This is a genomic window from Allobosea sp. AAP35, from assembly GCF_001295925.1.
Lineage (GTDB): Bacteria > Pseudomonadota > Alphaproteobacteria > Rhizobiales > Beijerinckiaceae > Allobosea.
In genome coordinates this window covers 1-56,725 of the sequence record NZ_LJHQ01000002.1, presented here as the reverse complement: position 1 = coordinate 56,725, position 56,725 = coordinate 1, and the positions used below count along the sequence as shown (strand labels likewise).

At 66.1% G+C, this 56,725-nt stretch carries 50 protein-coding genes and 1 pseudogene (1 of these 51 cut by a window edge); 24 read left to right on the top strand and 27 right to left on the bottom strand.

The genetic code is table 11. From position 1 onward, the window contains the following. The 6 genes from tolA to ftsH all read left to right on the top strand — a co-directional run. Positions 1–1,176, top strand: partial view of a cell envelope integrity protein TolA gene (gene tolA, locus IP69_RS00535; RefSeq protein WP_054140852.1) — the 3' portion only. It extends 27 nt beyond the left edge of the window; the window shows 1,176 of its 1,203 coding nt (coding positions 28–1,203); its start codon lies off the left edge, out of view; its stop codon occupies positions 1,174–1,176. Between the two features lie 59 nt (positions 1,177–1,235). Further along, positions 1,236–2,540 carry a Tol-Pal system beta propeller repeat protein TolB gene (gene tolB, locus IP69_RS00530; protein ID WP_248306658.1) on the top strand — a complete coding sequence of 435 codons (1,305 nt, stop codon included), beginning with the start codon at positions 1,236–1,238 and terminating at the stop codon, positions 2,538–2,540. A 335-nt stretch (positions 2,541–2,875) separates the two neighbouring features. Next, a complete protein-coding gene (pal, locus tag IP69_RS00525) occupies positions 2,876–3,391 on the top strand; it encodes a peptidoglycan-associated lipoprotein Pal (protein ID WP_054140851.1) in 516 nt (171 codons plus the stop codon). A gap of 124 nt (positions 3,392–3,515) precedes the next feature. Next, positions 3,516–4,451 carry a tol-pal system protein YbgF gene (gene ybgF, locus IP69_RS00520; RefSeq protein ID WP_054140933.1) on the top strand — a complete coding sequence of 312 codons (936 nt, stop codon included), beginning with the start codon at positions 3,516–3,518 and terminating at the stop codon, positions 4,449–4,451. Continuing rightward, entirely contained in the window at positions 4,448–5,503 is a 1,056-nt protein-coding gene (gene tilS / locus IP69_RS00515) for a tRNA lysidine(34) synthetase TilS (protein ID WP_054140850.1), read from the top strand. Before ybgF ends, tilS begins: the two co-directional genes overlap by 4 nt. A gap of 109 nt (positions 5,504–5,612) precedes the next feature. Beyond that, on the top strand, positions 5,613–7,538 hold the full coding sequence (gene ftsH / locus IP69_RS00510; RefSeq protein ID WP_054140932.1) for an ATP-dependent zinc metalloprotease FtsH: 1,926 nt from the start codon (positions 5,613–5,615) through the stop codon (positions 7,536–7,538). Positions 7,539–7,648: 110 nt separating this feature from the next. Here ftsH and IP69_RS00505 read toward each other — a convergent pair whose 3' ends face one another. Both IP69_RS00505 and IP69_RS00500 read right to left on the bottom strand, forming a co-directional pair. After that, complete coding sequence (locus tag IP69_RS00505) at positions 7,649–9,391, bottom strand: sensor domain-containing diguanylate cyclase (RefSeq protein ID WP_248306652.1); 1,743 nt, start codon at positions 9,389–9,391, stop codon at positions 7,649–7,651. A 141-nt stretch (positions 9,392–9,532) separates the two neighbouring features. Next, positions 9,533–11,206 (bottom strand): formate--tetrahydrofolate ligase, encoded by a 1,674-nt coding sequence (locus IP69_RS00500; RefSeq protein ID WP_054140848.1) that lies wholly within the window; start codon positions 11,204–11,206, stop codon positions 9,533–9,535. Between the two features lie 257 nt (positions 11,207–11,463). On the opposite strand from IP69_RS00500, the gene IP69_RS00495 reads away from it, so the two are divergent. Continuing rightward, on the top strand, positions 11,464–13,002 hold the full coding sequence (locus IP69_RS00495) for an HWE histidine kinase domain-containing protein (RefSeq protein ID WP_054140847.1): 1,539 nt from the start codon (positions 11,464–11,466) through the stop codon (positions 13,000–13,002). 88 nt (positions 13,003–13,090) lie between these two features. On the opposite strand, the gene IP69_RS00490 is transcribed toward IP69_RS00495, so the two are convergent. The 3 genes from IP69_RS00490 to IP69_RS00480 all read right to left on the bottom strand — a co-directional run bounded on the left by IP69_RS00490 (position 13,091) and on the right by IP69_RS00480 (position 15,517). Beyond that, positions 13,091–13,870 (bottom strand): outer membrane protein, encoded by a 780-nt coding sequence (locus tag IP69_RS00490; RefSeq protein WP_054140846.1) that lies wholly within the window; start codon positions 13,868–13,870, stop codon positions 13,091–13,093. A 174-nt stretch (positions 13,871–14,044) separates the two neighbouring features. Next, entirely contained in the window at positions 14,045–14,734 is a 690-nt protein-coding gene (locus IP69_RS00485) for a glutathione S-transferase N-terminal domain-containing protein (RefSeq protein ID WP_054140845.1), read from the bottom strand. A 39-nt stretch (positions 14,735–14,773) separates the two neighbouring features. After that, entirely contained in the window at positions 14,774–15,517 is a 744-nt protein-coding gene (locus IP69_RS00480; protein WP_054140844.1) for a haloacid dehalogenase type II, read from the bottom strand. Between the two features lie 104 nt (positions 15,518–15,621). Here IP69_RS00480 and gpmI point away from each other — a divergent pair, with 104 nt between their 5' ends. Beyond that, the gene (gene gpmI / locus IP69_RS00475) at positions 15,622–17,139 is read left to right on the top strand and encodes a 2,3-bisphosphoglycerate-independent phosphoglycerate mutase (protein ID WP_054140843.1); all 1,518 of its coding nucleotides are present in this window, start codon (positions 15,622–15,624) and stop codon (positions 17,137–17,139) included. Between the two features lie 71 nt (positions 17,140–17,210). Here the strand turns inward: gpmI and IP69_RS00470 are convergent, their stop codons facing one another. Continuing rightward, positions 17,211–18,077: an outer membrane beta-barrel protein gene (locus IP69_RS00470; RefSeq protein ID WP_054140842.1), complete on the bottom strand. Its 867-nt coding sequence runs from the start codon at positions 18,075–18,077 to the stop codon at positions 17,211–17,213. 159 nt (positions 18,078–18,236) lie between these two features. Here IP69_RS00470 and IP69_RS22235 point away from each other — a divergent pair. Continuing rightward, a pseudogene (locus IP69_RS22235) lies at positions 18,237–18,362 on the top strand (IS5/IS1182 family transposase); the annotation flags it as partial. Positions 18,363–18,402: 40 nt separating this feature from the next. Here the strand turns inward: IP69_RS22235 and IP69_RS00465 are convergent. From IP69_RS00465 to IP69_RS00455, 3 genes are all read right to left on the bottom strand, one after another. Next, positions 18,403–18,987, bottom strand: coding sequence for a GDSL-type esterase/lipase family protein (locus tag IP69_RS00465; RefSeq protein ID WP_210165938.1), 585 nt, complete (start codon positions 18,985–18,987; stop codon positions 18,403–18,405). Positions 18,988–19,440: 453 nt separating this feature from the next. Then, positions 19,441–20,784: a phosphoglucosamine mutase gene (gene glmM / locus IP69_RS00460; RefSeq protein WP_054140840.1), complete on the bottom strand. Its 1,344-nt coding sequence runs from the start codon at positions 20,782–20,784 to the stop codon at positions 19,441–19,443. Between the two features lie 279 nt (positions 20,785–21,063). After that, positions 21,064–22,101, bottom strand: coding sequence for an L-idonate 5-dehydrogenase (locus tag IP69_RS00455; protein WP_054140839.1), 1,038 nt, complete (start codon positions 22,099–22,101; stop codon positions 21,064–21,066). Positions 22,102–22,269: 168 nt separating this feature from the next. On the opposite strand from IP69_RS00455, the gene IP69_RS00450 reads away from it, so the two are divergent. Then, complete coding sequence (locus IP69_RS00450) at positions 22,270–23,037, top strand: SDR family NAD(P)-dependent oxidoreductase (RefSeq protein WP_156323218.1); 768 nt, start codon at positions 22,270–22,272, stop codon at positions 23,035–23,037. Between the two features lie 119 nt (positions 23,038–23,156). Here IP69_RS00450 and fghA read toward each other — a convergent pair whose 3' ends face one another. The 3 genes from fghA to IP69_RS00435 form a co-directional block, all read right to left on the bottom strand. Next, entirely contained in the window at positions 23,157–23,996 is an 840-nt protein-coding gene (fghA, locus tag IP69_RS00445) for an S-formylglutathione hydrolase (protein ID WP_054140838.1), read from the bottom strand. A 167-nt stretch (positions 23,997–24,163) separates the two neighbouring features. After that, complete coding sequence (locus IP69_RS00440; RefSeq protein ID WP_054140837.1) at positions 24,164–25,276, bottom strand: S-(hydroxymethyl)glutathione dehydrogenase/class III alcohol dehydrogenase; 1,113 nt, start codon at positions 25,274–25,276, stop codon at positions 24,164–24,166. Between the two features lie 46 nt (positions 25,277–25,322). Beyond that, complete coding sequence (locus IP69_RS00435) at positions 25,323–25,892, bottom strand: NUDIX domain-containing protein (protein WP_054140836.1); 570 nt, start codon at positions 25,890–25,892, stop codon at positions 25,323–25,325. 249 nt (positions 25,893–26,141) lie between these two features. Here IP69_RS00435 and IP69_RS00430 point away from each other — a divergent pair, with 249 nt between their 5' ends. From IP69_RS00430 to IP69_RS00415, 4 genes are all read left to right on the top strand, one after another. Next, on the top strand, positions 26,142–27,194 hold the full coding sequence (locus IP69_RS00430; RefSeq protein WP_054140835.1) for a hemolysin family protein: 1,053 nt from the start codon (positions 26,142–26,144) through the stop codon (positions 27,192–27,194). 70 nt (positions 27,195–27,264) lie between these two features. Beyond that, the gene (locus IP69_RS00425; protein WP_054140834.1) at positions 27,265–27,771 is read left to right on the top strand and encodes a phosphatidylglycerophosphatase A; all 507 of its coding nucleotides are present in this window, start codon (positions 27,265–27,267) and stop codon (positions 27,769–27,771) included. Between the two features lie 172 nt (positions 27,772–27,943). Beyond that, positions 27,944–28,762 (top strand): hypothetical protein, encoded by an 819-nt coding sequence (locus tag IP69_RS00420; RefSeq protein ID WP_054140833.1) that lies wholly within the window; start codon positions 27,944–27,946, stop codon positions 28,760–28,762. A 5-nt stretch (positions 28,763–28,767) separates the two neighbouring features. Next, positions 28,768–29,256: a hypothetical protein gene (locus IP69_RS00415; protein ID WP_054140832.1), complete on the top strand. Its 489-nt coding sequence runs from the start codon at positions 28,768–28,770 to the stop codon at positions 29,254–29,256. A gap of 135 nt (positions 29,257–29,391) precedes the next feature. On the opposite strand, the gene IP69_RS00410 is transcribed toward IP69_RS00415, so the two are convergent. The 3 genes from IP69_RS00410 to aceB form a co-directional block, all read right to left on the bottom strand. Continuing rightward, positions 29,392–30,243, bottom strand: coding sequence for a universal stress protein (locus IP69_RS00410; protein WP_054140930.1), 852 nt, complete (start codon positions 30,241–30,243; stop codon positions 29,392–29,394). A gap of 11 nt (positions 30,244–30,254) precedes the next feature. Beyond that, positions 30,255–31,742 carry a SulP family inorganic anion transporter gene (locus IP69_RS00405; protein WP_054140831.1) on the bottom strand — a complete coding sequence of 496 codons (1,488 nt, stop codon included), beginning with the start codon at positions 31,740–31,742 and terminating at the stop codon, positions 30,255–30,257. Positions 31,743–32,120: 378 nt separating this feature from the next. After that, the gene (gene aceB, locus IP69_RS00400) at positions 32,121–33,740 is read right to left on the bottom strand and encodes a malate synthase A (RefSeq protein WP_054140929.1); all 1,620 of its coding nucleotides are present in this window, start codon (positions 33,738–33,740) and stop codon (positions 32,121–32,123) included. Positions 33,741–34,026: 286 nt separating this feature from the next. Here aceB and IP69_RS00395 point away from each other — a divergent pair, with 286 nt between their 5' ends. Beyond that, positions 34,027–35,304 (top strand): pilus assembly protein, encoded by a 1,278-nt coding sequence (locus tag IP69_RS00395; protein ID WP_054140830.1) that lies wholly within the window; start codon positions 34,027–34,029, stop codon positions 35,302–35,304. A gap of 168 nt (positions 35,305–35,472) precedes the next feature. Beyond that, positions 35,473–36,789 (top strand): pilus assembly protein, encoded by a 1,317-nt coding sequence (locus tag IP69_RS00390; protein WP_054140829.1) that lies wholly within the window; start codon positions 35,473–35,475, stop codon positions 36,787–36,789. 4 nt (positions 36,790–36,793) lie between these two features. On the opposite strand, the gene IP69_RS00385 is transcribed toward IP69_RS00390, so the two are convergent. The 3 genes from IP69_RS00385 to IP69_RS00375 all read right to left on the bottom strand — a co-directional run bounded on the left by IP69_RS00385 (position 36,794) and on the right by IP69_RS00375 (position 39,022). Continuing rightward, entirely contained in the window at positions 36,794–37,396 is a 603-nt protein-coding gene (locus tag IP69_RS00385; RefSeq protein WP_054140928.1) for an HD family hydrolase, read from the bottom strand. Between the two features lie 103 nt (positions 37,397–37,499). After that, positions 37,500–38,123, bottom strand: a complete 624-nt coding sequence (locus IP69_RS00380) for a DNA-3-methyladenine glycosylase I (protein WP_197279605.1) — start codon at positions 38,121–38,123, stop codon at positions 37,500–37,502. 14 nt (positions 38,124–38,137) lie between these two features. Continuing rightward, positions 38,138–39,022, bottom strand: coding sequence for a folate-binding protein YgfZ (locus IP69_RS00375; protein WP_054140828.1), 885 nt, complete (start codon positions 39,020–39,022; stop codon positions 38,138–38,140). Positions 39,023–39,121: 99 nt separating this feature from the next. On the opposite strand from IP69_RS00375, the gene IP69_RS00370 reads away from it, so the two are divergent. Beyond that, positions 39,122–40,459 carry a dihydroorotase gene (locus IP69_RS00370; RefSeq protein ID WP_054140827.1) on the top strand — a complete coding sequence of 446 codons (1,338 nt, stop codon included), beginning with the start codon at positions 39,122–39,124 and terminating at the stop codon, positions 40,457–40,459. Positions 40,460–40,490: 31 nt separating this feature from the next. Here the strand turns inward: IP69_RS00370 and IP69_RS00365 are convergent, their stop codons facing one another. After that, positions 40,491–40,748: a hypothetical protein gene (locus IP69_RS00365; protein ID WP_054140826.1), complete on the bottom strand. Its 258-nt coding sequence runs from the start codon at positions 40,746–40,748 to the stop codon at positions 40,491–40,493. 451 nt (positions 40,749–41,199) lie between these two features. On the opposite strand from IP69_RS00365, the gene IP69_RS00360 reads away from it, so the two are divergent. The 5 genes from IP69_RS00360 (at position 41,200) to IP69_RS00340 (ending at position 46,711) form a co-directional block, all read left to right on the top strand. Further along, complete coding sequence (locus IP69_RS00360) at positions 41,200–42,300, top strand: ABC transporter ATP-binding protein (RefSeq protein ID WP_082358703.1); 1,101 nt, start codon at positions 41,200–41,202, stop codon at positions 42,298–42,300. Between the two features lie 22 nt (positions 42,301–42,322). After that, the gene (locus IP69_RS00355; RefSeq protein ID WP_054140825.1) at positions 42,323–43,453 is read left to right on the top strand and encodes an extracellular solute-binding protein; all 1,131 of its coding nucleotides are present in this window, start codon (positions 42,323–42,325) and stop codon (positions 43,451–43,453) included. Between the two features lie 168 nt (positions 43,454–43,621). After that, positions 43,622–44,455 carry a sugar ABC transporter permease gene (locus IP69_RS00350; RefSeq protein WP_197279600.1) on the top strand — a complete coding sequence of 278 codons (834 nt, stop codon included), beginning with the start codon at positions 43,622–43,624 and terminating at the stop codon, positions 44,453–44,455. After that, entirely contained in the window at positions 44,452–45,267 is an 816-nt protein-coding gene (locus tag IP69_RS00345) for an ABC transporter permease subunit (protein ID WP_054140824.1), read from the top strand. The genes IP69_RS00350 and IP69_RS00345 overlap by 4 nt, the downstream gene beginning before the upstream one ends. A 151-nt stretch (positions 45,268–45,418) precedes the next feature. Beyond that, entirely contained in the window at positions 45,419–46,711 is a 1,293-nt protein-coding gene (locus tag IP69_RS00340; RefSeq protein WP_054140823.1) for an O-antigen ligase, read from the top strand. 24 nt (positions 46,712–46,735) lie between these two features. On the opposite strand, the gene IP69_RS00335 is transcribed toward IP69_RS00340, so the two are convergent. After that, complete coding sequence (locus tag IP69_RS00335; RefSeq protein ID WP_054140822.1) at positions 46,736–47,863, bottom strand: acyltransferase; 1,128 nt, start codon at positions 47,861–47,863, stop codon at positions 46,736–46,738. On the opposite strand from IP69_RS00335, the gene IP69_RS21650 reads away from it, so the two are divergent. Beyond that, complete coding sequence (locus IP69_RS21650) at positions 47,862–48,194, top strand: hypothetical protein (protein WP_156323217.1); 333 nt, start codon at positions 47,862–47,864, stop codon at positions 48,192–48,194. The genes IP69_RS00335 and IP69_RS21650 overlap by 2 nt on opposite strands. Positions 48,195–48,512: 318 nt before the next feature. Here the strand turns inward: IP69_RS21650 and IP69_RS22460 are convergent, their stop codons facing one another. The 7 genes from IP69_RS22460 to IP69_RS00300 all read right to left on the bottom strand — a co-directional run bounded on the left by IP69_RS22460 (position 48,513) and on the right by IP69_RS00300 (position 56,035). Then, positions 48,513–48,644 (bottom strand): hypothetical protein, encoded by a 132-nt coding sequence (locus tag IP69_RS22460; RefSeq protein WP_282568220.1) that lies wholly within the window; start codon positions 48,642–48,644, stop codon positions 48,513–48,515. A 97-nt stretch (positions 48,645–48,741) separates the two neighbouring features. Continuing rightward, positions 48,742–48,930: a hypothetical protein gene (locus tag IP69_RS00325; RefSeq protein ID WP_054140820.1), complete on the bottom strand. Its 189-nt coding sequence runs from the start codon at positions 48,928–48,930 to the stop codon at positions 48,742–48,744. Between the two features lie 78 nt (positions 48,931–49,008). Further along, complete coding sequence (locus IP69_RS00320) at positions 49,009–52,152, bottom strand: efflux RND transporter permease subunit (RefSeq protein WP_054140819.1); 3,144 nt, start codon at positions 52,150–52,152, stop codon at positions 49,009–49,011. After that, on the bottom strand, positions 52,149–53,306 hold the full coding sequence (locus IP69_RS00315) for an efflux RND transporter periplasmic adaptor subunit (protein ID WP_248306651.1): 1,158 nt from the start codon (positions 53,304–53,306) through the stop codon (positions 52,149–52,151). The genes IP69_RS00320 and IP69_RS00315 overlap by 4 nt, the downstream gene beginning before the upstream one ends. A gap of 8 nt (positions 53,307–53,314) precedes the next feature. Continuing rightward, entirely contained in the window at positions 53,315–53,758 is a 444-nt protein-coding gene (locus IP69_RS00310; RefSeq protein ID WP_054140818.1) for a hypothetical protein, read from the bottom strand. A 48-nt stretch (positions 53,759–53,806) separates the two neighbouring features. Continuing rightward, positions 53,807–54,034: a hypothetical protein gene (locus IP69_RS00305; RefSeq protein WP_054140923.1), complete on the bottom strand. Its 228-nt coding sequence runs from the start codon at positions 54,032–54,034 to the stop codon at positions 53,807–53,809. Between the two features lie 108 nt (positions 54,035–54,142). After that, entirely contained in the window at positions 54,143–56,035 is a 1,893-nt protein-coding gene (locus IP69_RS00300; RefSeq protein WP_054140817.1) for a mechanosensitive ion channel domain-containing protein, read from the bottom strand. A gap of 198 nt (positions 56,036–56,233) precedes the next feature. Here IP69_RS00300 and IP69_RS00295 point away from each other — a divergent pair, with 198 nt between their 5' ends. Then, positions 56,234–56,563 carry a hypothetical protein gene (locus tag IP69_RS00295; protein ID WP_054140816.1) on the top strand — a complete coding sequence of 110 codons (330 nt, stop codon included), beginning with the start codon at positions 56,234–56,236 and terminating at the stop codon, positions 56,561–56,563. Positions 56,564–56,725: the final 162 nt, after the last annotated feature.

The following is a 56,725-nucleotide window of genomic DNA, read 5'->3' as shown; positions in this document are numbered from 1 at the left end:
GTGATGTCGGCGCTCGGCCACGCGACGTTTCTCGTCGCGGGGCTGCTGGCGTTCTCTTCGCCTGCGCCGCTGCCGGATAATCAGGAAGCGATCGCCGTCGAGATGGTCGATGCCAGCGAGCTGAATCAGGTCACGCGCGGCGAACGCAAGGCGGAAAAGGTCCAGGAGCAGCCGATCCAGCGCGCCGAGCGCCAATCCGAGATCGTCGAGCGCAAGGAAGAGGGCGAGGCCAAGCAGGACACGCCCGCGCCGCCGACGCGCCCGGCCGAACTCAAGCTTGCCGATGACAATGCCTCGGCGCCGCTGCCGCCCTCGCGCGCTGTCAATCTGCCCAAGACCGAGCCGAAGCCGCCATTGCCGGAGCCGGTGAAGCAGCCGCCGCAGAAGACCGGCCCCAGCGCCGCCGAGATCGCCGAGCAGAAGCGCGAGGAGATGGCCAAGCTCGCCGAAGAGGCCGAGATCGCCTCGAAAGCCAAACAGGCCGAAGAGCAGGCGAAAGCCGCTGCCCGGGCCAAGAGCGAGGCCGAGGCGCAGGCCAGGCAGGAAGCGGCGGTCAAAGCCAAGGCGGAGGCACAGGCCAAGGCAGAGGCTGCCGAGGCCGCGAAGGAAAAAGCGGAGCTGGCCGCCAAGGCGAAGGCCGAGGCCGAGGCCAAAGCCAAGATCGCGGCTGCCGCCAAGGCCAAGCAGGAGGCCGAGGCCAAGGCCAAGCGCGAGGCGGAAGTCGCCAAGAATTTCAATGCCAGCGACATCGCCAGGCTGCTGCAGTCCAAGGAGCAGGCCCAGTCGACCGGCTCGGCCGCGCCGCAGGTCAACCGCACCGCTTCGCTGGGGACCGAGCGCGGCGCGTCGCAAAAGCTCAGCCCGTCGCTGCGCGGCCAGCTCGTCGGCATCATCCAGGACCAGCTGATGAAGTGCTGGAACGTGCCGATCGCGCTCGCCAATGCGCGCGGGGCGATCGTGCCCCAGGTGCGCATGAAGCTTGCTGCCGATGGCTCGCTCGTCGGCCAGCCGAGCGTGGCGAATTCCTCCTCCGATCCGCTTTTCGCGGTCGCGGCCAGTTCGGCCCTGACCGCCACCCGCCGCTGCGCGCCTTTGCGCATTCCGGCGCAATTTGCCGCCTATTATGACGACTGGCGCGACGTCGTCGTCAATTTCGACGCAAGGGACGTGCTGTGACCCTGATCGACCGTACCGATCTTCCCGTTCTTTCGACGGCGCCGACGCGCCGCAGGCTCCTGGCGCTTGCGGGGGCGTCCTTGCTCGTGCCGGCAGGGGTGTCGCTCAAGCCGGCGCCAGCCCGAGCCGAACTCGTGATCGATCTGCGCGGCGGCTCGTTCCAGCCGCTGCCGATCGCGATCGCGGATTTTGCCGGGGAAGGCGGCGTGCTCGTCTCGGGCGTCGTCAGCAACAATCTGAAGCGCTGCGGCTATTTCGCGCCGATCGACAAGGGGCGCCACGCCGAGAAGAACCCGCCCTTCGACGCCGCGCCCGATTTCGGCGCCTGGAAGGCGACCGGCGTGCAGGCGCTGGTGACGGGCCGCGTCTCGCGCGACGGCACGGGCCGGATCAAGGCCGAGTTCCGGCTCTGGGACGTCACCACCGGCACGCAGACCGATGGCCAGCAGTACTTCACCGACCCCAACAATGCCAGGCGCGTCGGCCACATCATCTCGGATGCGATTTTTACGAAGATCACCGGCGTCGGCGGTTTCTTCGACACCCGCGTCGTCTTCGTGGATGAATCAGGACCCAAGGAGAACCGGCGCAAGCGCTTGGCGATCATGGATCAGGACGGCGCCAATGTGCGCTACCTCACCGACGGCTCCGTCTCTGTGGTGACGCCGCGCTATTCGCCGGTGTCGCAGGAGGTGACCTACATGTCGCAGCGCAGCGGCGAGCAGCCGCGCGTGCATGTGCTCAACATCGAGACCGGACAACGCCAGATCGTCGGCAACTTCCCCGACATGACCTCAAGCCCGCGCTTCTCGCCCAATGGCGCGCGAATCGCACTCAGCCTCCAGCAGGGCGGCAACGCCAATCTCTACGCCATCGACATCGGTTCGCGCACGACGATGCGGCTCACTTCGACCGGCGCGATCGACACCTCGCCCTCCTATTCGCCCGACGGCACGCAACTCGTTTTCGAGAGCGATCGGGGTGGCTCGCAGCAGCTCTACTTGATGGGCGCCGGCGGTGGCGAGGGCAAGCGGCTCTCCTTCGGGCAGGGCACCTATTCGCAGCCCTCCTGGTCGCCGCGTGGCGATCTGATCGCCTTCACCAAGCGCACCGGCGGCGGCTTCGCCATCGGCGTGATGCGCGCCGACGGTTCGGGCGAGCGGCTCCTGACCGAGGGCTTCCATAACGAGGCGCCGAACTGGGCGCCCAACGGCCAATACATCATGTTCTTCCGCGATCCGGGCGGGCAGTCCGGCGGAAAACTCTACATGGTCGACATCACCGGCCGCGTCGAAATCCCTGTGCCGACGCCGGCCTTCGCCTCAGACCCAACCTGGTCGCCGCTGCTGACGGCGGCGCGGTAGGGAAGTTCACCTCTCCGTCATTGCGAGCGCAGCGAAGCAATCCGGAATGTCTCGCTCGACGTTCGCCTGGATGGCTTCGCCGCGCTCGCGATGACGATAGGGACTGCTAAAGCGGTGCAAAAGCGCCACAATGCGGCGAAAGCGGCCTCTTGCAGTGTTTGATTAACTATACGCCGCAATGCCGCCACTTCGCCTTGTTCTGGCAAGGTCTCGTTTAGGTTGACGCTTCATTGATGAAGACCATGGATGCAGGCCGATCTGCATCGCAGCCTTGTCCTTTCAACGCCGTCCGCGAAACGCGACTCGCACCGCACCGAACGCCCCGGAGTCCCCTCATGCTCGCCACTCTCTTCGCCGGCGGCCGCGCCGTCCGCTTCGCCGCTGCCATCGCCGCTTCGCTGGCGCTGGGCGCCTGCGCCAACACAAACCAGAACGCCGATGCGAATTCGGGTTTCGGTGCGGGTGGGGCGGCCACGCCCGGCAGCGCCCAGGACTTCGTCGTCAATGTCGGCGACCGGGTCTTCTTCGAGACCGACTCGACCGATCTGACGCCCACGGCAGTTGCAACGCTCGACAAGCAGTCCGCCTGGCTGCAGCGTTTCCCGCGCTACACCTTCATCGTCGAGGGGCATGCCGACGAGCGCGGCACCCGCGAATACAACTTCTCCCTGTCGGCGCGCCGCGCCCAGACGGTGCGCGACTATCTCTCGTCGCGCGGCATTCAGGGCAACCGCATGCGCATCGTGTCCTATGGCAAGGAGCGCCCGGTAGCGGTCTGCAACGACATCTCCTGCTGGTCGCAGAACCGCCGCGTCGTGACGGTGCTCGACGGCGCCGGCGGTGGCGTCTGACGCCACGCTGCTGCAAACACCATCGGGCCGGCGCCTTCCTTTCGGGAAGGCGCCGGCCCTTTCATATTTTGGCCGTGGTCATGGCGTGTTATAGGCCTGCCGTCACTCAACCCCGGTTCTCATGATGCTCCGACAGTTTCGCCTCGATCACGCGGTCCGCAGCGGCCTTGCCGCTCTCGCCCTGGGCTTGGCGGTATCCTGCCTGAGCCTGCCGGCCAGCGCGCAGGACGCGGCCGATCTCGTGGTGCGGACCTCGCGGATGGAAAACCAGATCCGCCAGCTTTCGGGCCAGATCGAGCAGCTACAGTTCGAGAACCGTCGTCTGAGCGAGCAGCTTCGCAAGTTCCAGGAAGATGTCGATTTTCGCCTGAACGAGCGGGCCGGTGGTCGTGCTCCTGGGGCAGCGGCGCCGGGCGGGGCCGCGCCCGCGGCGGGGGGCGCACCACGCACCCAGCGTCGCAGCGATGCCTTCGACCCGACACTCCAGCAGGGTGCCGCCGGGGCGCCGCGTTCGCTCGACGGCGGCATCGGCGGCATCATCGAGGATGGCTTTGCCGAGGGCGGTGCCGGCCAGGGGCCGCTTGACCTGCAAGGTGTCGGACGGGGCGCGCCCCAGGGTGCGCTGCCGCAGCCGGTTCCGCGCGGGCCGAGCGTGGCGGCGGCCAGCGGGCCGGCAAGTGCCAAGGAGGCCTATGACCTCGCTTATGCCTCGATCCTGCGCAAGGAATACGAGCAGGCCGAGATGGGCTTCCGCCAGTTCCTGCAGAGCTATCCGCGCGATCGTCTCGCCGTCGACGCCACCTACTGGCTCGGCGAGAGCTATCTCCAGCGCAAGCGCTATCGCGAGGCGGCCGAGCAGTTCCTGAAGGTCTCCAGCGATGCGCCGAGATCGGCCAAGGCTCCCGATAGCCTGCTGCGGCTCGGCATCGCGCTGAACGGGCTCGGCGCCCGGGACCAGGCCTGCGCGACCTATGCCAAGGTCGGGGTCGAATATCCCGCCGCGCCCAATTCGGTCCGGCAGGGCATCGAGCGCGAGCGGCGGCGTTCGGGCTGCGCTTGAGCGCGGTTCCGCAGACCTCCATTGACGATCCGCCGATCGGCGCAGCCGAGGCGGCCGATCTCTTTTCCGGGCTTGCCACAGAACCTTGCCTTCTGGTCGCGGTGTCGGGCGGACCCGACTCCGTTGCGCTGCTTGCCCTGCTGGCCGAATGGACGCGCGAACCGGGGCGCCCGGAGCTTCATGCCGCCACGATCGATCACGGTCTGCGCGCGGCCTCCAGCGCGGAGGCTCAGGCTGTCGCGGCGCTGTGCGGGCGGCTTTCGATCCCCCACCGCATCCTGACCTGGCAGGGGCTGAAGCCGAAAACCGCGCTGCAGGAGCAGGCGCGTGCCGCGCGCTACGCGCTCCTGGCAGAAGAGGCCGAGCGTCTGGGCGGCGCGGTCGTGGTGACGGCGCATACGCTCGACGACCAGGCGGAAACGCTGCTGATGCGGATGGCGCGCGGCTCCGGCCCCGCCGGCCTGGCCGCGATGCGCAAGCGCGTGCGCAGAGGGGCCATGACGATCGCGCGCCCGCTGCTGGGTGTGCCTAAGGTTCGTCTGATCGCCACCGCCGAGGCGCGGGGCATCGCCTTCGCGACCGATCCCAGCAATGGCGATCCGCGCTTCGAGCGCGTTCGCTGGCGCGCGCTGATGCCCGCCCTCGCTGAAGAAGGCCTGGATGCGCAGCGGCTGGCTGTGCTGGCGCGGCGCATCGCACGTCTTGACGAGGCGGCGACGCGGCGCGCGCAGACGGTGCTGTCGGATCTGCTGCTGCAGGACGATTCCACGGCCGTCGTGAGGCTGCGATTTGCCGCTTTGCTGGGAGAGCCCGAGGAGATCGTGCTGCGTGTTGTCGCGCTGGCCCTGGCGGAAATCGACAGCGAGCGCGGCTCCGGGCAGCGGCTGGAGCGGCTCGAAGCCTGTGTCCAGGCGCTGCAGGAGGCCGCCCAGACCGGCCGTCGCATGGTCCGGACGCTGGCTGGCAGCGTAATGACTTTATCTCCGAGAGGCATCTTGAGCCTGGCGCGCGAGGGGCCACGCAGACGCGGCATTCACCCTGCGGCATCATAGGCGAGAGCCGATTTTCTGTTTCCCTTGGCAAGGGCCCCGGTCGCACCTAGATTACTGCAGCAAACTCTCGGCCTTACCGGCTCATCCGGCGGGCCTGATCGGACACATGATGAATCCGAACTTCCGAAATTTCGCCCTCTGGGTGGTGATTTTCCTGCTGGTCCTGGCGCTCGTCACGCTGTTTCAGAGCCCCAGCCAGCGCGCGACGACGAATGAAATTCCCTACAGCCAACTGATCAACGAATCGGAGGCCGGCCGGATCACGAATGTCGTCGTGGCTGGGCAGGAGATTTCAGGCACATTCTCGGACGGTCGCAGCTTTGTGACCTACGCGCCTTATGGCGATCCGGCGCTGCTCAAGACGCTGGCCCAGAAGGGTGTTCAGGTCTCGGCCCGCGCTCCGTCGGAGGGTACGCCCTGGTTCGTGGCGCTGCTGGTCAATTCACTGCCCTTCGTCATCTTCATCGGCCTGTGGATTTTCATGTCCCGCCAGATGCAGAACGGCGCCGGGCGCGCCATGGGCTTCGGCAAGTCGAAGGCCAAGCTCCTGACCGAGGCGCATGGCCGCGTCACCTTCGAGGATGTCGCGGGCATCGACGAAGCCAAGGAAGACCTGACCGAGATCGTCGAGTTCCTGCGCGACCCGCAGAAGTTCCAGCGGCTGGGCGGGCGCATTCCGCGCGGCGTGCTGCTCGTCGGCCCCCCCGGCACCGGCAAGACCCTGACGGCGCGTGCCGTTGCGGGCGAGGCCAATGTGCCGTTCTTCACGATTTCCGGTTCGGACTTCGTCGAGATGTTCGTCGGCGTCGGCGCCAGCCGCGTGCGCGACATGTTCGAGCAGGCCAAGAAGAACTCGCCCTGCATCATCTTCATCGACGAAATCGACGCCGTCGGCCGTCATCGCGGCGCCGGTCTCGGCGGCGGCAATGACGAGCGCGAGCAGACCCTCAACCAGCTCCTGGTCGAGATGGACGGGTTCGAGCCCAACGAAGGCGTAATCATCATCGCGGCCACGAACCGGCCCGACGTGCTCGATCCCGCGCTGCTGCGCCCGGGCCGCTTCGACCGCCAGATCGTGGTTCCGAACCCCGACGTCGCCGGTCGCGAGAAGATCCTCAAGGTCCATGTCCGCAAGGTGCCGCTGGCACCCGACGTCGATCTGCGCATCCTCGCCCGCGGCACGCCCGGCTTCTCCGGCGCCGATCTGATGAACCTCGTCAACGAGGCGGCTCTGCTCGCGGCGCGGCGCGCCAAGCGCATGGTTACCCATGCCGAGTTCGAGGACGCCAAGGACAAGGTCATGATGGGCGCCGAGCGCAAATCCATGGCGATGTCCGAGGAAGAGAAGAAGCTGACCGCCTATCACGAAGCCGGCCACGCCATCGTGGGCCTGTATGTCCCCGCCGGAATCCCGGTCCACAAGGCGACGATCATCCCGCGCGGCCGCGCGCTGGGCATGGTCAAGTTCCTGCCGGAGGGCGACCGCTACTCGATGAAGTACAAGGAGTTCACCTCGCAGCTCGCGGTCGCCATGGGCGGACGCGTTGCGGAAGAGATGACCTTTGGGCGCGAGAACGTCACCTCGGGCGCCACCGGCGACATCCAGCAGGCGACCAAGATGGCCAAGGCCATGGTCACCCAGATGGGCTACTCCGACGAGCTCGGCATGGTCGCCTATGGCGACAACCAGGAAGAGGTCTTCCTGGGCATGTCGATGGGCCGCAGCCAGAACATCTCCGAATCCACGGCGCAGAAGATCGACGCCGAGGTCAAGAAGCTGGTCGACACCGGTTACCAGGACGCCAAGAAGATCCTCACCGACCATCACGAGCAGTTCGTGGCGGTGGCCGAAGCCCTGCTTGAGTTCGAGACGCTGACCGGCGAGGAAATCCGCGACCTGATCGCCGGCAAGCGCCCGACGCGCGATCTCGACGATACGCCTTCCGCGCCGCGCGGCTCGGCCGTGCCGAGCGCCGGCAAGGGCCGCAAGCGCGACGAGCCCGATGCCGGGCTGGAGCCGCAGCCTCAGGTGTGATGGCGCTCCCTCACGGGTGCCACGTTGTGAAAAGGGCGCCCTTCGGGTGCCCTTTTTCGTTTGTGTCAGATCGTCGGTCTGAAAAGACGGCGTCCGGTGACTCGGCGGCGTCAGCCGCGCCCGACGGGGGCCAGCGCGGCCCCGGCGCGGGAGGGCGCCTCGTGGATGACGAAGCCATCGCGCCCGCCCTGCTTGGCGGCGTAGAGCGCGGTGTCGGCATGGCCGGCGGCATCGGCGAGGGTGTCGGCCTGGGCCACGAGACAGGCACCGATGCTGACGGTGATCGGCAGCGAAAAGCCGGCACCGAGCGAGACGGGTCGATCGCGCGTGGCCGCGCCGAGCTTCGCCGCGACCGCTGTCAGCGCCGGCAGGCTGGTCTCGGCCAGCAGGACGATGAATTCGTCGCCGCCCCAGCGACCGCAGACATCATAATTGCGCATCAGCCCCTCAAGACGCGCGACGACCTCGATGATGACCTGGTCGCCGGCCTGATGTCCGTGGTCGTCGTTGACCGGCTTGAAATGATCGATGTCGATCAGGAGCAGGGCCATTGGCCGGCTGGCGCGCCTTGCACGGTTCTGCTCGGCCTCGAAGGCGCGCTCGAAGCCGCGCCGATTGAAGATGCCGGTCAGCGGGTCGTGATGGGCGAGGCGCTCCAACTCCCGCGTCCTGTCGGCGACCATCTCCTCGAGGCGATCGGTGTTGTGCCCCACCGCCTTCGCCATGGCGCCCAGGGCGCGCGAAAACCGGCCGATCTCGTCATCGGCGGCATCGCTGGCAACCTCATCGAAGCGGCCGGCCTGCACTCGCTGGACATCGGCCTCCATGCGCGCCAGCCGGTCGAGCACGCTGCGCTTGAACAGCAGGGTCGAGAGGGCGGCTGCCGCCAGCAGCATCGCGGCTAGCAGCAGCCCGATCGGCAGGAACATCCGCCGGTCGATGATCTCGTCGACATCCATGATGGTTACGTTGAACCAGCCGAGCCGGTCGAGATATCCCACGCCGACCAGCGCCTGGTGGCCTTCGATCTGCATAAAGCGCGAGCGCACCAGAGCCCCCCCGGCCGCCACCTGCTCCATCATCGCGGCCAGGGCGCTGCGATCGGCCTGGTCGTCGAGCAGCGTAAAGATTGTCGTCTTGGCCTTGGTGTCCTTGGTCAGGCTGTGAAAATCGACGAGCTTGGGGTTGCGATGGGCCTGAACCGCGCCGTTGCGATCGACGAACATGCTCTGGACGCCGGTCTGCGGGATATCGACAACCTCGCGGATGAACTGGCTCAGATCGACGCCGGTGCCAATGATCCCGAGCACGCGGTCGCCCTGCCGGATGATGCAGTTGATCCAGACCTTGGTGACATTCAGCGTGTCGTCATGGTCGACATTGAGGTGGCAGCCCGAGGCCAGCGCCACCGTCTTGTAATACCAGCCGTCGCGCGGATTTTCGCGTGACAATGTATATCGCCTGCGAGCGTGCTCGTAGGTGTTGTCCTTGTCGTTGAAGTAGTAGTTGCCGGAACCGTCGAGCACGACGAAATAGCTCTGGTCCTTGAACGAAATCCGATAGTGCTCGAGCTCGGCCAGGCCGCGCTGGGCCTTGGCGGGGTCGGCCTCGTCTTTCGCCCATTCCAGTATGGCGGGCGAGCGCGCGACCGTTTCCGCCAGCGAAACCTCGCGCATCAGCGAATCGAGACCGCGATAGCGGTCGAACAGGATCTGCTTTTCGGCGAAGAGCGTGCCGAGCTTGATTACCGTGCTGTCGACGAGCCAGATGAACACGCCTGCCGCCGGCAGGGCGATCGCCACGAGAATGGCCAGGGTCCAGACCAGGACGCGGCTGCGCAGGCCCCGGGGCAACCATGTCCCTGCAGCGCCTGATCCCATCAATGCGAGATCTCCCAGAACAAGTCGCGGGCCCGGCCCACGCGCCCACCGATCGCTAAACTTGTCGGCAAGGTTTTAACAATTCGCCAACGAATCCAGGTTGTTCGTGCGCGCTCAGAACAGGCCCTCGATCCGCCCCTGTGCATCGATATGGATGCGCTCGGCGGCGGGCACGCGCGGCAGTCCGGGCATCGTCATGATGTCCCCGCAGATCGCGACGACGAAGCCGGCGCCGGCCGAAAGCCTGACCTCGCGGACGGGCACGATATGCCCGCTGGGCGCGCCTCGCAGCGTCGGGTCGGCCGAGAAGGAATACTGCGTCTTGGCCACGCAGACGGGCAGGTGGCCATGGCCCAGGGCCTCGAGCTCGGCGAAACGGGCCTTGACCCTGGCATCGCCGGAGATGCCGGCTGCGCCATAGATCTCGCGGGCGATCGTCTCCAGCTTGTCCCACAGTGGCAGATCATCGGGATAGAGCGGCGCGAAATCGGCCTCCGCGCCTTCGGCCAATGCCACGACCTTGTGCGCGAGTTCTTCCGTGCCGGCGCCGCCTAGCGCCCAATGACGACAGATCACAGCCTCAACGCCGAGATGATTGCGGCAGTAGCTCGCGATCATCTCGTGCTCGGCGGGTGAGTCGCTGACGAAGTGGTTGATCGCGACGATCGGGGGCACGCCGAACTTACGGATGTTGCCGACATGGCGGGCGAGATTGGCCAGCCCCGCCTGCAGCGTCGCCAGATCCTCCTGCCCGAGCGCCTCCTTGGCGGCGCCGCCATGCATCTTGAGCGCGCGCACGGTCGCGACAATGACGGCCGCTGCGGGCTTAAGGCCCGCCTTGCGGCACTTGATGTCGAAGAACTTTTCGGCCCCAAGATCGGCGCCGAAGCCGGCCTCGGTCACAACATAATCGGCAAGCTTCAGCGCGGTTCGCGTCGCGATCACCGAGTTGCAGCCATGGGCGATGTTGGCGAAGGGGCCGCCATGAACGAAAGCGGGCGTGCCCTCCAGGGTCTGCACCAGATTGGGCATCAGTGCGTCCTTGAGGAGGACGCTCATCGCGCCCGTCGCCTTGAGGTCGGCCGCCGTCACCGGGCGCTTGTCGCGGGTGCGGCCGATAACGATCTTGCCGAGCCGCGCCTCAAGGTCATCAAGGTCGGTCGCCAGGCAGAAGATTGCCATCACCTCGGAGGCGACGGTGATGTCGAAGCCGTCCTCGCGCGGGAAGCCGTTGCTGGCGCCGCCGAGCGATGAGACGGTCGAGCGCAGGGCGCGGTCGTTCATGTCCATGACGCGCCGCCAGGCGATGTGGCGGGTGTCGAGATCGAGCGCATTGCCCCAATAGACATGGTTGTCGATCAGGGCGGCGAGCAGGTTGTGGGCGCTGGTGATGGCGTGAAAATCGCCGGTGAAATGCAGGTTGATCTGCTCCATCGGGACGATCTGGGCATGGCCGCCGCCGGCGGCGCCGCCCTTGACGCCGAAGCAGGGGCCCAGAGACGGCTCGCGCAGCGCGATCATGCAGCTTTTGCCGATGCGGGTCAGGCCGTCGCCGAGACCCACCGTCGTCGTGGTCTTGCCCTCGCCCGCGGGCGTCGGATTAATCGCGGTGACGAGGATCAGCTTGCCGTCGGGCCGCGCCGCGAAATCGGGGATCGTCTGCTTATCGACCTTGGCGATGTACTTGCCATAGGGGTGGAGGGCGTCCTGTGGAATTTCGGCGCGGTGAGCGATGTCCACGATCGGCTGGAGCGTCGCTGCGCGCGCGATCTCGATGTCAGTCGGCATCCATGCCCCTCAGCTTGGCTCTGTCCGCCGGTCAGGCCCGGAGCGGAATCGTGAGCGTGACACTGCCGTGAAACCGGGCATCCTGCCACTGCTTTCGCGAATGGGAGGGGCGCGACCGCGACCGGTCGCGTGATGTCTTTTGATATGCAAGCGCCGCGTCCAAGCTGCTAGGCCAGCGCTCTGGAACCGGCTGGGGCTTGCCGCGCCGGGTGCGGGCTGGCATCAGCTTGGGCTGGACTTCGAAAAGCGCGGAGAGCATGGCGGTTTGCCCGGGGAATAACGCAACGACGCAGCCGATCTGGCCGGTCGGCGGCGGTGAGGTCGGCGCGATCATTCGCAGCTGGACCGGGCGGGAAACCGTGCTCGGCGCGGCCTCCACCTGGCCCGAGCGTCTTCGCTCGACCCTGCAGGTGGTTCTCGCCTCGCCGACGCCGCTGGTGGTGCTCTGGGGCGAGAGGGGCCTGCTGCTCTATAACGATGCCTATGCCGTCATCGCCGGCGCCAAGCACCCCGGCATTCTCGGTGCGAGCGTCTTCGACGCCTGGCCCGAGATCGTGGATTTCCACCAGGAAATGATGACGAGCGTCCTTGCGGGGGCGTCGCTTTCCTATCGCGATCTGCCGCTGGTGCTTCATCGTCATGGAGTGGCGGAGGATGTCTGGCTGAATGTCGATTACAGCCCGATCGTAGACGATCGCGGCGCGGTGCTCGGCATCCTTGCCGTCGTCATCGAGACCACGGTCCTGGTGCAGGCCCGCCGCGAACGCGACACGGCCGAGCAGGCGCTGCGCCGCCGCGAAAGAGAGATGGCGCAGGTCCAGAAGATCGGCAAGGTCGGCGGGCTTCAGGTCGATCTGGTCGGTGGCTTCCGCAATACGCGCTCGCCTGAATATCTCCTCGTTCATGGTCTGCCGCCTGACGCCGTGCATGAAAGCCATGAGGACTGGGTGCGCCGGATCCATCCGCAGGAGCGCGCCATGGTCGAAAGCCATTTCCGCGAGACGGTGGCGGGAACGGAGCGCGACTACCAGGCCGAGTACAGGATCATCCGCCCCAGCGACGGCGCGGTGCGGTGGATCTCGGCGATCGCCCAGATCGAGCGTGACGAGACAACCGGCGCGGCGCTGCGGTTGATCGGGGCCCATCTCGACATCACCGAGCGCAAGGAAACCGAGGCGCAGCTTCGCCTGCTGATGCAGGAACTGGCGCATCGCGTGAAGAACACGCTGGCGATGATCCAGGCCATCGCCTCGCAGACGCTGCGCGGCGCGACCTCGCTGGAGGCTGCCAACGAAACCTTCAGCGCGCGGATGTCGGCGCTGGCGCGTGCGCATGATCTCCTCGTCAGCGGCCAGCGGGCCCATGCCGGCGTGGCCGATATCGCAACCAGCATCATCGGTATCCAGGGGGACCCGGCGCGGTTTGCCATCGGCGGCCCCGAAGTGGTGTTGGGGCCGCGGGCGGCGCTGGCCTTGACGCTGGTCTTGCATGAACTGGCGACGAATGCGGTCAAATACGGGTCCCTATCGAACCAGACCGGCCAGGTTTCGCTGTCATGGCGGATCGACGAAATCGACGGCGCGCCGCAGTTCCGGCTGCGCTGGCAGGAGAGTGGCGGTCCGCCCGTGGCGACCCCGTCGCGTCGCGGTTTCGGCTCGCGCCTGATCGAACGCACATTTCCTTCAGTGAGCGGGCGCGCCGAGAGCGCCTATCTGCCCACCGGCCTCGTCTTCACGCTCGACGCGCCGCTCGAGGCTCTGAAGGATGGGGACGGCGAGGAGCCCGACCAGGGCTGACGCGCGTGGGCGGCCCCGGGGGCGGCCCTATGCGAAAGGCCCCCGCTTGCGCGGAGGCCTCCTGATCGTTCGACGCCGTTGGGATGGCTCAGAAGGTGCTGAAGCGATAGTTCAGGCCGGCACGGACGATGTGGCCGTTATTTTCCATGCGCGAGACGTAAGACCCCGGGGCCAGCGCGAAGTTGACCTGGTTCACGGCAACGTTCTGCTTGCCGAGATCGTAATAGAGATATTCCGCCTTCAGCGAGAGATTATTGGTGAAAGCGTATTCGACGCCGCCGCCGACCGTGAAGCCGACCTTGATGTCGCTCTTGCCGCCGACATAATCGACCTGGCCCGGAAGAGCCGCGTTGAAGAAGGTCGCGCGGTTGGAGACGTCGCCATAGGCCAGACCGCCGGTGGCGTAGACCATGACGCGATCGAAGGCGTAGCCGGCGCGCAGGCGGACGGTGCCGAGATAATCAAGGTCCTGGCTGAACACCGAGGTGGCGTTGCTGGTGCCGAGCCGCGACGTGCGCGACGAGATATCGGTGTACTGGATGTCGGTTTCGATGCCGAGCACGACGCTGCCGATCTGATAGTTGTAGCCGATCTGCGCGCCGCCGATGAAGCCGGTCTCATCGTTGGAAATCGAGGAGGGGCGGCGCTCGGCGAGGACGTTGCCGATGGTGAACGGCGCGGTCCCAACGGTGCTGATCGTGTTCTCGGTGAAGACGCCGCCAGCGTTCACGCCGGCATAGAAACCGGTCCAGGTGAAGATCGGAGCCAGGGGGGCGTAAACGGGCCCCTTGCGCGACGGCAGATCGGCGGCAAGCGCCGTGCCGCCCAGCGCGGCGAGCGCCAGGGCGGTCAGGATGGTCTTGGTCATGGTCGAAATCTCCAGGAAGGCGTTTCGCTTGTCAGGCGATGTGGTCGTCGCGGAGATCGACCCTGCTTTCGGGCGGCGCTGGGCGCTATGACGGCAAAGCCACAGAAACGTTCAATCGTTCCGCAGGGGCAGCACCCCGATCACATGGCCGTGACCGGGGTGTGGGACCACCGATCAGCCTGCGGCGAGATGGGCGTTCTGGGGAAACAGATGCTTGCGCGCCTCGTCGTCGAATTCGGTCTTGAAGGCGAAGGCATCCTTGAGCGCGACGGCGCGCTGCGCGGCCGGGCGTGCCGAAATCTCGTCGAGATGGCGCTTCACGTTGGGAAACATCTGCGCCCAGTCGTCGCCGATCGCGAAGGACAGCCGCGTCGCCCAGCCCCAGACCGACATGTCGATCAGGGTGTAGGTGTCACCGAGCATGTAGCGCTGCTTGCCGAGCTGCGCGTCGATGATGCCCCAGTGGCGCTCGGCCTCGCGGGCGTAGCGGTTGATCGCATAGGGGATCTTCTCGGGCGCGAAGCGGCTGAAATGCACCGCCTGGCCGCAATAGGGCCCGATGCCGGTGGCGACGAACATCAGCCAGGACAGCATCTCGCCGCGGGCCTTGGGCGTGTTCTCCGGCAAAAACTGGCCGGTCTTCTCGGCGAGATAGAGCAGGATGGCGTTGCTGTCGAAGATGGTGGCGTCGCCGTCGGTCAGGGCCGGGGTCTTGGCGTTGGGGTTGATCGCCAGAAACTCGGGCTTGAACTGCTCGCCCTTGCGCGTGTCGACCGGCACCATCTCATAGGGCAGCCCGGCCTCCTCAAGGAAGAGCGCGATCTTCGCCGGATTGGGGGAGGGGTGATAGTAGAGCTTGATCATCTTCGTCTCCTGGGTGCGTTGTCGAATGCGGCGTCCGCCTCAGGGCTGGCGGCGCAGATGGGCGGCGAGCTCCCGCAGGGTCGCGATGGTGAAATCGGCCTCGAAGCCGAGTTGCTCTGGCCGCATCCGCAGCGCCTTGAACATCAGGGCTGGGCCGATCGTGGCGGCGCTTTGCATTTCGCTCCGCAATGTCTCGGGCGCCAGACGCGCGATCCGTGCAACATCAAAACCATGCGCCTTGGCCCCGGCGATATCGAAGCCGTTGGACGAGACGAAGAGGATTTCGTCGCGCGCCAGGCCCAGCCGCGCCTCGACATGGGCATAGCCGCGCGGATCGGGCTTGTAGACGCCGATCTCGTCGACGCTGATCACGGTTTCCAGAAGACCATCGATCCTGGCCTGGGCGACGAGGCGCTTCAGCATGGCCGGGCTGCCATTTGAGAAGATCGCCAGGCGCAGCGGCGCCAGGGCTTCGAGGGCCGTGCGGGCTTCGGGGTAGAGCGCCAGCGCGTCATAGGCCTCGGCAATCTGCGCCACGAGGTCGGTCGTCGCGACCAGCCCCAGCGTCTCAAGCGTATAGGCGAGTGAATCCCGGGTAACGGTCCAGAAATCGGCGTACTGGCCCATCAGCGCCCGCAGCCAGGTATATTCCAGCTGCTTCAGCCGCCAGATCTGGGTAATGGCCTCGCCATGGCCGGGAAAGGCCGCGTCGGTGACGCCCGCCACCGACTGCACGTCAAAGAGCGTGCCATAGGCGTCGAAGACGACGGCCTTGATCGCCATGGGTTGCTCTCCCTGGACATGCGCGTTTGAAGTCTTAGCACTCGCAATCGCGCCGTGCCGCATGGTATCCGCACAGCGGCCTTCAAATTTGCTCACAGGTTGCCATGTCCGCCCCGCGCCCCGTCATGCTGATGATCCTCGATGGCTGGGGCTGGCGGGAGGAAACGGCAAACAACGCGGTGCGCCTGGCGCATACGCCGCATTTCGACCGGCTCTGGGCGGCCTCGCCGCGCGCCTTCCTGAAGACCTCGGGGCTCGATGTCGGCCTCCCGCCCGGCCAGATGGGCAATTCCGAGGTCGGCCATCTCAATCTCGGCGCCGGCCGCGTGGTGATGCAGGATCTGCCGCGCATCAACCTTGCCATCGAGGATGGCTCGATCGCCCAGATGCTCGCGGCCTCGGGGCTGGTCGATGCGCTCAAGGCGAGTGGCGGCGCCTGCCATCTGCTTGGACTGGTCTCGCCCGGTGGCGTGCACGCGCATCAGGACCATGCGGCGGCGCTGGCCCATCTCCTGGTCGCACAGGGCATCCCGGTGCGAGTGCACATCTTCACCGATGGACGCGACACGCCGCCGCAATCGGCGGCCGGCTTCATCGGCAATTTCATCGACAGCCTGCCCAGTCAGGCCGTCATCGCCAGCGTCTGCGGGCGCTATTTCGCGATGGACCGCGACCATCGCTGGGAGCGGGTGGAGCAGGCCTGGCGCGCGCTGGTGCTGGGGGAGGGGCAGGCTTTCCCCGATGCTCCGGCCGTGATCGCCGCCGCCTATGCAGCGGGCGTCAACGACGAGTTCATCCCTCCTTCCGTCATCGGCGGCTATTCCGGCATGCGCGATGGCGACGGGCTGCTCAGCTTCAACTTCCGCTCCGACCGGATCCGCGAGATTCTCGACGCGGTGCTGGAAGCGGATTTCAAAGGGTTCGCGCGGGCGCGCCAGCCAGCGCTGGCAAAGGCGGTCGGCATGACCTCCTACAGCGCCGCGCTCGATGCGGTGATGCCGGCGCTGTTTGCGCCGCAGACGCTAGCTCATGGGCTTGGCGAAACGGTCGCAGCGGCCGGGCTTACGCAGGTCCATATGGCCGAAACCGAGAAATATCCGCACGTCACCTACTTCTTCAACGGCGGCGAGGAGACGGCCCTCACCGGCGAGGACCGGATCATGGTGCCCTCGCCGAAGGTCGCGACCTATGATCTCCAGCCTGAAATGTCGGCGCCGGAACTGACCGAGCGGGCGGTGGAGGCGATCGAGTCCGGGCGCTACGATCTCGTCGTGCTGAACTTCGCCAATCCGGACATGGTCGGCCATACCGGCGTGCTGGCGGCTGCGATCAAGGCGGTCGAGACCGTCGATGCCGGGCTTGGGCGCATCGCGGCTGCGATCGAGCGGGTCGGCGGGGCCATGCTGGTGACCGCCGACCATGGCAATTGCGAAACCATGGTCGATCCGGAGACAGGCGCGCCCCATACCGCGCACACCACCAATCCCGTTCCGGTGATGGTCGTCGGCAGCGAGGCCTCAGGGCTGTCCGATGGGCGCCTTGCCGATGTGGCGCCGACATTGCTGGCACTGTTGGGCCTCGCCCAGCCTGCCGAGATGACCGGCCGGTCGCTGCTACGCTGAGTTTTTCGAGGGTGGAAACAGGAACGGCGCGGACCGGGTCCGCGCCGTCGAAGACGATCGGGTCGCGAGCGTCAGTATTTGCGGACGGTCGGCGCCGGTGCGTAGATCGGCCGCTCGACCGGGCCGCAGCATTCGGGCTCGCCGAAGTTCCAGCGCATGCCGATCTTGATGTCGTGGCTGTCGATTTCCTTGGCCTTCAGCGGTGAATAGCTCTCGGGCAGGAAGGCGTTCTGGATGCGCCCGGACTGGGCCTCGCCAAGGTTGAGGTAGCGATATCCAATTTCGAGCGTGAGGTTCTTGTTCACCTCATAGCCGAGGCCGGCCATCAGCGCCCAGGCGACGCCCGATTTGGTGCCGCTGTCTGCGGTGCCCAAGGTCGCGCTGTTGAGAGAGCCGGTGAGGGCGCCCTGGTCGGTCAGCCCGGTGATGCGATTGGACGCGTAGCCGATGCCGGCGCCGATATAGGGTGTCAGGCAGTTCCAGGTGCCAAGATCGACATAGCCGTTGAACAGGGCAACAATGGAAGACAGGTTGCCCTTATAGGTGTTGCTGAGCCGGGCGATGCCGCCATTGGCCGCGAAATCGACCCTGTCGCTGACGCCGATCTGGCCGGCGCCGCGATATTCCAGCGTGCCGTCGAAGCGCAGCCAGTTGTTGAGGCGGTAACCCGCGCCGGCACCGACGAAGACCGAGAGATTGTCGGTCTCGCCAAAGAACCGGCCGCCGGCGTTGGCGACGTCCTGCTGGTAGTATTTCTTGACCTTGGTTTCGCCGACGCCGATGTCGCCGCGCAGGTAGAAGCCGCTGCTGATCGTGCCCTTGAGGCCGAGCGGCTCATGGGGCGGAGGCGGGGGGGCATAGGCGAGATCGGCTGCAGCGGCGGCGGACGCCCCGAGCGCCAAGGCGCCTGCCAGCGCAAAAGTTTTCAGGCTGCCCATGGCAGTTTCCCTCGAGTTTGCGCGGCGCCTTCTACGCAGCCCACGCTTGTTACCGACAAGCCAACGATGCCGGTAATTCCTTAAACGAGGCTTAACCTTGAGAATTAACCTCAACGAGCCATGAAGATTTGTAGGAAGTTAGGGCTCGGACCCGCCAGGGTCGAGGAGAACGGCACGATGCCGAACAACCCGCCCCAGGCCAACTGCCGCTGGAGAAACTGCCGCTCACCCGTGCTCTACCGCGTCCGCAGCGCCATCGAGCGCATGCTTTGCCGCCTGAAGGACTTGATCGCTATGAGCGGCAAGCCGGCAGTTGGTCTCGACCCTATTGCTTGGCGAGAGCGGCGCGCAGTTCTTCGGACCACACAGCGTAGCCCTCGCCAGTAAAATGGATCCCATCAGTTGTCATATGCGAGTGGAGCAACCCATCAGCGTCCACCATTTTGGGCCAGAGATCGATAACGGTCGCGCCTGCCTCGACTGCAATCTTTTTTGCTGTGCTGTTCAATGCCACCAGACGAAGGTTCCAGTCCGCAGAACGCGTCGGCGGGGCCAGTGTCACAATCAGCCGTGGGGCAGTCTTGGCCAAAGAAATATTGGTGCGATAAGCGGCTTCAAATCCGCCGAACTTGTCATGTCCATGTAGAACGTCATTCGTGCCAGACATGTAGAGTATCACTTCGGGCCTCTTTGCCAAGGCCTGCTCGACAATCAGCTTGATGAGCTCAGTATTGTATCCGTCGCGAGCAATATTCTGGATACCGAGAGGGTTGGTGCGCAATCTGTAGGACCAGGGGTGTCCAGCTCGCGAAATACTGTCGCCGACTATCAAGATATGAGGCCGAAACACTCTTCCCCAAAGGCGTGAATAAGCGTTCGCGGCTCCAATCCGAACGTCGGGATCGATCACTGCGGGGTATGCTATGAGCGCCACGAACACAGTCGTGAGGCCCCACATCCAACGCTTCATTGTCGAACTCCGTGGCTCGCGGAGGTTGATATTCTCCCGCCTGGCTCAGCGCAACTGACCCCACCACCCATCTACAAGGCAGAGGGGTCCTTGGCCCGCAAAACCCGTGCCTATGAGCGCCGCTAGCCTGTGGTGGTGCGCAGCCGCTTCGCGGTCCCGGTGCTGCGGCCCGATGGGCGCCCCGATGTCCCCAGGGCCCCGCTCACGCCGGCGCACTGCTGACCTTCGTTTCCCAGCATCTAGCCGACGCATCCCATGCCGGCCTCATGGCTGAAAAGCGCATGGAAACGACAGCGCCGCCGCACCGGCACCGCGCCAAGTGGTTGAGCCGATGGCAGACGATTCGCGGCTCGGCCAGGATGACGGCGCGCGGAAAGGGCAGGGGACCTGACCCTAAGCCGCAGCCTTCGTCACGGCATCGACGATGTCGTCGACGGCGCGCATGACCAGCGCGCGGTCGTCGCCCTCGGCCATGACGCGGATCACCGGTTCGGTGCCCGAGGGGCGGATGACGAGGCGACCGCCTTCGCCCAGCATCTCGCGCGCTGCCTCGATGGCGCTGACCACTGGCTGCTTTTCGAGGGGCTTGCCGTTCGCATAGCGAACGTTCTTGAGGATCTGCGGCAGCGGTTCGAAGCAGTGGCAGACCTGGGAGACCGGGCGGTCCTGGCGCTTGACGGCGGCCATGAGCTGGAGCGCGGCGACGAGGCCGTCGCCGGTCGTGCCGAAATCGGAGAGGATGATGTGGCCGGACTGCTCGCCGCCGAGATTGAAGCCGTGGCTGCGCATGTGCTCCAGCACATAACGGTCGCCGACGGCGGTGCGGGCGAGGCTGAGCCCTAGGCCCGCCAGATAGCGTTCCAGGCCGAGATTGGACATGATGGTCGCGACCACGCCGGGCTGCGACAGGCGGCCATCTTCCAGCCAGGTCCTGGCGATCACCGCCATGAGCTGGTCGCCATCGACAACCTGGCCGAGCTCGTCGACGATCAGGACGCGGTCGGCGTCGCCATCGAGCGCGATGCCGATATCGGCGCGCAATTCGCGCACCTTGGCGATCAGCGCGTCGGGCGAGGTCGAGCCGACATCCTTGTTGATGTTGAAGCCATCCGGCTCGACGCCGATCGCGATGACCTCGGCGCCGAGTTCCCAGAGCGCCTCGGGCGCGACCTTGTAACCGGCGCCATTGGCGCAATCGATGACGATGCGCAGGCCTTCCAGGCTCATATTGCGGGGCAGGGTGCGCTTGGCGAACTCGATATAGCGCGCATGGGCGCTCTCGATGCGCTTGGCGCGGCCGAGCGTCGGCGAAGTCGAGAGGCGCAGCGACAGATCGGAATCGATGAGCTTGGAGATCTCGCTCTCGACCTCGTCGCTGAGCTTGTAGCCATCGGGGCCAAACAGCTTGATGCCGTTGTCTTCATAGGGGTTGTGCGAGGCGGAGATCATCACCCCGAGATCGGCGCGCATCGAGCGGGTCAGCATGGCGACTGCCGGTGTCGGCATCGGCCCAATCAGCATCACATCCATGCCCACCGAGGTGAAGCCCGCAACCATGGCGTTTTCGATCATGTAGCCGGAGAGGCGCGTATCCTTGCCGATCACGACACGATGGCGATGGTCGCCGCGGTGAAAGGCCAGGCCCGTCGCCTGGCCGACCTTGAGAGCGAGGTCCGGCGTGATCACGCCATTGGCGCGTCCGCGAATGCCGTCGGTCCCGAAATATTTGCGTGTCATGTCGTGTCCGTCCAACCGGGCGTGCGGCCCGCATCGGCTGCGTTTTATAGCGGGAAATGGTTTCCGCCTTCTCACGATTTGTGACGGATCGTAGACGGGCGGCTGATGTCGCGCGTCGCCGTGGGCTTCAACCATTCCCGCGCCGTCATTCCGGGCAAGCGAAGCGCAGACCCGGAATCCATCGAAGGGCGCCGAGGGTACCTTACGATGGATTCCGTATCAGCGCCGCTTGCGCGGCTTGTTCGGAATGACGGCGAGGGTGATGTTCCAGCAGACACCTCACCCGAAGGCGAGTTGCACCTTCATCGCCTTCGACTTGTCGGCGGCGAGGTCGAAGGCTTCGATCGCGCGCTCGACGGGGATGGTGGCGGTCAAAAGCGGCGAGAGGTCGATCGTCTTCGAGCCGATCATTGCCACCGCCCAGTCGAACTCCTCGTGGAAGCGGAAGGAGCCGCGCAGGTCGAATTCCTTGGCAACGAGGACGTTCATCGGCAGCGTGAAGTTCCCGCCGACGCCGATCTGCACGATCGTGCCGCCCGAGCGGACGACGTCGAAGGCGCCGGTCAGCGCATGCTGGTTGCCCGAGGCCTCGAACATGACGTCGAAGGCGCCCTTCTCGGCGCCGTATTCGGCCTTGAGCCGGTCGGGCTCGGCCATCGTGTTGATCGCCTGCGTAGCGCCCATCTTCAGTGCGGTGGGCAGGGGACCGTCCACCACGTCGGTCGCGACGATCTCGGCGGCGCCGGCCGCTTTTGCGGCGACGATGGCAAGGATGCCGATGGGGCCCGAGCCGGTGACGAGGACGCGTTTGCCGAGCAGCGGGCCGGCGCGCTTGACGGCATGCAGGCACACCGCCAGCGGCTCGGCGAAGGCGGCCTCGGCTGCGGTGACGTGGTCTGCGACCTTCACCGCCTGGCGCTCCTCGACGACCAGCATCTCGCGGAAGCCGCCCTGGACATGGGGGAAGCGCATGGCGCTGCCATAGAACAGCATGTCCGTGCAGTGCTGCTGCTGGCCCATCTGGCAGTAGCGGCATTGGCCGCAGGCCCGGCTGGGATTGACCGCGACGCGATCGCCGACTTTCACCCGCGTCACTTCGGCGCCGACGGACTCGACGCGGCCGGCGATCTCATGGCCGAGGATCAGCGGTTCGCGGACCCGGATCGTCCCGAAGCCGCCATGCAGATAGTAGTGCAGGTCCGAGCCGCAGATGCCGCCGGCCTCGATCCGGACGCGCACCTGCAGCGGGCCGGGTTCGCCGACCGCGACCTCGTCGACGCGAAGGTCCTTCTCGGCATGGATGACGACGGCGCGCATGGCTTCTTCCCTAGGGTTGGCGTTCTTCTCAGCCCTCATCCTGAGGAGGGCTGAGGGAGGCCCGACAGCCTCGCCGATATTGTCTAATCGATTGAAAGCTGCTTACCCAGTTTCGCCGAGCCGGCGCAATTCGAAAGATGCCGGCGATCCCCTGGAGAGGTTTCCGCCATGTCTCTGTCGCTGTTCAGTCTGGAGGGCAAGATCGCCCTCGTCACCGGCTCGGGGCAGGGGATCGGGCTTGCACTGGCCGAAGGTCTGTCGGAGGCCGGCGCGCATGTCGTGCTGAACGGGCGCGACAGGGCCAAGCTCGAACGCGCCGCGCAGGCGATCTCCTCAGCCGGCCGCAAGGTCTCGGTCGCGCCTTTCGATGTCACCGACCATGTGGCGGTCGAGGCCGGCGTCGCCATGATCGAAGCGGAGATCGGGGCCATCGACATCCTGATCAACAATGCCGGCATGCAAAAGCGTGCCCCGATTCACGAGTTCCCGGTCGAGGGCTGGCATGAGGTGATGGCGACGAACCTTCACTCGGTGTTCTACGTCACCCAGGCCGTGACGAAGCGGATGCTGCCGCGCAAGCGCGGCAAGGTGATCAGCATTGGCTCGGTGATGAGCGAGCTGGGGCGGGCGACGATCATCCCCTACACGGCCTCCAAGGGCGCGGTGAAGATGATGACGCGCGGGCTCGCCGCCGAACTGGGCAAGCACAACATCCAGGCGAACGCGATCGGCCCGGGCTATTTCACCACCGAGATCAACAAGGCGCTGATCGCCGACGAGGCCTTCACCGCCTGGGTCTGCAATCGCACCCCGGCCGGGCGCTGGGGCGAGACCAAGGAACTGGTCGGCGCGGCGATCTTCCTGTCCTCGGCGGCGTCCGACTACGTCAACGGCCATCTGCTGATGGTCGATGGCGGGCTGACCGCGGTGGTGTGAGGGCGGGGCAGCGTCGCCGTCATCGCGAGCGCAGCGAAGCGATCCAGCGTCTCGCGCGGCGCACCCTGGATTGCTTCGCTGCGCTCGCAATGACGGTTAAAGGCGCTTCGCCTTGCCGTTCAGCCCTTCACTAGCCGCTGCGCGTGCCAGGCGATGTGCTGGGCCATGAAGGTCGAGATGAAGTTGTAGGAGTGGTCGTAGCCCTCGCGCATCTGCAGTTCGAGCGGGATGCCAGCCGCGGCGCAGGCGACCTCCAGCAGTTGCGGCCGCAGGCCCTCGTCGAGGAAACCGTCGGCGGTGCCCTGATCGACCAGCAGGTCCTTCACCCGGTGGCCGTCGGCGATCAGCAGCGTCGCGTCGTAAGGACGCCAAGTGCTCTCGTCGGGTCCGAGATATTTCTCGAATGCCGGGCGGGACCAGCCGGCGGTCGAAGGCTGGGCGATCGGCGCGAAGGCGGACACCGAGGCGTAGTGGTCGGGGTTCTTCAAGGCCAGCGTGATCGCGCCATGGCCGCCCATGGAATGGCCGAAGATGCCCTGGCGGGCCATGTCGAGCGGGAAGTGCTGTGCGACCAGCTCGGGCAGCTCGTCGCGGATATAGCTCTCCATCCGGTAGTGCCTCGCGTAGGGCTCCTGTGTCGCGTCGAGGTAGAAGCCGGCGCCCGAGCCGAACTGCCAGTTCTCCGGCTCGTCGGGCACGCCCTCGCCGCGCGGCGAGGTGTCCGGGCAGATGATCGCGACGCCGTTCGCAGCGGCGGCCGCGCGGTATTCGCCCTTGTCCATGACGTTCTGGTGCGAGCAGGTCAGGCCCGAGAGGTACCAGAGTAGCGGCACCGGTCCGTCCTCGCTCTGCGGCGGCAGGAAGATCGCGAAGGTCATCGGGCAGGCGCAGGCCGCGCTGTCATGGCGATAGACGCGCTGTGAGCCGCCGAAGGCCTTCGAGGACGAGACGAGTTCCATGGGGTGTTCCTTATGCTCTGGTCGTGGCCGTCATGGTCGGGCTTGACCCGACCATCTCGGAAACCAGTGCCTTTTATGGGGCAGGCATGCTCTGCGGAGAGGCGCTCCTCCTCCGGCCAGAGATGCTCGGGTCTGTGCTGCGCTTCGCCCGAGAATGACGGATGGCCTCAGTACACCACCACGCTCCTGATCGACTTGCCCTCATGCATCAGGTCGAAGCCGGTGTTGATCTCGTCGAGGCTGAGCTTGTGGGTGATCAGATCGTCGATGTTGATCTTGCCCTCCATGTACCAGTCGACGATCTTGGGCACGTCGGTGCGGCCGCGCGCGCCCCCGAAAGCCGTGCCCTTCCAGACGCGGCCGGTGACGAGCTGGAAAGGGCGCGTCGCGATCTCCTTGCCGGCCTCGGCGACGCCGATGACGATGGATTCGCCCCAGCCGCGATGGCAGCATTCGAGCGCCTGGCGCATCACGTCGGTGTTTCCGGTGGCATCAAAAGAGAAGTCCGCGCCGCCGCCGGTGAGATCGACGATGGCCTGCACGACCTTGTCGTTGCCGACTTCCTTCGGGTTGATGAAGTCGGTCATGCCGAACTTGCGCGCCATCTCCTGGCGGGCCGGGTTGATGTCGACGCCGATGATCTTGTCGGCGCCGACCATGCGGGCCGCCTGCAGGACGTTGAGGCCAATGCCGCCGAGACCGAAGACCACGACATTGGCGCCGGGCCAGACTTTCGCCGTGTAGATCACCGCGCCGATGCCGGTCGTCACGCCACAGCCGATATAGCAGATCTTGTCGAAGGGGGCGTCCTCGCGGACCTTCGCCAGCGCGATCTCGGGCAGGATGGTGAAGTTGGCGAAGGTCGAGCAGCCCATGTAGTGGAAGACCTCGCCGCCATCGCAGGAGAAGCGCGAGGTCCCGTCCGGCATGACGCCTTGACCCTGCGTCGAGCGGATCGAGGTGCAGAGATTGGTCCGGCGCGAGAGGCAGCTTTTGCAGCTGCGGCATTCGGGCGTGTAAAGCGGGATGACATGGTCGCCGGGCTTGAGCGAGGTCACGCCGGCGCCGACCTCGCGGACGATGCCGGCGCCTTCATGGCCGAGGATCGCCGGGAATTTCCCTTCCGAATCCATCCCCGACAGCGTGTAGGCGTCGGTGTGGCAGATGCCGGTGGCCATGACCTCGACCAAAACCTCGCCGGCCTTGGGCCCGCCGATCTCGATGGTTTCGATGGTGAGGGGCTTGCCGGCTTCCCAGGCGACGGCGGCGCGGGTTTTCATCGGGCGTTTCCTTTTGCGGTGGCGTGTTCGAGTCGGGGGCGCGGTTTCAAACCGGCGGTGTCAGGCTTCTGATCCGGGCAAGTCCCAGCGGGGCGATGTCGGCGAGTTCTGCCAGCGGCTTCCAGGCGGCGGCGTGGACCTCCTCGATCTGGGCGACGAGCGGTGCGTCCGGATCGGCCAGGAAGAGATATTGCAAATCGTGATGGATATGGGCGGGTTCGCCGCGCGCGGGCTTGCCGGGCACGTCATGGCTGTCGATGACGAAGGGGATGTCGCCGCCGCCGTGCCAGGGATGCAGCGTCAGCCCCTGGACGCCGGTTTCCTCGACCGCCTCGCGCGCTGCGGACGCCGCGAAGGTTGCGGCCTCCTCCCAATGCCCGCCCGGCTGGAGCCAGCGGCCGATCACGACATGGTCGATCAGCAGGATGCGGGCATGGTCGGGCGAGAGCACATAGGCGCTGGTGGTGAGATGGCCGGGAAAGGTGTCGCGCGCGTCGAGCGCGTGGCCCTGCTCGATCTGCCAGCGCAGCAGCGCCAGATGTTCGCGCGGGCCGGCGATGTCGGCGCGGTAGCGGGCGACGGTCTCGGTGAGGCGGGGGAGGAAGGGCGTGGTCATGACCCTGCATAGCCGATTCCGCGCAGCTTGGCAGTGCCGCCCTCGGCTTTCGCCGCCGGGGGATTGATGCGTCTGTCCGAGCGATCATGACGCCAAGCCGATGTATTGCGACAGTCGATCGCTTCTGCCCGAACGGTCAGGCGGCTTCCAATCAGGCGGCGTGGCTTGTATAAAAATCTTTCATTCCCATCTAAGGCCGCAAACTCCGGGATATCCTGCCGGCCCGGCTCATTCTATTTGAAGGACACGATGTTAACCCTCCTGGTCGCCTTTGCGGTGCTGTCCATCGCGCTGTCTTTCATCTGCTCGCTGTGGGAAGCGGTTCTGCTCAGCATTTCGCCCTCCTACATGCAGATCGAGCTCAACAAGGGCAGCAAGTCCGGCCTGATCCTGCGCGACTTCAAGAACAACATCGACCGGCCCTTGGCGGGCATCCTGACGCTGAACACGATCGCGCACACGGTCGGCGCGATCGGCGTCGGCGCGCAGGCGACCCTGATCTGGGCCGACAGCAACCCGCTGATCACCGGGCTCGCCGTGCCCGTGGTCATGACGGCCGCGATCCTGATCCTGTCCGAGATCATCCCCAAGACCATCGGCGCGACCAACTGGCGGGCTCTGGCGCCCTTCACGATCCGCTCGCTTGATCTCGTTCTGAAAGTGTTGGCTCCCATCGTCTGGCTCTGCCAGTCGATCACCGGCATCTTCAACTCCAACAAGGAGAAGCAGATCTTCAGCCGGACCGATTTCCTGGCCATGGCGCAGATCGGCTCGCAGGAAGGCCATCTCGACGAGACCGAGATCCAGTTCATCCAGAACCTGCTGCAGTTCAAGACCCGCCATGTGCGCGCCATCATGACGCCACGCATGGTGATGGTGACGGCGCCGCAGACAATGACGGCGCGCGAATTCTACGATCATCAGGACGAGTTGACCTATTCGCGGATTCCCTTGCGCGAGGACGCCACCTCCGAGACCATCATCGGCTACGTCCTGAAGGACGAGGTGCTCGAACATCTGATCGATGATGAAGGCAACAAGCCGCTGAGTGCCTTCATGCGCGAAATCCCGGTCGTGCCCGAGAGCTACAGCCTGTTTCAGCTGTTCAACGACTTCGTCAAAAAGCATGAGCATATCGCGCTCGTGGTCGACAGCTATGGCGGGACCGCCGGCATCGTCACGATGGAAGACGCGATCGAAACGCTGCTGGGCACCGAAATCGTCGACGAGACCGACACGACGGTCGATCTGCAGGACAAGGCCCGGCAGCAGCGCAGGGTCCGTTTCACCAAGCCCGCCTGATGCCGGCTGCGCCAGAACCTGTGAGCGATCGTCCGTTCTCAGGAGCGGATTTTGAAAGCAGTTGGGTGTGATGGCCTTGGGTGAACTCTTCTCTGTGCTGCCATCACCCGGCGTCGATCGCGTCCCTCTTCTCGTTGCGACCGTCCTGGGCACGGGACTGCTGGAGCCTTTGCGCGCGGGCCTTGCCGTGGCGATCTCGTTCCCGCTGATCTATGGCGCCAACCGTGCCGGCCATCGTCTGACAGGGGCTGCCGGCGTTGCGGGTCTTGCCATCCTGGGTTGGTGGGCGGCGGAAAACTGGGCCAACGCGACAGGCACCTCGGATGACCGGCGGATCGTCGTCGACGAGGTCGCCGGGGTGCTGGCCATGGCTGTCGTTGCCCCTCGCCTGCGCGTGGTTCCGCTGGCCTTGCTCGCGACCGCCTTCTTGGCCATCGACCGGATCAAGCCTTGGCCCCTCTCCGAGCTCGAACGCCTCTCCGGCGGCGTCGGCGTGATGGCGGACGATCTGGCCGTCGGGGTGGCGATCGGCCTCGCCGTGACCGCGCTCAGTCAGATGCTGCGGCCGCGAGGCTGATGCCGGCAATGAGGCGACGTTGCTTGTTGTGGGCGTAGGGCGTTGTCCGCGACACGCTGCAATCAGTCGCCGGCGACAGTTTCGAGGACTTGCGCGCGAACTGCAGAGGCTTGCACGCGACCTGAAGTTGTGTCTTTGAGCTTGCGTGTGTCAGCGGGCTTTCGGAACCGTCGTGCAGGGCCACCTCGTCTGCCCCTATTGTGATGCTACGCTCAACGCCAGCGCGCTCTCCTGCCGTTGCTGCGGACGCGACCTGACGCCCGTCCTGCCGCTGTTGCGGCGCCTTGATGCGGCGGAAGCGCGCCTCGCCGGGCTGGACGAGGCCCGAGCCCAGCTTGAACAGGCGCTCGATGAGGTCCGCCGCTTTCGAGCCGAGGCCGTGTCGTCCCCCGCTGCCGCGCCGGATGAAAGCGCCGCTGCGGAGGCAAGGGGCCCGGCCGCCGCTGATCGCGCGCCGGTCCCGCGCCGACGGCTCTGGGCGCTGCCAGCCGGTTTTCTCGCCCTGCTAAGCGTCTACGGGATGGTGGTGCTTTGGCTCGATTTGTCGCTCTCGGTCTTGCGGACGGGCTCGATCATCGTGCCCTTCGCCACGGGGGCGATCTATCTCGGCGTTCGCTCGCGCCTGGCGAAGGCGGATATCGCGGTTGCGATCGGCTTTGCGCTTTTTTCCGTCGCGGCGATGAACGCGTGGCTGGGCTGGAGCGACAACATCCCCGTGTTGCCACAGGGAACCGCCGCCTGGCGCGAAACGATGTTCTATGCGCTGAGCATCGGCGCCTCGCTGTTTGCCGGGATGCTGCTGCGCGTCTCGCAGGCGGCGCTCAGCGCCAAGGGGCTCGACTCGTTGCCTGAGCTGCGGCGGGGATTGTCGTCGGTGCACGGCAAGCTGCCGGTCGAAACGCTCAAGACGATCGAGACGACGATTCTCATGGCCAGCACCGTTTTGTCCGTCATCGCCGGACTGATTGCCGGCCTTTTGGGATTGAAGTGAAACCGATGCGCCCGAAGCCCTCCTGCCGCCTCCTCGCCGCCTCTGCCGCCGCCTTGGCCCTCGCCCTGGCTGCCTCCTCCCTCATCAGCGCCGCCCGTGCTGCCGAGCCGGTTCAACTCATCACCCGCGAAGAGGCCGGATTGCCGGCGCCCGACACGACGGGGATGGCGGTGCGTAACCTCACCCGCGGGCCCGGCATCGACACGCAAGGCACGCTCGGAACGGGCGTCGCCGGAAAGCCGCTTCGGCTGGCGGTCAAGTTCCTTCCGAGCAACGGGGTGCCCGTCGATCCCGACAGCGTGCGGGTGATCTACCGCCGCCAGCCGGCGCTCGACGTCACGATGCGGGTCAAGGCCTTCATCACGCCCCAGGGCATCGAGGCGCCGGCCGTGCTGGTGCCGCCGGGCCGGCACATCATCGAGATTCAGGCCACCGACAAGGAAGGCCGCGTCGGCCGCAGCCAGATGACGCTGACGGTCGCGCCGGCGCCGTAGGGCTTTCGCAAAAGAGAGGCGCGGTGGTAGGTCCGCGTCGATTGAGCCAGGATGCGGCGAGACAGGGTTGGGTCACCTGCCGCACGCTCCGTGGCGCGCTCCGCTCATTGGCGATTTGACGATTCCCGGCCGCGCTTATCGGAAGAGCATGACCGGAATCGCGCATGACCGGATCATCTCGGTCGTGGTGCTGCCGATGATCAGGCTGCGGATGCGAGAATGGCCATAGGCGCCCATGACCAAGAGGTTGATCGCATGGCTGTCGATCGCCTTCACGATCACCGCATCGGGCTCGCCCGTCACGATCTCGGCCTGGGCCCGGATACCGGCTGCGTTCAGCTTCGCGGCGGCAGCCTCGATCTGGCGGCGGCCCTCTGCCGTCTCCGAACCGGCCATGAGCAGGCGCACCTCCAGGCCCTTGAACAACGGGCTCTCCGCCATGTGGGCCACGGCCTTGTTGACGCTGGGGCCGCCATCGAAGGCCACAAGCACGTGCTCGATCGGCTTGAAGGAACGGCTTGCGACCAGCACCGGCTTGGTCGTGGCGCGGACGGTCCGCTCCAGATTCGAGCCGAGATGCAGCTTGGCGAAATCGGCCGCCTCGCCGCGCTTGCCGATCACCACCATATCGGTCGTCGGCTCCAGGTCGTGCAAGGCGTCGATCAGGTCGCCATGGCGCAGCTTCGTGGCAACCTCGATGCCCTTGAGCGCAAACCGCGCCTTGGCCTCGTCGAGGATGGCGCGTCCGCGGCGCTGGCTGAGCCTGGCCTTCTGCTCGTCGAGCGCGGCGAGTTCGGCTAGCAGCGTGTCGCGCGTGTCCATCAGCAGATTGCCGCTGAGATCGGGCGAGGCGGTGGCGACATCGCGCCGCCCCAGCACATGCATCAGTTCGATGGATGACGGGCCCTGCGAGCCCAGCCAGGCCGCATGGTCGCAGACGCTCTGGGCGTAGATCGACCCGTCGAGCAGTGCCAGGATTCGTGCCATGTTCATCTCCCTCAATGCCCCATCAGGCGCTCGAGGGCGCCGGGCTTATCGTGGATCGCGAGCTTGTCGACGATCGTTTCGCTGGCCTGGTTCAGACCGAGGATTTCGACCTCGGCCCCTTCGCGACGGAATTTGAGCACGACCATGTCCAGGGCCGCCACACTGGAAATGTCCCAGATATGTGCCCTGGTGACGTCGATGACGACCTTTTCGAGGGCCTCCTTGAAGTCGAAGGCGGCGGTGAAATCGTCGGATGAGGCGAAGAACAACTGGCCTTCGACGAGATAGCGCCGCGTCGTGCCGTCTTCCGACAGTTCGGACGTAACGCGAAACAACTGCGCGATCTTCCAGGCGAAGAACACCGCGGACAACAACACCCCGATCAGCACGCCGATGGCGAGATTGTGGGTGGCGATCACGCCGATCACGGTGGCGATCATCACGATGCTCGAGCTGCGCGGATGGCTGCGCAGATTGGTGATCGAGCTCCAACTGAATGTGCCGATCGAAACCATGATCATGATCGCGACCAGCGCCGGCATGGGGATCTGGCGAACGAGATCGCCGAGCACGACGATCAGGAAGAGCAGTGCGACGCCGGCAAAAAAGCAGGACAGCCGGCCACGCCCGCCGGATTTGATGTTGATCACGGACTGGCCGATCATGGCGCAGCCTGCCATGCCGCCAATGAAGCCCGTGGCGATGTTGGCGACGCCCTGGCCGACGCATTCGCGGTTCTTCTGGCTCTTGGTGTCGGTCAGGTCGTCGACGATCTGTGCCGTCATCAGCGATTCCAGCAGGCCCACCGCCGCGACCGCCGCCGAATAGGGCAGGATGATCAGAAACGTCTCGAGCGTCAGCGGAATCTGGGGGATCAGGAAGAATGGCAGCGTCGAGGGCAGCTCGCCCATGTCGCCGACGGTCCGCACGTCCAGCTTCAGAGCGATCGCGACGACCGTCAAAACGATGATGCATACCAGCGGGGACGGGATCGCCTTCGTCAGCCGCGGGAAGAGGTAGATGATCGCCAGCCCCGCCGCGACCATGACATAGGTCAGCATCGGCACATTGGTCAGCTCGGGCAGCTGCGCCATGAAGATCAGGATCGCCAGAGCGTTGACGAAGCCGGTCATGACCGAGCGCGAGACGAAGCGCATCACATAACCGAGCCGGAAGACGCCGGCGAAGACCTGGATGATGCCGGCCAGAACGGTGGCGGCCAGCAGATATTGCAGCCCGTGCGACTTGACGAGCGTGATCATCAAAACGGCGGTGGCCGCGGTGGCGGCCGAGATCATGCCGGGCCGCCCGCCGACGATGGCAGTGATCACCGCGATCGAAAACGAGGCGTAGAGCCCGATCTTGGGATCGACGCCGGCAATGATCGAGAAGGCGATGGCTTCCGGGATCAGCGCGAGAGCGACGACGGTGCCTGCGAGCAGGTCTCCGCGGACATTGCCGAACCATTCGGCTCGCAATTTCGAGAGATCAAATGACATTCAGTGCTCCGTTCGCGGCAAGTCGCGGACTTGCGCGTCAATGATAGCGTAATGGAAAAGAGAAAGGCGGGAGCCGCCGGTCGGCATCACGTGGCGCAACCTCTCACAGCCCAGCGGCGAGGCCGGGCGGAGCATGCAACTGACGTGAAAAAAGCCGAACTACATGGGTTGCGCGTCCCTGCACAGCGCTGGTCGCCGTGCCTGCTGCAATGCAGCATAAAACAGGTTGTAAGGGCGCGGAACCTGGACCGCAAACATTTTCTGCTGCGCATTGCGTAGCGGGCCCGAGGGCGCGCGCCAGATACTGGAATTGCCGGCAGGCCAGTGACCCCAGACCCAGCCGGCGCCATCCTGAGACAGCGCCGGTCGGACTTCCTGTCAGCCAAGCTTCCCATAAGCCGGAACGGTCAAGAACTCCTCGAACTGCGGCGCCAGCGAGAGTTTCGAGAACAGTTCGATCGCTTCCGGGAAGCGACCCTTCTCATAGGACTCAGCGCCGACCTCGCTTTTCACGCGCTCCATCTCCTCCGCGAGGCAGCGCTTGAACAGCTCGGGGGTGACCTTGGTCTTGCCGTCAACCTCGACGCCGTAGCTGACGAACTGCCAGATCTGGGCACGGCTGATCTCGGCCGTCGCGGCGTCCTCCATCATGTTGTAGATCGGCACTGCGCCGCGGCCGCGCAGCCAGGCTTCGAGATACTGCACGCCGACGCGGATGTTCTCGCGGAAGCCTGCCTCCGTGCGTGTGCCCTGATGGACCTCCAACAGGTCCTTCGCGGTGACGTTGACGTCCTCGCGCTTCTTGTCGAGCTGGTTGGCCTGCGGCATCAGCCGGTCGAAGACCTCCATGGCGACGGGGACGAGGTCGGGATGGGCGACCCAGGTGCCGTCATGGCCGTTGCCGGCCTCGCGCTCCTTGTCGGCCTGGACCTTGGCGAAGGCCGCCGCATTGGCCTCCGGGTTGTTCTTGACCGGGATCTGCGCCGCCATGCCGCCCATGGCAAAGGCGCCGCGGCGGTGGCAGGTCTTGATCAGCAGCAGCGAATAGGCGTTCAGGAAGGCCTTGGTCATCACGACCTGCGAGCGGTCGGGCAGGACGAAGGCCGGGTTGCGGGCGAGCTTCTTGATGAAGGAGAAGATGTAGTCCCAGCGGCCGCAGTTCAGCCCGGCCATGTGGTCGCGCAGTTCGTAGAGGATCTCGTCCATCTCGAAGGCAGCGGGCAGCGTCTCGATCAGGACGGTGGCCTTGATCGTGCCAGTCTTCAGGCCGAGCGCATTCTGCGCCGCGACGAAGACGTCGTTCCAGAGCCTCGCCTCGAGATGGCTTTCGAGCTTGGGCAGGTAGAAATAGGGGCCCGAGCCGGCCGCGAGCGCCGCCTTGGCGTTGTGAAAGAGGTAGAGCCCGAAATCGACCAGCGAGCCCGAGGCGATCTCGCCGTCGATCTCGATATGGCGCTCCGGCAGATGCCAGCCGCGCGGGCGGATGATCAGCACGGCGGGGTTGGGCTTGAGCGCATAGGCCTTGCCGGTGTTGGCGTCGGTGAAGTCGATCGCGTTGGCCCAGCGGTCTTTCAGGTTGAGCTGGCCCTCGATCATGTTGGTCCAGAGCGGTGAGGAGGCGTCCTCGAAATCGGCCATGAAGACCTTTGCGCCGCAGTTCAGCGCATTGACGATCATCTTGCGGTCGACCGGGCCGGTGATCTCGACGCGGCGGTCCTGCAGATCGGCGGGGATCGGCGCCACCGTCCAGTCGCCCTCGCGGATGTGGCGGGTCTCGGCCAGGAAATCGGGCGTCTCGCCTGCGTCGAAGCGCTTCTGGCGCTCGGTGCGCAGGCTGAGCAGGCGCAGCCGCGTCTCGTTGAAGCGGCGGTGCAGCTCGGCGACGAAGGCGAGCGCGTCATGGCTCAGAACCTCGTCGTAGCGGGCGGCGAGCGCGCCCTTGACGACGACGCCTTTTGGCAGGGCGAGGGTTTGCGGCGACGGGGATGGCTGCGACATGAGGGTCTCCTGAGCGGGCGGCGTCGGCTTGCGGGCCATCCGTTATGACGCAGATGCCGGCTCCTCGAAATAGGCGAAAAAGCGTGTTCACTTATGCCGTTTCGGAAAATATTGGCGTGGTTGGCTCTTCTCCGTTGCGGCTCGGCTGCCAAGTAGTCGATCTGAAATCGCAGTTGAGAGCAGGAAATCAAGGCATTGGATACAATTGAAAAGATGGTTTTCAGCCCTGCGTAAGGCGCGCCGCTGTCTCCTCTTAACCTGGGGATAGCCATCAAGGAGTGCCGGCATGGGTCTGAAGTCCTGGCTGCAGATGCGGCTGCGCGCCTTTCGCGGCGACGAACGCGGCAACGTCTTGGTGCTGTTTGGGTTCGCGCTCGTGCCGGTGATCGGCCTGACGGGCGCCACCATCGACTACTCCCGCGCGACATCGGCGCGTCTGGTGCTGAATGCGGCGCTCGATTCGGCGGCGCTGATGGCGGCGCGCGATGCAGCCAAACTGCCCGATAGCGAATTGCGCAGCCGGATCGACAAATGGATCAAGGCAAACCTGAGCGGTGACAGCGCCAAGGGCTTTACCAGCGCCACGACCGTGATCGACCGCACGGCGCGCACCATCGCAATCGAGGCGCGGCTCGACATCGACACCAGCCTGGCCCGGATTCTGGGCCCCGACGCGGTGACGATCAAAAGCCAGGCGCAATCGACCTGGGGCATGAACACCATCGAACTCGCGCTGGCGCTCGACAATACGGGGTCGATGAAGTCCTCGGGCAAGATGGCGGCGCTGAAGGCCGCCTCGCTCAACCTTATCCAGATCATGAAGGACGCAGCGTTGGAGGCCGACCAGATCAAGATCTCGATCATTCCCTTCGCCACCCAGGTGAAGATCGACACGGCGCTGAAAGACGAGCCCTGGTTGCGCTTCGACCAGACCAAGCCGAACTGCACCACGGATAAATGGGGAAACAAGACCTGCGGCACACCGATCCCGATCACCAAATCGACCTGGACTGGCTGCGTCAGCGACCGTGATCAGCAGAACGACGTCAAGGACAACGAGTCGGTCCTGGCCTATGCGACGCTTTACCCCGCCGATTTTTGCGCTCAACCGACGCTGGCGCCGATCCAGCCGCTGACTGCGGACTGGACCGTGCTGCAAAACGCCATCAACGGCATGACGCCGGTGGGCAACACCAACGTCACGATCGGTGCGATCTGGGGCATGGCGACGCTGACGCCGGGTGTGCCCTTCTCCGGAGCAAAGCCCTTCCCGACGCCACGGCTGTCGAAATACATGATCCTGCTCACCGATGGCGACAATACGCAGAACCGCTTCACCACCAATGGCGGCCAGATCGACGATCGCACGAAGCTGGCCTGCCAGACGGCCAAGACGGCGGGGATCAGGGTCTATACCGTGCGCGTGATCAATGGTGACCGGACATTGCTGCAAAACTGCGCCAGCAGCCCGAGCATGTATTACGAGGTCACCAGCGCCGCGCAGCTGACTCCGGTGTTCCAGCAGATCGCCCGCGAGATCAGCCAGGTGCGCCTGACGCAGTAGGTCGCGACGGCTGCGCCCATCGGAAATCCCGCTTCGTCTCGCGTCGCGTCGAGGCGGGTGCGCCGTCGTCCATCGCCTGATTGCAGACAATTTTACCGATCGCTTTCAGCCGGCTGCAAGCCACAGCGTGGCTCATGGGCGCTCAAGCATCGACCGAAAGTTTTGCAGATGGGCCTGAAGGGCTTGCTCGCCAGGCGCCTGCGCGCGTTCCATGACAACGAGCGTGGCAACGTCCTCGTCATGATGGGCTTCGCGCTCGTTCCCATCATCGGGGTGGCCGGCGCGGTGATCGACTACGGCCGCGCCACCTCAGCCCGTCAGACGCTGAGCGCGGCTCTGGACTCCGCCGCGCTGATGGCCGCGCGGGATGCCAGCAAGCTGACGGATTCCGAGCTTCGCCGCCGGATCGACGAATGGATCACGGCGAACCTGCATGGCGACAGCGCCAAGCGCTTCACGGGCGCCACCTCCGTGATCGACCGCACGGCGCGCACCATCAGCGTCCAGGCTCAGGTCGATGTCGATACGACGCTGACGCGCGTGATCGGCAAGGACTCGATCACGGTCAGCAGCAAGTCCCAGTCGAGCTGGGGCACAAACACGATCGAGCTGGCACTGGCGCTCGACAATACGGGGTCGATGGCGTCCTCCGGCAAAATGGATGCGCTGAAGGCTGCCTCGCTCGATCTCATCCAGATCATGAAGGACGCGAGCGACGAGCCCGAGCAGATCAAGATCTCGATCGTGCCATTCTCGACACGGGTTTTGATCGACACCAGTCTAAAGAACGAGCTCTGGTTGCGCTGGGACATGAGCCGCTTGACGACAATCACGACCTGTACAGGGGCAAACTGGTTTCGCGTCTGCAGACCCACGACCACCCGGCAAATGATTTCCAAGTCGATCTGGGAAGGCTGCGTGGCCGATCGCGACAAGTCCTACGACGTCCGGGATGGCGATGGCGGCAATTCGAATGCGTCCGGTTATCCGGCCGATTTCTGCGACCAGTATTCGCCCGACACGCAGGCCAGGATTCTGCCACTGACCAGCAACTGGACGGACCTGACCAACCGCATCAACGCGATGACTCCGGTCGGCTCCACGAACGTCACCATGGGCGCGGTCTGGGGCATGGCAACGCTGAGCCAGGGAGCACCCTTCACCGAGGCCAAGCCGGTCACCACGCCTCGCCTGAAGAAGTTCATGATCTTGCTGACGGATGGCGACAACACTCGGAATCGCTTCGATGGCAACGGCTCGAATACCGAGCCGCGCGTCGATGAGCGGACCAAGCTCGCTTGTGCCAACGCCAAGGCCGTCGGGATCAACGTCTATACGATCCGGGTCATGGACGGAAACCGCAACCTCCTGAGGGACTGCGCGTCGAGCGTCGGGCAATATTACGAGGTGGACAATGCCTCCCAGTTGACGCCGGTGTTCAAGCAGATCGCCCGCGAGATCAGCCAGGTCCGGCTGACGCAGTAGGGCTTCAGCCGGAGTTGAGCGCGGCAAAGCGCTCGAGGAAGCGGTCCTGCGCGCTTTGCGTATCGAGCGGCTCCAGAAGGACCGTGACCGCGCGCGGAAGCGGCTGCGGCCGGCCGAAATAGCGCAGCGCCTCGTCGCGCGCGAAGCCGGCGAGTTGCGTCGCCTCCAGGAAGGCGGCGATGGTATCGGCCTCCTTGGTCTTGCGCTTGAGCGGGGCGGGTGCTGCGGCCGGCAGCCCGAAGCGCAGATGAATCGCGCCCAGGAGCCGCGTCTCGACTGCCTTGTAAGCGTCGCCCATCACCACCTTGAACGGCGAAATCATGTCGCCGATCACGTATTCGGGCGCATCGTGCAGCAGCGCCATCAGCCGCCATTGATCGGACCAGCCGGGGTTGAGGTGGTCGGCGATGGCCTCGACCAGCAGGCTGTGCTGCGCGACCGAGAAGGAATGGGGCCCTTGCGTCTGGCCGTTCCAGCGCGCGACGCGGGCAAGCCCATGGGCGATGTCCTCGATCTCGACATCGAGCGGGGAGGGGTCGAGCAGATCGAGCCGGCGGCCCGACAGCATGCGCTGCCAGGCGCGGGGCGGGGCGGAAGCGCGAGCCATGATCAGGCGGCTTTCGTCATTGCGATCACAGCGAAGCAATCCAGAGACGTCGAGCGAGCCCTCCTGGATTGCTTCGCTGCGCTCGCAATGACGGCAGAGCGATTCATGCCGGCCGCACGTCACGCGCCAGCGCGGCGCATTCCTGCCAGCGGAAGCAGCCGGTCAGGTGGTCGTTGACCAGTCCGCAGGCCTCCATGAAGGCGTAGACGATGGTCGGGCCGCAGAAGGTGAAGCCGGCCTTCTTCAGGTCCTTCGCCATCGCCTCGGAGAGGGCGGTCTGCGTCGGCACTTCGCCTTGCGTGCGGAAGCGGTTCTGCAGCACGCGTCCGTCGAGACGCTTCCAGAGGAAATCGGCGAAAGGCTCGCGCTCGCTGATGGCGAGATAGGCGCGTGCGCTCTTGATCGCGCCCTCGATCTTGCCGCGATGGCGGATGATGCCGGGGTCGGCGAGCAGTTGGGCGACATCCGCCTCGGTGAAGCGTGCGACCGCTTCCGGATCGAAATTGGCGAAGCCCGCGCGGAAGGCGTCGCGCTTCCTCAGGATGGTGATCCAGGACAGGCCGGCCTGGAACCCGTCGAGGATCAGCTTCTCCCAGAGCGCGCGGGAATCGTATTCCGGCACGCCCCATTCGGTGTCGTGATAGGCGAGATAGAGCGGGTCGGTGCCCGGCCAGCGACAGCGGAACTTGCCGTCGGGTCCTTTGACCGCGATGCGCTCCTCGCTGATGGCGGCAAGCTCGCTCACGCGGCGGCTCCGAATCCGGCCTCGCCGGGGAAGGGGAAGCGGATGAAGTCGGGCTTGGCCAGCGTGAAGGGCAGCCCGCCGCCGAGCAACGGCTCGCCCGCGGCCAGCGCATCGGCGACGCGATCGAGCCGGAGCATGGCGAGCGCGCGGCCATTCGCGGCCGAGCCGATCCTGCCCAGGGCCTTGCCGCCCGCCATCGCTTCCGCGCCCGTTTCCGCCGCGATGCCGCCTTCGAAGATGATGGGCACGACACGGGTGCGGGCCGTGCCGCGATGCTGCATGCGCGAGACGACCTCCTGGCCGATATAGCAGCCCTTCTTGAAGGAGACGCCGCCGATCTGGTCGAGCAGTGCCTCATGCGGAAAGGCGTCGCCATAGGCGAAGTCGCGCCCGCCATCGGGGATGCCGAGCGCGATGCGGCGGGCGTGATAATCCTCCATCGGTGCTGGCGCTATCTCGGCTGCCCCGGCGCGGTCGGTCATGGCCCTTTGGCCCAGCGCCGGCAGACGTGGATCGGTGTAGACGAGGCCGGCATCGCCGGGCAGGGCCGAGCCGTCGGTCGAGGCGATGACGGCGGTCGCCTCGGTGAGATCGTCGAGGGTCACCTTGGCGCGCAGTTTGTACAGCTTGAGGCGTTTCATCAGATCGGTGGTCTGGAGCAGGGGCGTGTCGAGCAGGAAGCCGCCGCCCTCATGGTCCGGGACAGCGACGATCAGGGCATCGCTGATGATCTTGCCTTGCGGTGTCAGCAGCGCGCCGTAGCCGGCCTGGTCCGGCGTCACCGCGTCCATGTCGTTTGTGACGAGGTTCTGCAGGAAGTCGCGCGCATCCTCGCCGCTGACGCGGATGACGCCGCGATCGATGAGGTGGGTGGCGGGCATGGGGCGGGTCCTCGCGACGAGGGCTGCGGTTTTCAAGCGGCCCTGGACCCGATAGGTAGGCTGCTTCAACTGCTTGCTCAACCACCGAGGACCCCCGCCATGCCGCAAACCTTTGACGTCATCCTCAAGGGCGGCACGGTGGTGAACCATGACGGGCGCGTGCAGCGCGATCTCGGCATCACCGGCGGCAAGATCATGGCGCTGGGCGACCTGTCGCAGGCGTCGGCGGGCGAGGTGATCGACTGCACGGGGCTGCACATCCTGCCCGGCGTGATCGACAGCCAGGTGCATTTCCGCGAGCCGGGGCTCGACCACAAGGAGGATCTGGAAACGGGTTCGCGCGCGGCGGTGCTCGGCGGCGTGACCTGCGTCTTCGAGATGCCCAACACGATCCCCCAGACCACCAGCCCTGAGGCGCTCGCCGACAAGATCGCGCGCGGACGGCACCGCATGCATTGCGACTTCGCCTTCTGGGTCGGCGGCACGCATGAGAACGTCAAGGACGTGCCGGAACTGGAGCGCCTGCCCGGCGCGGCCGGCATCAAGGTGTTCATGGGCTCGTCCACCGGCGACCTGCTGGTCGAGGACGATGAAGGCGTCGCCGAGATCCTGAAGCGCACGCGCCGCCGCGCCGCCTTCCATTCCGAGGATGAGGGCATGCTGCGCGAGCGGATGCCGCTGCGCGTCACCGGCGACCCGTCGAGCCATCCGGTCTGGCGCTCGCCCGAGGTGGCGCTGACCTGCACGAAGCGGCTGGTGCGGATCGCGCGCGAGACCGGTGCCCGGGTGCATATCCTGCACATTTCGACCGGGGAGGAGATGGAGTTCCTGAGGGATCACAAGGATGTCGCCACCGTCGAGGTGCTGCCCAACCATCTGACGCTGGTCGCGCCCGATTGTTACGAGCGACTGGGCACCTATGCCCAAATGAACCCGCCAATCCGCGACGACGGGCACCGGCAGAAGATCTGGTGGGGGCTCACACAGGGCATCGTCGACGTGCTCGGCTCCGACCATGCGCCCCACACCCATGAGGAGAAGCACCATGCCTATCCGGCAAGCCATTCCGGCATGCCGGGCGTGCAGACGCTTGTGCCGATCATGCTCGACCATGTGAATGCCGGCAGGCTGACGCTCGAGCGTTTCGTCGATCTGTCGAGCCACGGTCCGCAGCGCATCTTCGGGATGGAGGGCAAGGGCCGGATCGCGGCCGGCTACGATGCCGACCTGACTATTGTCGACCTGAAGCGGCGCGAGACGATCACGAATGCCTGGGGGGCCTCGAAATGCGGCTGGACGCCCTATGATGGCGTCACCGTCACGGGCTGGCCGGTGGGCACCTTCGTGCGTGGCCGGAAGGTGATGTGGGAGGCGCAGATCGTGACGCCGGCGCAGGGCGAGCCGGCCCGCTTCCTCGAGGCGCTGCCGCGCCTCTGAACGGACGCGCCGCCGTCACGAGTCCCGACGCTCAGGGCTGACGCTGATCGTCCTGTTCGAGGGCGACCTTTGAGGCTGCTTCGTCAGTGGACGTCCGCTGGTGAATCGCCGCAGCGAACGTGATCACGAAGGCGAGCCAGCCGACGATGAGTGCGAGCCCAGCCGCCCAAAGCGGAGCCATGATCCATAGCCAGCTCCAATCGATGATACTGTCGAGTTTCAGCACCACCAGAACGAGGGTCAGCGCCGCAATCGCAGCCGCTACCGCTCTCACCATGTCCTGCCCCATTGTGTTGCACCGTGCCGAAATCGCGACCGGTGCTTATTTTTTGCTTACAATGCATCGCATGCCTTGGATGCAAGCCGCAATGACATCGTCGTGATGCCGTCAACGCTTTTTTCGTCGCTCAACGGGCTCCGCGATCCCGGCCACGATCCGACTGCGGCTGCTATGCTCGCGTCCAGCACCGTCATGGGCCTGTCGGTGTTGCCCGCTACCGTCAGGCGAGGCGTGGAGAGCGGGCACGCCACGGTGTTGCGATGCCCTCGAAACGATGCACGCCACATCATGGCGTGCGCCACCACGGTATGAGCCAGATAGGCCGGATTCGCATTGTCATCAGAGGTTCACATCCTTGCTGCAATGGGTCGATCGCTGACGTTATATTTGATCCGATTGTATCGAAAATGGAATAAGCGTTCTGTCATTCGACGCGGATTGCGGCCAGGAGAACGGCATATTGCGAAATGAAGCGCATAGCGGTGCGTCCATTGCGGTGCGCGACCTGCATGTCGCCTATGGCGGCACGCGCGTCCTGCACGGCGTCAGCATCGACTTTACGCCAGGCAGCTTCACCGCGCTGCTGGGCTCTTCGGGCTGCGGCAAGACCACGCTTCTGCGCTCGCTGAGTGGCTTCGTTCCCGTCGAATCCGGCTCCATCATTGTCGGGGGGCAGGATGTCGCGGCGCTGCCGCCCGAGAAGCGCGGCATGGCGATGGTGTTCCAGTCCTATGCGCTGTGGCCGCATATGAGCGTGCTGCAGAACATCGGCTACGGGCTGAAGCTGCGCGGCGTACCCAAGGCGCAGATCGCCGCCAAGGTCGCCGCGATGCTCTCCATGCTTGGGCTTGCAGGTTATGAGGACCGCAAGGTCACGGCGCTTTCGGGCGGGCAGCGCCAGCGCGTCGCGCTTGGTCGGGCGCTCGCCATCGACCCCGGCATTCTTTTGCTCGACGAGCCGCTCTCCAATCTCGACGCCAAGATCCGCATGGTGATGCGCCACGAGATCCGCGCCATCCAGCAGCGGCTCGGCCTCACCGCCATCCATGTCACCCATGACCGCGAGGAGGCCATGACCATGGCCGACCGGCTCGTCATCATGCAGGCCGGCACGATCGCGCAGGTCGGCACGCCCGAGGAGGTTTATGACCGCCCGGCGAGCGCCTTCGTGGCAAATTTCATGGGCGCGGAGAACATCCTGCCGCTGCGCGTCGCGCGCTCGGAGGCTGGCGCCTCGCTCACGACCGGCGATGCGACCGCGCATTTGGCGCCCGGTTCCGGGCAGGCGCTGCCGGCCGGCGAGGCGGTCGCCTATTTCCGCGACGACGTTGCAAGGCTCGATGCCAGCGATGCGGCCGCCGGCGCGGATCTGCTGGTGCCGGCCCGGATCGCCGCGCGCGCCTATCCCGGCGGCGTCTATCGCTACCGCGTCGAGGCGGCCGGCTGCCAGATCACGGTCGACGATGCCGACCGCCACGAACTCGGAACCACGATCGGCCTGCGCATCCCGCTGCAGCGCCTCCACATCTTCCCGGCATCCGAGGCCGGGATCGCCGCCTGACGTCCCAACCCGGAGTTCATCCATGCGCATCCTCACGATTGCCTGCTCGCTCGCAGCGCTGATGGCGGCCTCGCCGCTCGCCGCGCAGACCCTCAACGTCGCCTCGGCCGGCGACCAGAACATGGTCGATTACGTCAAGGACTATCTCGGGCCGATGTTCGAGAAGGCCAACCCCGGCGTGAAGGTCGTCTCGGTCGGCACGGGTGCGGGCGATTCCGGCTCGCAGAAGATCTACGAGAAGCTCGACGCCCAGAAGGGCTCGGCGACGACCGATTTCGACGTCGTCGTGATCCACCAGAAGGCCACCGGCCAGATGGTCAAGGAAGGGCTGCTCGACAAGTACACGGCCAATGTCGCCACCGCCAAGCTCGCCACCGGCGAGGCGGCCAGGAACGCGCTCGGCACCGACGTGTCGGGCTTCGTGATCCCGATGTTCCAGTCGCAGACCGCGCTGGCCTACAATGCCGACATGGTCAAGGCGCCGCCTTCGACCTTCGCCGAGCTCGCCGACTGGGCCAAGAAGAACCCCAAGCAGTTCGGCTATAACGGCATCAAGGGCGGCATGTCGGGCGTCTCCTTCGTCGCCGGCTGGGTCTATGCCTTCGGCGGCGACGCCGAGAAGCTGATGAAGGGCCCCTATGACGCGGCCACCAAGACGACCTGGGACAAGGCCTTCGCCGATCTGAAGGAGTTCAACAAGGTCGCCACGATCACGCCCGGCAATGCCGGCACGCTCGACATGCTCAACCGCGGCGAGATCGCGATGGGGCCGGTCTGGGTCGACATGTTCTATTCCTGGCAGGCGGACGGCAAGCTGCCGCCGAACATGAAGCTGAAGCTGATCTCGCCCGGCATGCCCGGCCAGCCGATGTACTACGCCGTGCCCGCCAAGGCCGGCCAGAAGAAGCTGGCGGAAGCCTTCATCGCGCTCGCCACCTCGCCGCAGGTGCAGGCCGACGGCATCGTCAAGAAGTTCAACTGGTATCCGGGCATCGACGCCGCCAACCTGGAAGGCAAGCTCGACAAGGCCGCCTGGGACAAGCTCTTCGTCGACGTCACCCCCGCCGACCTCGCCAAGAACGGCAAGGCCTTCCCGATCGCGCCCTATTTCAACGACATCCTCGAGGGCTACGAGAAGAAGGTCTCGAACTGAGATCGCGCTTACTCGGGGTGATGCGGGACACGTCCGTGTCATCCCGGGCGTAGCGAAGCGGAGACCCGGGATCCATTCCTGAACCGTTCAGGAATGGATCCCGGATCAGCGCGGCTGACGCCGCTTGTCCGGGATGACACCCGTAAGTTCTGACAAAATGCGAGTGGAATGAACCTCTCCCAACGCCATCTGGGACTGATCCTGATCGCGCCCGGCCTGATGCTGGTCGCGGCGCTGTTTTTGTATCCGCTGGGGTTCTCGCTGGTCTCCGCCTTCAGCAAGGACGGCTCGTTCACGCTGGAGTGGTTTTCCAAGGCGTTCGAACTCTACTCAACCGACATTGTCTTCACGGTGGTGATCGTGGTCGCGTCCTGCGCGCTGACGGCACTCGCCGCCATCATCATCGCCGGCACGCTGACGCTCGGCGAGAACCGCTACATCGTCGGCACGCTCAGGGCGCTCTATCGCTGGCCGCTCTTCATCCCCTTCATCGTTGCGGCGCAGTGCATGCGCACCTTCCTCGCCAAGAACGGGCTGATGAACAACACCTTCGTCTCGATGGGGCTGATCGAGCCGCTGCAGGCGGTGAGCTTCCTCGACTGGCGCGGCATCATCGCGACCTTCGTCTGGAAGCAAACGCCCTTCGTCGCCCTGCTGCTGGCGGGCGCACTCGCCTCGATCGACCGGGCGACGCTGGAGGCCGGCCGCAATCTCGGCGCCTCGCGGGTGCGGGTGCTGTTCGAATTGGCGCTGCCGCAGGTGATGCCGACGCTCATGGTTGCGCTGGTGCTCTCCTTCGTGACGATGCTCTCGGTGCTGTCGGTGCCGATGATGGTGTCGGGCTCGCAGCCGACGATGCTGACCGTCGACATGGCCTTCCGCATCAACGCCTATGGCGATTACGCCACCGCCAACGCACTGGGCGTCATCACCTATCTGATCAGCGCGGGAGCCGCGATCCTCTACCTCAAGCGCGGCCTGTCCGAGGGGGCAGCGCGATGACGAGGATCGCCTCTTCCGCGCGTCTGGTGCTGGCGGTCTCGCTGCTGGCAGCCTTCGCCTTCGTCCTGCTCGGCCCGATCCTGAACCTGGCGCTCTGGTCGGTCGCCGAACGCTGGTACACGCCCCATAAGCTGCCCGTGACCTATGGCACGCGCTATTGGGAGCAGGTCTTCCGGCCGACCGGCGACGCGATGGCCTCGCTTGGCACCAGCGTCTGGATCGCGGTGCTGACGGTCGTCTTCGCGCTCGCGCTCTCGATCCCGGCCGGCTACGCGCTGGCGCGTTTGAAGCTGCCGATGCGGGCCTTGTTCATGCTGATGTTCCTGCTGCCGCAGGCGTTTCCGTCGGTGGCGATCTACATCAATGTGGCGCGGATCTTCTACCAGCTCGGCATCAACGGTACGGTCTTCGCCGTGGTGCTGGTCCACACGACGCATGGGCTGGTCTTCTCGGTCTGGATCGCGGCGGCGGCCTTCGCGGCGGTCGACAAGGATCTCGAACTCGCCGCCCGCAACATGGGTGCCTCTCCCATGCGGGCCTTCCTCACCGTGACGCTGCCGCTGGCTGCGCCGGGCATCCTCGCCAGCGGGATCTTCGTGTTCCTGGAATCGCTCGACGAGTTCACCGGCACCTTCTTCGTCGGCGTGCCGCAGGTCACAACGTTGCCGCTGCTGCTCTACAATGCCGCGATGGGCGGCAACTACCAGGTCGCCTCGATTACGGCGCTGATCCTGCTCGTGCCCTCGGTGCTGTTCATGCTGTTCATCGAGCGTTTCCTGCGCGCCGACGTGCTGGCGAAGGTGGGGGCTTAAGCTGCCCGCCCCGAACAAGCGCGCGGATTGGCGGTTCGCGGCTACAGGGCTTTAAGCTTCCGTAGCCATAGTCTGGCCCGGCGCCGCGCGATGCGGCGCGAGGCGAGGTCAGCGGAGCGCGATGTCGGTCGGGTCAGGTGAGACGGCGGAGATGGATGCCGTGCACGCCGCGCGCGCCGCGATCGATCGCGGACGGACGATCGCGGCCTTCCTGTCGGGGCTGGGGCTGTTCCTGCTGCTGGCGACACTGCAGCCCTTCGCCGGCCCGCCGCAGACCGCCGAGGGCGAGTCCAGCGGCAATGTCGTCAACCAGATCGGCTATGTCACGCTCGCCCTGATCTATGGCGCGGCGATGCTGGCCTTCTGCGAACGCGCGGCCCTGGCGCGGCTGCGTTCGAGCAGCCTGATCGTCGTGCTGCTCGTCGCGGCGATCTCGCTGCCGCAGGCGCTGGATCCGGAAGCTGCGTTCCGGGCGCTGCTGCTGGCGAGCTTCGCCATGGTTCTGGTCGTCGGCACCCTCGCCCTGCCCTGGACGGAGGAGAGCTTCGCCAATGCCGCCGCCAATGCAGCGCTTTGCCTGCTGCTCCTGGTCTATGCCGCGCTGATGTTTGCCCCGACGCTGGCGATCCATGGCTCGGAGGGCGTCGAGGGCGTCCATGCGGGGCACTGGCGCGGCCATCTCACGCACAAGAACTATGCCGCACCGGTGTTCTCGATGGTCGCCATGATTGGCATCTATGTCTGGCGCATCGGTTTGCGCTGGCGTGGCGCGGCGATCGTGTTGCTCAGCGTCGTCTTCGTGCTCAACAGCGGCTCGAAGACCACCATGGGCTTCCTGCCCATCGCCATCGGGCTGGTGATGACGGCGCGCCTCGCCGGCCGCCCGCGCCTGATGCTGGCGCTGCATCTTTGCATGGTGGTGCTGATCGGTGCGCTGACGGTTGGCACCGTGTTCTCGCCGGCTCTGCTCAAGCTCTCGGCCGCGATCAATGCCGACCCGACCTTCACCGGGCGCGACGAGATCTGGAAGTTCGCATCCGCCAAGATCGCTGAGAAACCCTGGCTGGGCCATGGCTATCTCAGCTTCTGGCAGACGCCGGCGGTGACGCGGCTGGAGGAGAATTTCGAGGCGAGCTGGGATATTCGCGGCATCGGCTCAGGCCATAACAGCTATCTCGACGCGATGCTGATGTTCGGCGTCCCTGGCGGGTTGGCGATGATCTACTGTCTGATGATCAAGCCACTGGCGAATTATCTCACCGCCCACGCCGATCCGCAGCGCCGCCGGCTCGCCGATCTCGCCGCGATGATGGTGATGTTCATGACCTATATCGGCATGCTGGAATCGTTCATCCTCAACCGGGCCGAGCCGGTCTGGCTGCTCCTGGCCTTCGCGGTTCTCGCCCTCGAACTCGCCAGCCGCATGGCGATCCGACGCGCCTGAAGCCGGGGCCAAGACGGCATTCGCTCAGCGCAGCGCCGGCTGCGGTGCGCCCTCCGGCAGGGCCTGCGTTTCGGCGGGGCGCGGCGGCATCGGGATATGGCGTTTCAGCCTCAGCACGGGCTTCTCGACGTAAAGCCAGGACAGCAGGGCGAAGCCGAGGACCAGCGGCAGCGACAGCGCAAACAGCAGCGGGCCGTTGCCGTGGACGAAGGCGAGTTTGGCCACCAGCGCCTGCTGGATCGGGAAGCCGTAGAGATAGATGCCGTAGGACACGTCGAGCTTGCGGATCGCCTCGGGCAGATGCAGCGGCAAAAGTCCGATATAGACCACGCAATAAGTCAGGAACGGCGCCACCAGGAAGCCTAAAGCGCGCTCGCCCGCCATCAGCAGCAGCGCGATGGTCAGGGCGCCGAGGAAGAGCAGCCAATGGACTTTGAGCTGGTCGCGCCACTGGTAGCAGAGGCAGCCGATGAGGAAGTGGAAGGCAGCGACCGCCCAGTGGTAATTGCCGGGCTGGCTGCCGAAATCCGCCTGGAAGGCTGCCGCCGTCAGGAGGCAGCCGAGCGCGGCGACCAGCGCCGCCAGCAAGAGGCGCCGCCGCAGCAATCCCAGGCCGATCATGAAGGCCATCAGGGCGTAGCAGTAAAACTCAGGCTTCAGCGTCCAGAGGTTCTGGTTGACCGTGTTGGGCAGCGGGTTGGTCTCGAAAACGCCCGGCAGTTCGAAGCGGATGCGACCGACGATGTTGCCGAAATATTCGATGAAGCGGATGTCGCGGACATAGTCGACAAACGGATAGGTGGTGAAGAGCGGGCCCAGCACGATCGCCGACAGCGTCACCTCGACCAGGAGCGCGGGCGCGATGCGGATGACTCGGAGCGCCAGGAAGGGCGTGACGGCGGCGCTACGGATGGCGCTGCCGGTTACCAGGAAACCGCTCAGCGCGAAGAAGGCGGGGACCAAGCTGAGCAGGAGCAGGCCGTTGAGGCCCGACCAGTCCTGGCTGAGGTCGGCACCCGCGACCCAGCCGGAATGCGCGGCCAGGATGAGGATCGAGAGACCCAATCGCATGGCGTTGAACCCTGGCCCCTCGCCGCGATGGGCGCGCAGGATATCGCCGGCACTGGGCATGGCACGATCGAAGCCGGGCATGACGATCGGCTGCTCCTTACGGCTGGACGGTGGATCGCCCTGCCGTAGGGTCGTGCCCGCCTGCGGGCCCGCGCTCAATCGTAATCCTTTGGTAAGGTTAACGCTGCGCTGCGCCGGGTTCGGGCTCTCGCCCTCGCGCTTCGAACGCTTCAGTGCTTATGACATGGACGGCGGAAACCGCATGTCGCGAGCTCAGGAGATCTTCCTGTTCAAGCCGGCCAAGCAGTCCCAGCGCCTCGTCAGGATCATCGAGACAATCATCCTGCGCCATGTCACGACGTGCCACGGAACAAACCGATCGGACCACCCGAGGCCGTCGACCCATAAGTGACGAGCGGCACGTCCCTGCTCGTGTGCGGTCATTCAGAAGGTCGCCACGAGGCGGCTTTCTGGATCCGGCTGCGCGCCACTTCCTGACATTTGGGAGATAGCCGAAACCTGACATTCGTCATCGATCAACCGGATGTCTGGAATCATGGTCTTGTGGCCACGCAGACATGGCACATGTGCCGCGCCTCAAATTTGTCTCGTCGAAACACGTCTCTTGCCAGGGCCGATAGGCCTTGGAGAATTGCCATCACAAGGCTGGCCAGCGCTTCCAGGTAAGTCTCGCCTGGTTGGCTGAGGGTTATCCGGTTCGGCCCCATAGCTATTCGGGAATTCCAGCCCTGCGCATACCCTCAGCGAAGCGGTCGATGTAGCTCCGAGCATTCATGGGCAGCGTCTCGAGGATCCCGGAGACCGCCATGCCGGGATGCGCCGCGAGGAAGGTATCGGCCACTTGTCGGATCTCTTCCGAGCGATTCAGGGTGGGCGAGCGCGGAGGCCAGCACGCGATGGACGAAAGTTGCGCTGGGTCGGGTGGCAACCGCTGCACGTCAGCTGTGACCGCGCCGCTCCATGGCCATCTTGTGAAGCCGCTTCGACGCGACCTCGTCGGTCTGAGATTGATCGATCATCACCGATAGTGCGGCAAGTACGATGTCTTTTTTGCCGGCACCGGGATGCTCTTTGCGGACGGCCGCGAACAGCTCCTCGGCGTCGCCGTAGTGATGTACGAGACGCAATAGCGTCGCTCCAATAAGGCCCGGTCCGTTTGGCATGAATCCCCCTCAAACCACGCGCCCTGACGTCTCTCTAACCAATTACGCGGATTCCCGCGAGACAGGCGCAACCTCGCCGCTTCGCCACCGGCTCTCCAGACGCTGCAGCACGATGAAGACCGAAGGCACCACCGCGACGGTCAGCAGGGTCGAGCCGATCATGCCGGTCAGCGTGGCGAAGCCAATCGATTTCTGGGCGTTGGCGCCGGCGCCGCTCGCCAGCACGAGCGGCACCAGCCCGAGGATGAAGGTGAGCGAGGTCATCAAGATCGGCCGCAGCCGCAGCCGGGCCGCCTCGACCGCCGCCTCCGCCAGCGGCAGCCTCTGCTTGAGGTGGAGGTCGCGGGCGAAGCCCACGATCAGGATCGCGTTCTTGGCCGAAAGCGCGATCAGCAGCACGAGCCCGATCTGCGTGTAGAGATTGCTGGAGAGCCCGAGCGCCAGCATCGCGCCCGCCGTACCGAGCAGCGCCAGCGGCACGGAAAGGATGATGCCGAGCGGCGCGATCCAGCTCTCGTATTGTCCGGCCAGCACCAGGTACACCAGCAGAAGGCTCAAGCCGTAGACGAGGAAGACCTGCCCGGCCAGTTCCTTCTCCTGATAGGACAGCGCCGCCCATTCATAGCCCGTGCCGGGCGGCAGCGTCTGGCGGGCGATCTCGGCGAGGATGTCGAGGCCCTCCCCCGAACTGACGTCGCGATTGGGCGCGCCGATCAGAGCCGCTGCCGGATAGAGGTTGTGGAAGCTGATGAGCGACGGACCGATGCTGGGGCGGATGTCGGCGATGGCGCCGAGCGGCACCATTTCGCCGTTCTTGGCCCGCAGGTTCAGCGTCCGCAATCCCTCCGCTTCCATCCGCGCCTCGGCTTGGGCCTGGACGAAGACCTGGAAGACACGGCCTCCCTTGCTGAACTGGCCGACATAGGCCGAGCCGATATAAGCACCAAGCGCGTCGGTGGCGGCGCCGAAGGAGATTCCCAACGCCTCGGCTTTGGTGCGGTCGATCGCGAGTTCGACCTGCGGCGCCTGGGCGCTGAAGGTGTTGCGCGCCGCCTGGAAGCTGTTCTGTGCCCGGGCCCGCTCGGCGATGGCGTCGGCAAGGCGCTGGAGCTTGGCGTAATCGAAGCTGCCGTCACGCAGCTCGACCTTCATGGTGAAGCCCGAGGCGTTGCCGATGCCCTGGATCGGCGGCGGAGGCAGCACCAGCGCCGCGCCGTCGTCGAGATCGGCCATCGCCCGGTTGAGCGCACCATAGAGTCCGAGCAGGTCCTCGCCCTTCTTGCGCAGCTTCCAGTCGGTCAGCATCACATAGGCAACGCCGGCATTGGCGAGGCTGGCATTGTCGTTGAGCGCCGAGAGGCCGGCGATGGTGATGACCTTGTCCACGCCAGGCACGGCGCGCGCACGTTTCGTGACCTCGTCGAGCGCGGCCGTCGTGCGCGCCAGCGAGGCCCCGTCCGGCAACTGCACCGAGACCAGCATGTAGCCCTGGTCCTCGACCGGCAGGAAGGAGGTCGGGATGCGGCTGAGCGCATAGACCGACGCCCCCACGAGCAGCAGCGTCACCGTGAAGACCGCCGCGCTGCGCGCCACCAGCCGCCGCACCAGCCCGACATAGGCCCGCTCGCAGGCGCCGTAGCCGCGCTCGAACATCCGGTAGATCCAGGCGCGCTGCGCGACCGGTTTCGGCGCCCGCAGCCAGAGCGCGCATTGAGCCGGCTTCAGCGTCACCGCGTTGACGGCGCTGATCAGTGCGGTGGCGGCGATCACCAGCGCGAATTGCTGGTAGATCTCGCCGCTCAGCCCTGGCAAGAAGGCAGCCGGCAGGAACACCGCCATCAGCACCAGCGTGATGCCCATGATCGGGCCGATCAGCTCCTCCATCGCCCGCACGGTCGCGTCGTGCGGGCTCAGGCCGCGCTCCATGTGATGGGCCGCGCCCTCGACCACGACGATGGCATCGTCGACGACGATGCCGATGGCGAGGACCACGGCCAGCAGCGTCGAGATGTTGACGGTGAAACCGAGCGCCGCCATAGCTGCGAAGGTGCCGATGATCGTCACGGGCACGGTGGTGGCCGGCACCAGCGTCGCGCGCCAGTCCTGCAGGAAGATCAGGATCACCAGCAGCACAAGCACGGTAGCCTCGACAAGCGTCTTGTAGACCGCGCTCAGCGAGGCCTCGACGAAGCGTGTCGTGTCGAAGGGCACGCTCCAGCCCATGCCCTCGGGAAAACGCGCCGACAGGGCTGTCATTCGCGCCTGCACGAGCTTCGCCACCTCGAGCGCATTCGCCTCCGGCAGCTGGAAGATGGCGAGCCCGGCCGAGGGCTGGCCGTTCAGCCGGAAATCCTGGCCATAGGCCTGGGCGCCGAGTTCGACGCGGGCGACGTCGCGCAGGCGGGTGATGCGGTTGCCGTCGGCCCGCACGATGATCGCCTCGAAGGCCTCGACCTCGTCGAGCCGGCCGAGTGTCAGCAGGGTCGTCTGGAACGCCTGGTCGCCGGCGGTGGGCGCCATGCCGAGTTGGCCGGAGGCGACGGCGCGGTTCTGCTGGTTGACCGCGTTGACGACGTCGGCCGGCAACAGCCCGCGCAGCTGCATCTTCTGCGGATCGAGCCAGATCCGCATCGCGTATTGTCCCGCTCCGAAGACGTTGACGGCGCCGACGCCCGGCAGCCGCGCGATCTCGTCGAGCAGGTTCAGCGTCGCGAAATTCGACAGGAACAGGCTGTCATGCCCCGCCCGGTCCGAGGTCAGCGCGACGATCTGGAGGATCGCGGTCGAGCGCTTGTTGGTCTGAACCCCTTGTGTCTGGACCACGGAGGGAAGCTGCGGCAGCGCCGTTCCGACGCGGTTCTGCACGAGGATCTGCGCCTTGTCCGCGTCAGTGCCGATCCGGAAGGTCACAGTCAGCGTGTAGAGGCCGTCGCTGGTGCTGTTCGAGGACATGTAGATCATGTTCTCGACGCCGTTGACCTTCTGCTCGATCGGCAGCGCGACCTCGCGCGCGATCGCCGCCGCGCTTGCGCCGGGATAGCGCGCCGTGACCTGCACCGTCGACGGCACGACATTGGGGTATTGCGCGACCGGCAGACGCAGCAGCGCCACCAGCCCGAGGATGACGGTCAAGACCGCAATGACATTGGCCAGAATCGGCCGCTCGATGAAGAACTTGGCCATCAGCGGGCGGCCTTTCCGACGTCAGCGACCGGTTGCACCCGGCTGCCGGGAATCGCGTTCTGCATCATGCCGACGACGACGCGGTCGCCGGCGGCGAGGCCAGCGCGGATGACCCGCAGCCCGCCCTCGCTCGCCTCGCCGATCTCGACCGCACGCTGCTCGACGCGGTCCTGCGCGTCGACGACGAGCACATAGCGCCCGGTCTGGCCGGCGCCGAGCGCCGCCTCCGGCACCAGCAGCGAAGGCACATCGCGTTGCAGCGGCAGCCTGACCCGCACGAATAGCCCCGGCAGCAAGACGCCTTGCGGATTGGGCACGGCCGCCCGCACTGAAAGCGTACCGCTGGCCATGTCGAGCTCGGGGGCGACATAGTCGAGTTGACCGACATGCGGGTAGCCTTCGTCTGTATCGAGGCCGATTTCGACGGGAAATGCTCCGAGCCCGGCCAGAGTCAACCCGCGCTGGCGCATCGCCTCGCGGATCCGCAGCACGGTCTGCTCATCGACCGAAAAACGCACCTTGATCGGATCGCTCTGGACGATCGAGGCCAGCAGCGTCGGCCCACCAACGCCGACCAGCGCCCCCTGATCGACAAGATGGGCGGAAACGATGCCGTCGAACGGCGCCTTCACCTCGGTATAGGCCAGGTTGAGTTTTGCCTGCGCCACCTGAGCGGCGGCCTGCTCGCGGGCGGCGGCTGTCGAATCGCGCCGGCTCTGGGCGCTGTCGAGCGCAGCCTCCGAGGCGGCCTGTCGCTGGGCGAGCTGCTTCTGGCGGGCGAGATCGGCCTCGGCCTGGACCAGCAGGGCCTTCTGCTGCGCTTCGGCGGCCTCGGCGAGCTGAAGGTTCAGCCGGTAATTGTCGGGCTCGATCACGAAGAGCACGTCGCCCTGCTTGGCGGCCTTGCCTTCGCTGTAGCGGATCTCGGTCAGCGTGCCCGAGACCCGCGCCACGAGATCGACCCGCTTCGCCGCAGCGGTCTGGCCGGTCAGCTCGAGATAGCGCGTCACCGGCCGAGATACCGGCGGCGCCACGCGGACCTCGGCTGTAGGCGGGGTGGATGAGGCTGGCTTCTCGTTGCAGCCGGCCAGCATGACGGCGAGGCCGAGCAGCAAAAGCCAGGCCGTCGGTCGGGAGGAGATGGAGAGGTTGGTCACCGGAATCCTCACAGGGGTGGACCGGGGATGAGGGCGTCGCCCAGCAGCGTCACGGAGCGGCCGAGCGCCCGGCGCTTGGCCTGGCTGGCCGCCCGGGTGGCGGCCGAGAACCCCGCGGCGTCGAGTTCGCGCGCCGAGACCAGCGCGATGTGCTTGGTGGGATCGGGCCTCTCGGCGTCGGTCGGCACCGAGCCGGGCTGACGGCCCGGCGGCAGCGACAGCGTCAGGCTGGCGTAGCGGGTTGCGTCGCCGCGCTCGCCGGAGAAGAGATATCCAGGCGGCTCGGCAGTCGGCCCACGGGTTGTCACCGCCAGGAGCGTACGGCTCTGCGTGCCGACCACCGGCTCCGCCACGGGCACCAGCAGCCCGCGACTGGGGCCCGCACAGCCTCCCGCCGTCGGGGCGACGAGCCCCGCTGCCAGCAGCGCCCTGCAGCCGATTGGACAACGCATCAGACGACCTCTCCCGGATTGTTCAGCGGCGGCGAGGCTTGCGGCCGCTCAGCCGCCGCGCGCCTCGACCACCTTGCGGCATTCTGCCGAGAGCTTGGCCTTGTTCGTGCGGAGGCAGCCATTCATCGGCTGCGGCTGGCCGATGAAGGAAGCGCAGTGCTTCTGCGCGTCCGAGCGGCAGGCCATCTGTTCGGCGCGCGTCGGTCCCGACTGTGCTGAGGCGAGGGAGGCGCCCGCGAGCAGGAGCGCGCAGGCGAGCAGCAGCGTTGTCTTCATGGGTCGATCCTTTTCGAATGGAAATTGCCCCGCGGTCGGGTGACCGGCGAGTCCGCGGACCATGGCGCGATGCGCGTCTCCCGCCCATGCCATGTTCATGGGGAGCGCTCACGCGGCGGCCCGGGGCAGGGCGTCCACCACGGGCACGGCACTGGACAGGGTGTCCGTGGTGACGGCCACGCTGCGGCAGATGCCGGGAATGGCGAGTTCGTCGATCGCCTCCTCGACCAGCCGCTGGATCAGCGCCCGGCCGCGCTCGGCGCTCGCGGCACCGATGCTGAAGGACAACACCAGCGAGGCGCTCTCCCCCTCGGTGGGCTCGTTGAGCTTGGCCGCGATGTCGCCGACGATCGCCTGTCGTATCGGTGGCTCGCTGCGCAAGGCGTCGGCCGCCTGGCGCGTGAACAATATGATGTCGTCGCGGTCCGGCGCGCGGTCGAGCGCGACTGTGACGCTCAGGCGCACCAGCTTGCGGCTGTGATTGGTGACCGCCCCGAGCTCGCCGAGCGGAATGGTGTGAAGCCGGCCATCGTCCTCGCGCAGACGGATGCTGCGCAGGTTGATCTGCTCGACCAGGCCGCGCCGTTCACCGACCTCGACCGACTCGCCGATCCGGAAGACGTCGTCGACGATGTGGAATACGCCCGAGACAATATCCTTGACCAGAGCCTGCGAGCCGAAGCTGATCGCCAGGCCGACGATGCCGGCACCGGCCATCAGCGGCGTGATGTCGACGCCGAGAGCCGAGAGTCCGACCAGCGAGAACACCACGCAGATCAGCGTGATCGTGGTGGCGCGCAGGATCGGCAGCACCGTCGAGAGCCGGGCGAGGCGCGCATCCCGCTCCTGCGCCGTACCGGCGGCCTCGGTCGGCGTGAGCGCCGCCTCGGTCCAGACATGCACGAGCGCAGCGCAGGCGGCCCCCATCACGAACACGAGCGAGGCGAAGTTCAGCCGATAGCCGAGCATCTGCCCGCCATCGGCCGGGAGCCAGCCGAAGGCCCCGACCAGCCAGAATTCGAAGCCGATCCGTAGGATCATCACCGCCGCGAGGCTGTCGATGACCACGCGCAGCACGAAGAGTTGCCGCATCTCGGCCGGCTGGCGCGAATCGCGGATGCTGACGGCCACCGCCCGGTCGAGCGCGAGCGCCATCAGCATCACCACGATCGTCCCGACGGCGCCACGATAGAGCGCGAACGCGCCGCTCACCCAGCCCCAGAGCCAGAAGATGAGGGCGAGCAGGCTGAGCCCGATCGCCAACAACCTCGCCCCCGCGCCAATGCCGTGGCGGCCAAGCGACACAAATACCTGAACCACGCCCGCCGTCAGCGCGGCGGCAACGAGGCTGGAGATCAGCTTGGCGGCCTCGCCGCTCAGGCCCACCCGCTGCGCAGAGGCGAGCAGGACCGCGTGCAGATGTGCAATCGCCAGCAGGATCGCGAAGCGGCGCACTGCCTTGCGCGCGCCATCATCATCGACCCGCGCCAGTCGGAAGCGCTTCATCGTGGGCTGGAAAAGGATGAACAGCAGCGTCAGCCCCATCAGCCAGCGCACCAGCGCTATCACCATGTCGCGCGGCAGCGCCTCGGCGCCCGGCAGGATGCCGAGCCCCCGCACGAGCAGCACGCGTCCGGCTAGCGCTCCCGCCAGCAGCGCCAGGAGTTCGAGGCCGGCAAGACCTGCCATCCCGGCGAGCGCGCTGCGCATCGTCCCGACCCGATGCCGGGCGGGCGAGAGGGCGGTGCGCGCCGCGACGAAGACCAGCGCCACGACAAGGCAGACACCGAGCGTGCGCGGCAGCGTCGCCGCCGCCTCAGGCCAGCCGCGCTCGGCCACGGCCACCAGTTCGCCCGGCAGGCCAGGGAGGATCGTCAACGCTGTGACGAGCTCGCGATCGATGGTCTCGACGAGGCGTCGCACCGCATCGAAGGGCGCGATGCCGCTGTTGACGCTCTCCGCCGCCGCGCCGACGGCAGGCGGCGCTGATTCGCCCGGCATGGACTCCTCCCTCTGGCCGGCCGCATGTCCCGGTTCCGATGCGTCAGCCCGACCTATCACGCCACTGGGGGCAGGCTCCCGCCACCCCATCTTCATGGGATACCAGCGGCGGGCGGAGAGCCTCAGATTGAGGAGACGTCGCTAAGGCGTGGCCGTCCGGCCGGGCCGAAGACGCGCATTGCAAGGGAGCATCAGACGATGGTTCGCATTCCAGTGTTCACGCGCAACGGCCTCGCCCTCGCCGCGCTTTCCGCGCTGGCGAGTCTGACGCTGGCCGCCGCGCCGGCGCAGGCGGTGGTCTATTGCAAGACGGTCGGCGTGCCGAAGGGCTGCGTGGTTCGCCCGGCACCGGTTGTGGTTCGTCCGGCACCGGTCGTGGTCGGCGCGCCCGTGGTCGGGGCACCGGCCGCCCGGGCTGCGGTGGCGACGCCGTATCGCGGGGTCGGCGTCGGCGCCCGTGGCGTCGGTGTCCGCCCCGGAACGCCCGCCAATCGCGGCGGCCCGGTTAACCGCGTCGGGCGCCGCTGACGGACGCTTAACCGCCGGACGCCTCGATATCGGCAAAGCGGTCTGGAAGGTCGAGCGTCACGCGCGTCCCCTCCCGGCCCGAAACGACCGAGAGCTGCGCGCCGCATCGCTCCGCCCGTCGCCGCATATTGGCGAGGCCCCGCCCTGTCAGGGGCGGGGCCT

Excerpts from the sequence above, each read along its gene's own strand:
- IP69_RS00435 (WP_054140836.1), bottom strand. The coding sequence starts at position 25,892 with ATGACCACGCCCTTCCTCCCCCGCCTCACCGAGACCGTCGCCCGCTAC.
- IP69_RS00455 (WP_054140839.1), bottom strand. The coding sequence starts at position 22,101 with ATGCGCGCCGTCGTCATCCATGCCGAGAAGGACCTTCGCGTCGACGAG.
- IP69_RS00405 (WP_054140831.1), bottom strand. The coding sequence starts at position 31,742 with ATGTCATTTGATCTCTCGAAATTGCGAGCCGAATGGTTCGGCAATGTC.
- gpmI (WP_054140843.1), top strand. The coding sequence starts at position 15,622 with ATGTCCGCCCCGCGCCCCGTCATGCTGATGATCCTCGATGGCTGGGGC.
- IP69_RS00470 (WP_054140842.1), bottom strand. The coding sequence starts at position 18,077 with ATGGGCAGCCTGAAAACTTTTGCGCTGGCAGGCGCCTTGGCGCTCGGG.
- IP69_RS00490 (WP_054140846.1), bottom strand. The coding sequence starts at position 13,870 with ATGACCAAGACCATCCTGACCGCCCTGGCGCTCGCCGCGCTGGGCGGC.
- IP69_RS00500 (WP_054140848.1), bottom strand. The coding sequence starts at position 11,206 with ATGCCGACTGACATCGAGATCGCGCGCGCAGCGACGCTCCAGCCGATC.
- IP69_RS00305 (WP_054140923.1), bottom strand. The coding sequence starts at position 54,034 with ATGAAGACAACGCTGCTGCTCGCCTGCGCGCTCCTGCTCGCGGGCGCC.
- IP69_RS00340 (WP_054140823.1), top strand. The coding sequence starts at position 45,419 with ATGGATGCCGTGCACGCCGCGCGCGCCGCGATCGATCGCGGACGGACG.
- IP69_RS00485 (WP_054140845.1), bottom strand. The coding sequence starts at position 14,734 with ATGATCAAGCTCTACTATCACCCCTCCCCCAATCCGGCGAAGATCGCG.
- IP69_RS00450 (WP_156323218.1), top strand. The coding sequence starts at position 22,270 with ATGTCTCTGTCGCTGTTCAGTCTGGAGGGCAAGATCGCCCTCGTCACC.
- IP69_RS00480 (WP_054140844.1), bottom strand. The coding sequence starts at position 15,517 with ATGGCGATCAAGGCCGTCGTCTTCGACGCCTATGGCACGCTCTTTGAC.
- ftsH (WP_054140932.1), top strand. The coding sequence starts at position 5,613 with ATGAATCCGAACTTCCGAAATTTCGCCCTCTGGGTGGTGATTTTCCTG.
- IP69_RS00350 (WP_197279600.1), top strand. The coding sequence starts at position 43,622 with ATGAACCTCTCCCAACGCCATCTGGGACTGATCCTGATCGCGCCCGGC.
- IP69_RS00495 (WP_054140847.1), top strand. The coding sequence starts at position 11,464 with ATGGCGGTTTGCCCGGGGAATAACGCAACGACGCAGCCGATCTGGCCG.
- IP69_RS00425 (WP_054140834.1), top strand. The coding sequence starts at position 27,265 with ATGGCCTTGGGTGAACTCTTCTCTGTGCTGCCATCACCCGGCGTCGAT.
- IP69_RS00375 (WP_054140828.1), bottom strand. The coding sequence starts at position 39,022 with ATGCCCGCCACCCACCTCATCGATCGCGGCGTCATCCGCGTCAGCGGC.
- glmM (WP_054140840.1), bottom strand. The coding sequence starts at position 20,784 with ATGACACGCAAATATTTCGGGACCGACGGCATTCGCGGACGCGCCAAT.
- IP69_RS00310 (WP_054140818.1), bottom strand. The coding sequence starts at position 53,758 with ATGCGTTGTCCAATCGGCTGCAGGGCGCTGCTGGCAGCGGGGCTCGTC.
- IP69_RS00410 (WP_054140930.1), bottom strand. The coding sequence starts at position 30,243 with ATGGCACGAATCCTGGCACTGCTCGACGGGTCGATCTACGCCCAGAGC.
- IP69_RS00345 (WP_054140824.1), top strand. The coding sequence starts at position 44,452 with ATGACGAGGATCGCCTCTTCCGCGCGTCTGGTGCTGGCGGTCTCGCTG.
- IP69_RS00365 (WP_054140826.1), bottom strand. The coding sequence starts at position 40,748 with ATGGGGCAGGACATGGTGAGAGCGGTAGCGGCTGCGATTGCGGCGCTG.
- fghA (WP_054140838.1), bottom strand. The coding sequence starts at position 23,996 with ATGGAACTCGTCTCGTCCTCGAAGGCCTTCGGCGGCTCACAGCGCGTC.
- IP69_RS21650 (WP_156323217.1), top strand. The coding sequence starts at position 47,862 with ATGACGATCGGCTGCTCCTTACGGCTGGACGGTGGATCGCCCTGCCGT.
- IP69_RS00390 (WP_054140829.1), top strand. The coding sequence starts at position 35,473 with ATGGGCCTGAAGGGCTTGCTCGCCAGGCGCCTGCGCGCGTTCCATGAC.
- aceB (WP_054140929.1), bottom strand. The coding sequence starts at position 33,740 with ATGTCGCAGCCATCCCCGTCGCCGCAAACCCTCGCCCTGCCAAAAGGC.
- IP69_RS00395 (WP_054140830.1), top strand. The coding sequence starts at position 34,027 with ATGGGTCTGAAGTCCTGGCTGCAGATGCGGCTGCGCGCCTTTCGCGGC.
- IP69_RS00295 (WP_054140816.1), top strand. The coding sequence starts at position 56,234 with ATGGTTCGCATTCCAGTGTTCACGCGCAACGGCCTCGCCCTCGCCGCG.
- IP69_RS00415 (WP_054140832.1), top strand. The coding sequence starts at position 28,768 with ATGCGCCCGAAGCCCTCCTGCCGCCTCCTCGCCGCCTCTGCCGCCGCC.
- IP69_RS00335 (WP_054140822.1), bottom strand. The coding sequence starts at position 47,863 with ATGCCCGGCTTCGATCGTGCCATGCCCAGTGCCGGCGATATCCTGCGC.
- IP69_RS00430 (WP_054140835.1), top strand. The coding sequence starts at position 26,142 with ATGTTAACCCTCCTGGTCGCCTTTGCGGTGCTGTCCATCGCGCTGTCT.
- ybgF (WP_054140933.1), top strand. The coding sequence starts at position 3,516 with ATGCTCCGACAGTTTCGCCTCGATCACGCGGTCCGCAGCGGCCTTGCC.
- IP69_RS00300 (WP_054140817.1), bottom strand. The coding sequence starts at position 56,035 with ATGCCGGGCGAATCAGCGCCGCCTGCCGTCGGCGCGGCGGCGGAGAGC.
- IP69_RS00440 (WP_054140837.1), bottom strand. The coding sequence starts at position 25,276 with ATGAAAACCCGCGCCGCCGTCGCCTGGGAAGCCGGCAAGCCCCTCACC.
- IP69_RS00370 (WP_054140827.1), top strand. The coding sequence starts at position 39,122 with ATGCCGCAAACCTTTGACGTCATCCTCAAGGGCGGCACGGTGGTGAAC.
- pal (WP_054140851.1), top strand. The coding sequence starts at position 2,876 with ATGCTCGCCACTCTCTTCGCCGGCGGCCGCGCCGTCCGCTTCGCCGCT.
- IP69_RS00355 (WP_054140825.1), top strand. The coding sequence starts at position 42,323 with ATGCGCATCCTCACGATTGCCTGCTCGCTCGCAGCGCTGATGGCGGCC.
- IP69_RS00385 (WP_054140928.1), bottom strand. The coding sequence starts at position 37,396 with ATGGCTCGCGCTTCCGCCCCGCCCCGCGCCTGGCAGCGCATGCTGTCG.